General features: G+C 45.2%; 47 protein-coding genes and 1 tRNA gene (2 of these 48 only partly in view). 19 read left to right on the forward strand and 29 right to left on the reverse strand.

Annotated elements, in window-relative coordinates; all coding sequences use genetic code 11:
* Positions 1-89, reverse strand: partial view of an ABC transporter ATP-binding protein gene (locus NDI35_RS00910; RefSeq protein WP_445311088.1) — the 5' end (the start) only. It extends 697 nt beyond the left edge of the window; the window shows 89 of its 786 coding nt (coding positions 1-89); the start codon lies at positions 87-89; its stop codon lies off the left edge, out of view.
* A 198-nt stretch (positions 90-287) separates the two neighbouring features.
* On the reverse strand, positions 288-1,286 hold the full coding sequence (locus NDI35_RS00915) for a FecCD family ABC transporter permease (RefSeq protein WP_445311089.1): 999 nt from the start codon (positions 1,284-1,286) through the stop codon (positions 288-290).
* A 196-nt stretch (positions 1,287-1,482) separates the two neighbouring features.
* Here NDI35_RS00915 and NDI35_RS00920 point away from each other — a divergent pair, with 196 nt between their 5' ends.
* The 3 genes from NDI35_RS00920 to NDI35_RS00930 all read left to right on the forward strand — a co-directional run bounded on the left by NDI35_RS00920 (position 1,483) and on the right by NDI35_RS00930 (position 3,874).
* Positions 1,483-1,929 (forward strand): SufE family protein, encoded by a 447-nt coding sequence (locus NDI35_RS00920; protein ID WP_172189131.1) that lies wholly within the window; start codon positions 1,483-1,485, stop codon positions 1,927-1,929.
* A 14-nt stretch (positions 1,930-1,943) separates the two neighbouring features.
* Positions 1,944-2,849 (forward strand): alpha/beta fold hydrolase, encoded by a 906-nt coding sequence (locus tag NDI35_RS00925; RefSeq protein ID WP_445311090.1) that lies wholly within the window; start codon positions 1,944-1,946, stop codon positions 2,847-2,849.
* 68 nt (positions 2,850-2,917) lie between these two features.
* A complete protein-coding gene (locus NDI35_RS00930) occupies positions 2,918-3,874 on the forward strand; it encodes a DUF6282 family protein (protein ID WP_445311091.1) in 957 nt (318 codons plus the stop codon).
* Positions 3,875-3,928: 54 nt separating this feature from the next.
* Here NDI35_RS00930 and NDI35_RS00935 read toward each other — a convergent pair whose 3' ends face one another.
* The 4 genes from NDI35_RS00935 to NDI35_RS00950 form a co-directional block, all read right to left on the reverse strand.
* Complete coding sequence (locus tag NDI35_RS00935) at positions 3,929-4,867, reverse strand: coiled-coil domain-containing protein (RefSeq protein ID WP_445311092.1); 939 nt, start codon at positions 4,865-4,867, stop codon at positions 3,929-3,931.
* A 472-nt stretch (positions 4,868-5,339) separates the two neighbouring features.
* A complete protein-coding gene (locus NDI35_RS00940; RefSeq protein WP_445311093.1) occupies positions 5,340-6,515 on the reverse strand; it encodes a D-alanine--D-alanine ligase family protein in 1,176 nt (391 codons plus the stop codon).
* Between the two features lie 22 nt (positions 6,516-6,537).
* The gene (locus NDI35_RS00945) at positions 6,538-7,599 is read right to left on the reverse strand and encodes a DMT family transporter (protein ID WP_445311094.1); all 1,062 of its coding nucleotides are present in this window, start codon (positions 7,597-7,599) and stop codon (positions 6,538-6,540) included.
* Between the two features lie 142 nt (positions 7,600-7,741).
* Entirely contained in the window at positions 7,742-8,242 is a 501-nt protein-coding gene (locus NDI35_RS00950; RefSeq protein WP_445311095.1) for an acyl-CoA thioesterase, read from the reverse strand.
* A gap of 142 nt (positions 8,243-8,384) precedes the next feature.
* Between NDI35_RS00950 and NDI35_RS00955 the strand changes: the two genes are divergently transcribed.
* A complete protein-coding gene (locus NDI35_RS00955; RefSeq protein ID WP_445311096.1) occupies positions 8,385-9,236 on the forward strand; it encodes a universal stress protein in 852 nt (283 codons plus the stop codon).
* A 121-nt stretch (positions 9,237-9,357) separates the two neighbouring features.
* Here NDI35_RS00955 and psbM read toward each other — a convergent pair whose 3' ends face one another.
* The 7 genes from psbM to NDI35_RS00990 all read right to left on the reverse strand — a co-directional run bounded on the left by psbM (position 9,358) and on the right by NDI35_RS00990 (position 15,309).
* Entirely contained in the window at positions 9,358-9,471 is a 114-nt protein-coding gene (gene psbM, locus NDI35_RS00960; protein WP_006631488.1) for a photosystem II reaction center protein PsbM, read from the reverse strand.
* Positions 9,472-9,766: 295 nt separating this feature from the next.
* A complete protein-coding gene (locus NDI35_RS00965) occupies positions 9,767-10,063 on the reverse strand; it encodes a 2Fe-2S iron-sulfur cluster-binding protein (RefSeq protein WP_333065962.1) in 297 nt (98 codons plus the stop codon).
* Positions 10,064-10,181: 118 nt separating this feature from the next.
* A complete protein-coding gene (locus NDI35_RS00970) occupies positions 10,182-12,074 on the reverse strand; it encodes a TolC family protein (protein WP_445311097.1) in 1,893 nt (630 codons plus the stop codon).
* Between the two features lie 140 nt (positions 12,075-12,214).
* Positions 12,215-13,600 carry a TIGR03279 family radical SAM protein gene (locus NDI35_RS00975; RefSeq protein ID WP_445311098.1) on the reverse strand — a complete coding sequence of 462 codons (1,386 nt, stop codon included), beginning with the start codon at positions 13,598-13,600 and terminating at the stop codon, positions 12,215-12,217.
* 151 nt (positions 13,601-13,751) lie between these two features.
* Entirely contained in the window at positions 13,752-14,087 is a 336-nt protein-coding gene (locus tag NDI35_RS00980; RefSeq protein ID WP_445311099.1) for a hypothetical protein, read from the reverse strand.
* Positions 14,088-14,299: 212 nt separating this feature from the next.
* Positions 14,300-14,659, reverse strand: coding sequence for an SRPBCC family protein (locus NDI35_RS00985; RefSeq protein ID WP_445311100.1), 360 nt, complete (start codon positions 14,657-14,659; stop codon positions 14,300-14,302).
* Between the two features lie 38 nt (positions 14,660-14,697).
* The gene (locus NDI35_RS00990) at positions 14,698-15,309 is read right to left on the reverse strand and encodes a LysE family translocator (protein ID WP_445311101.1); all 612 of its coding nucleotides are present in this window, start codon (positions 15,307-15,309) and stop codon (positions 14,698-14,700) included.
* Positions 15,310-15,391: 82 nt separating this feature from the next.
* Here NDI35_RS00990 and NDI35_RS00995 point away from each other — a divergent pair, with 82 nt between their 5' ends.
* On the forward strand, positions 15,392-16,084 hold the full coding sequence (locus tag NDI35_RS00995; RefSeq protein WP_445311102.1) for a hypothetical protein: 693 nt from the start codon (positions 15,392-15,394) through the stop codon (positions 16,082-16,084).
* Between the two features lie 110 nt (positions 16,085-16,194).
* Here the strand turns inward: NDI35_RS00995 and NDI35_RS01000 are convergent, their stop codons facing one another.
* The 6 genes from NDI35_RS01000 to NDI35_RS01025 form a co-directional block, all read right to left on the reverse strand.
* Positions 16,195-18,753: a sigma 54-interacting transcriptional regulator gene (locus NDI35_RS01000; protein WP_445311103.1), complete on the reverse strand. Its 2,559-nt coding sequence runs from the start codon at positions 18,751-18,753 to the stop codon at positions 16,195-16,197.
* Between the two features lie 154 nt (positions 18,754-18,907).
* Positions 18,908-19,246 (reverse strand): hypothetical protein, encoded by a 339-nt coding sequence (locus tag NDI35_RS01005; protein ID WP_445311104.1) that lies wholly within the window; start codon positions 19,244-19,246, stop codon positions 18,908-18,910.
* A gap of 48 nt (positions 19,247-19,294) precedes the next feature.
* Entirely contained in the window at positions 19,295-19,432 is a 138-nt protein-coding gene (locus tag NDI35_RS01010) for a hypothetical protein (protein ID WP_445311105.1), read from the reverse strand.
* A gap of 308 nt (positions 19,433-19,740) precedes the next feature.
* The gene (locus tag NDI35_RS01015) at positions 19,741-19,881 is read right to left on the reverse strand and encodes a hypothetical protein (protein ID WP_445311106.1); all 141 of its coding nucleotides are present in this window, start codon (positions 19,879-19,881) and stop codon (positions 19,741-19,743) included.
* A 396-nt stretch (positions 19,882-20,277) separates the two neighbouring features.
* Positions 20,278-20,439: a hypothetical protein gene (locus NDI35_RS01020; protein ID WP_445311107.1), complete on the reverse strand. Its 162-nt coding sequence runs from the start codon at positions 20,437-20,439 to the stop codon at positions 20,278-20,280.
* Positions 20,440-20,624: 185 nt separating this feature from the next.
* A complete protein-coding gene (locus NDI35_RS01025) occupies positions 20,625-21,527 on the reverse strand; it encodes an undecaprenyl-diphosphate phosphatase (RefSeq protein WP_445311108.1) in 903 nt (300 codons plus the stop codon).
* Between the two features lie 322 nt (positions 21,528-21,849).
* Between NDI35_RS01025 and NDI35_RS01030 the strand changes: the two genes are divergently transcribed.
* Both NDI35_RS01030 and NDI35_RS01035 read left to right on the forward strand, forming a co-directional pair.
* Positions 21,850-22,461, forward strand: coding sequence for a thylakoid membrane photosystem I accumulation factor (locus tag NDI35_RS01030; protein ID WP_445311109.1), 612 nt, complete (start codon positions 21,850-21,852; stop codon positions 22,459-22,461).
* A 247-nt stretch (positions 22,462-22,708) separates the two neighbouring features.
* Positions 22,709-23,770 carry a mannose-1-phosphate guanylyltransferase gene (locus NDI35_RS01035; protein ID WP_445311110.1) on the forward strand — a complete coding sequence of 354 codons (1,062 nt, stop codon included), beginning with the start codon at positions 22,709-22,711 and terminating at the stop codon, positions 23,768-23,770.
* 94 nt (positions 23,771-23,864) lie between these two features.
* On the opposite strand, the gene NDI35_RS01040 is transcribed toward NDI35_RS01035, so the two are convergent.
* The 5 genes from NDI35_RS01040 to NDI35_RS01060 form a co-directional block, all read right to left on the reverse strand.
* Positions 23,865-24,578, reverse strand: a complete 714-nt coding sequence (locus NDI35_RS01040; protein WP_445311111.1) for a hypothetical protein — start codon at positions 24,576-24,578, stop codon at positions 23,865-23,867.
* A 161-nt stretch (positions 24,579-24,739) separates the two neighbouring features.
* Entirely contained in the window at positions 24,740-25,366 is a 627-nt protein-coding gene (locus NDI35_RS01045) for a hypothetical protein (protein ID WP_445311112.1), read from the reverse strand.
* A gap of 119 nt (positions 25,367-25,485) precedes the next feature.
* Positions 25,486-26,211 carry a cadmium resistance transporter gene (locus NDI35_RS01050; protein WP_445311113.1) on the reverse strand — a complete coding sequence of 242 codons (726 nt, stop codon included), beginning with the start codon at positions 26,209-26,211 and terminating at the stop codon, positions 25,486-25,488.
* Between the two features lie 143 nt (positions 26,212-26,354).
* Positions 26,355-27,059, reverse strand: coding sequence for a DUF1003 domain-containing protein (locus NDI35_RS01055; RefSeq protein ID WP_445311114.1), 705 nt, complete (start codon positions 27,057-27,059; stop codon positions 26,355-26,357).
* Positions 27,060-27,770: 711 nt separating this feature from the next.
* Positions 27,771-28,226 (reverse strand): hypothetical protein, encoded by a 456-nt coding sequence (locus NDI35_RS01060; RefSeq protein WP_445311115.1) that lies wholly within the window; start codon positions 28,224-28,226, stop codon positions 27,771-27,773.
* 293 nt (positions 28,227-28,519) lie between these two features.
* Between NDI35_RS01060 and NDI35_RS01065 the strand changes: the two genes are divergently transcribed.
* The 7 genes from NDI35_RS01065 (at position 28,520) to NDI35_RS01095 (ending at position 43,765) form a co-directional block, all read left to right on the forward strand.
* A complete protein-coding gene (locus tag NDI35_RS01065; protein ID WP_445311225.1) occupies positions 28,520-30,172 on the forward strand; it encodes an ABC1 kinase family protein in 1,653 nt (550 codons plus the stop codon).
* A gap of 105 nt (positions 30,173-30,277) precedes the next feature.
* Complete coding sequence (locus NDI35_RS01070) at positions 30,278-33,589, forward strand: helicase-related protein (protein WP_445311116.1); 3,312 nt, start codon at positions 30,278-30,280, stop codon at positions 33,587-33,589.
* Positions 33,586-40,947, forward strand: a complete 7,362-nt coding sequence (locus NDI35_RS01075; protein ID WP_445311228.1) for a sigma-70 family RNA polymerase sigma factor — start codon at positions 33,586-33,588, stop codon at positions 40,945-40,947. Before NDI35_RS01070 ends, NDI35_RS01075 begins: the two co-directional genes overlap by 4 nt.
* 118 nt (positions 40,948-41,065) lie before the next feature.
* Positions 41,066-41,272, forward strand: a complete 207-nt coding sequence (locus NDI35_RS01080) for a hypothetical protein (RefSeq protein ID WP_172190898.1) — start codon at positions 41,066-41,068, stop codon at positions 41,270-41,272.
* Positions 41,273-41,505: 233 nt separating this feature from the next.
* Entirely contained in the window at positions 41,506-42,450 is a 945-nt protein-coding gene (gene uvsE, locus NDI35_RS01085) for a UV DNA damage repair endonuclease UvsE (protein ID WP_445311117.1), read from the forward strand.
* Positions 42,451-42,556: 106 nt separating this feature from the next.
* Positions 42,557-43,228 carry an SOS response-associated peptidase gene (locus tag NDI35_RS01090; protein ID WP_445311118.1) on the forward strand — a complete coding sequence of 224 codons (672 nt, stop codon included), beginning with the start codon at positions 42,557-42,559 and terminating at the stop codon, positions 43,226-43,228.
* Positions 43,229-43,378: 150 nt separating this feature from the next.
* Positions 43,379-43,765: a VOC family protein gene (locus NDI35_RS01095; RefSeq protein ID WP_445311119.1), complete on the forward strand. Its 387-nt coding sequence runs from the start codon at positions 43,379-43,381 to the stop codon at positions 43,763-43,765.
* A gap of 219 nt (positions 43,766-43,984) precedes the next feature.
* On the opposite strand, the gene NDI35_RS01100 is transcribed toward NDI35_RS01095, so the two are convergent.
* A complete protein-coding gene (locus NDI35_RS01100) occupies positions 43,985-44,602 on the reverse strand; it encodes a CP12 domain-containing protein (RefSeq protein WP_445311120.1) in 618 nt (205 codons plus the stop codon).
* 494 nt (positions 44,603-45,096) lie between these two features.
* Between NDI35_RS01100 and glpX the strand changes: the two genes are divergently transcribed.
* From glpX to NDI35_RS01115, 3 genes are all read left to right on the forward strand, one after another.
* Positions 45,097-46,134 carry a class II fructose-bisphosphatase gene (gene glpX / locus NDI35_RS01105; protein WP_333065996.1) on the forward strand — a complete coding sequence of 346 codons (1,038 nt, stop codon included), beginning with the start codon at positions 45,097-45,099 and terminating at the stop codon, positions 46,132-46,134.
* 145 nt (positions 46,135-46,279) lie between these two features.
* Complete coding sequence (locus NDI35_RS01110; RefSeq protein WP_333074356.1) at positions 46,280-47,572, forward strand: glutamyl-tRNA reductase; 1,293 nt, start codon at positions 46,280-46,282, stop codon at positions 47,570-47,572.
* A 297-nt stretch (positions 47,573-47,869) separates the two neighbouring features.
* On the forward strand, positions 47,870-50,893 hold the full coding sequence (locus NDI35_RS01115; protein WP_445311121.1) for a UPF0182 family protein: 3,024 nt from the start codon (positions 47,870-47,872) through the stop codon (positions 50,891-50,893).
* Positions 50,894-51,031: 138 nt separating this feature from the next.
* Here NDI35_RS01115 and NDI35_RS01120 read toward each other — a convergent pair whose 3' ends face one another.
* The 4 genes from NDI35_RS01120 to NDI35_RS01135 all read right to left on the reverse strand — a co-directional run bounded on the left by NDI35_RS01120 (position 51,032) and on the right by NDI35_RS01135 (position 55,151).
* Positions 51,032-51,700, reverse strand: a complete 669-nt coding sequence (locus tag NDI35_RS01120; protein WP_445311122.1) for a hypothetical protein — start codon at positions 51,698-51,700, stop codon at positions 51,032-51,034.
* Between the two features lie 228 nt (positions 51,701-51,928).
* Entirely contained in the window at positions 51,929-52,879 is a 951-nt protein-coding gene (locus NDI35_RS01125; RefSeq protein WP_445311123.1) for a PIN domain-containing protein, read from the reverse strand.
* A gap of 240 nt (positions 52,880-53,119) precedes the next feature.
* Complete coding sequence (locus NDI35_RS01130) at positions 53,120-54,748, reverse strand: site-2 protease family protein (RefSeq protein WP_445311124.1); 1,629 nt, start codon at positions 54,746-54,748, stop codon at positions 53,120-53,122.
* A gap of 329 nt (positions 54,749-55,077) precedes the next feature.
* Positions 55,078-55,151, reverse strand: a tRNA-Arg gene (locus NDI35_RS01135).
* A 913-nt stretch (positions 55,152-56,064) separates the two neighbouring features.
* Here NDI35_RS01135 and NDI35_RS01140 point away from each other — a divergent pair.
* Positions 56,065-56,739: an Npun_F0813 family protein gene (locus NDI35_RS01140; protein WP_333055855.1), complete on the forward strand. Its 675-nt coding sequence runs from the start codon at positions 56,065-56,067 to the stop codon at positions 56,737-56,739.
* A 559-nt stretch (positions 56,740-57,298) separates the two neighbouring features.
* Positions 57,299-57,671, forward strand: partial view of a hypothetical protein gene (locus NDI35_RS01145; protein WP_445311125.1) — the 5' portion only. It continues 689 nt past the right edge of the window; 373 of the gene's 1,062 nt are visible here — the first part of the coding sequence; it begins with the start codon at positions 57,299-57,301; the stop codon falls past the right edge of the window.

The raw sequence follows: 57,671 nt of genomic DNA on the forward strand, positions 1-57,671 counted from the left end.
CACTCACCAGGTTGTAAAGATAAAGTGATGTTGTGGGCGATCGTAACTTCGCCGTAACCACCAGTTAAATTTTGAATTTCTAAAGACATTATATTTTGTTATTGGTTATTGGTTATTGGTTATTTGTAATCGGTAATCGGTAATTAATTTTGCGTCTTCCCTCTTCCTTCTTCCTTCTTCCTTCTTCCCTCTTCCCTCTTCCTGACATCCGTTACATCCGTTAGATAATCCGTTGCCGAACTTCCTTCTTCCCTCTTCCTTATTCCTTCTTCCTTCTTCCTTCTTTCCTACTGACTAGAACGCCGATAAAGCAGCCAGACAAACAGCGGAGAACCCAACAAAGCCGTAACCGTACCCACAGGCAATTCTACCGCACCCAAACGAGCCAAAAAATCAGCAAAAGTCAACACCCAAGCACCGCCGATCGCACTCAGCGGCAACACAAACCGATAATCATTACCAACCAACAAACGCACCCCGTGAGGCACAACCAATCCCACAAAACCAATCAATCCGCCGATGCTGACAGCACTCGCAGCTAGCAAAGTAGCAACACCCCCAATCAATAAGCGCGATCGCACCAGCGAAACCCCCAAACCAACAGCTAAATCGTCGCCCAAAGCCAGCAAATTTATCGATCGCCCCAAAAAACATCCTAACAGCAAAGCAGCCAAAATATAAGGTGCAGCCACCTGCAAATCTGACCAACCGCGACCGTTCAAACTGCCGATTAACCAATTCAAAGCAGCTTGCAAGCGGCTGTCTTCAGCTAACAGCAACAGTGTAGTTTGTATGGCCCCAAACAGAGAACTCACAGCCACACCAGCTAAAACCAAACGTTCCACAGAAATCCCCGTTTTAGTTTTTCCCAAAAAGTAGACCAGCATCGAAGTTAAAATAGCACCTATCCAAGCCGCCAAAGGCACCCAAGTTTGAAATATTCCCAAAGTCAGCATGGTAATCGCAACCAACCCTGCACCCGCCGAAATTCCTAATACAAAAGGATCTGCTAAACCGTTGCGGAGCAAACCTTGCAGCAAAGCCCCCGACATTCCTAAAGCCGCACCAACCGTCAGCGCTGCCGCCACTCTGGGCAAACGCAATTCCCAGAAAATAGTTTGATTGACAGCATCGCCTCGGTGCAGAAATGCTTGCCACAATTGAGCTGAACTCATGGGTACCGCACCAAAAGAAAGCGAAAGGGCGATGGTTAACAGCAAACCCAATCCTAAGAATACAACTGCCTGAAAAACTCGATATTCTAGCCAGATTTTTTGCAGCTTCACTACATTACACCACAATCTTGATTAACAGCACTAAATACCATATTTCCTCGGTTTAAAATGCTCGAACTCGTTAACTACAATAACAATAACCGATTCACCTCAAGACGGCTTGAGTGGGAGCAGATGAGCAGGCGATCGCACCCGCAGCCAAAATTAAATGTATAATATTAACGAAGTAAACCGCTACGAGTGAATCATGTCCGCAAACACCGCGCTACCCGCAGCCCTAGCTAAAATCGTTCAGCGCTTTCAGCGACATTCCGATCCGAAACAGCGCTACGAACAACTGCTGTGGTATGCCAAGCGACTCCCAGCATTTCCCGAAAGCGACAAACTGCCGGAAAACAAAGTTTCTGGCTGCGTGTCGCAAGTTTATATTACGGCAAATTTGGCTGACGGAAAAGTTTTGTATCAAGGCGATTCAGACGCTCAGTTAGTCAAAGGATTAGTTGGCTTGCTGGTGGAAGGTTTGAGCGGATTAACGCCCGCTGAAATAGTCACCATTACCCCAGATTTTATTCAAGACACGGGATTGAATGTGAGTCTTACACCTTCCCGCGCTAACGGATTTTACAATATCTTTCAAATGATGAAAAATAAGGCACTTGCTTGTGAATTGAGCAAGCAAGCCGAAGCAAATTAAAAGAATAAACAGCCATGACTCAAACTACAAATTTAACAAAATCAGGTTCTGACAACTATCCCACCGCAGTTCAAGAATATATCTGGAATTGGCAAGAAACGCAAATCAAAGTTATTTACGAAACCAGAGGACAGGGAAATCCTGTATTGCTGCTGCCTGCTTTCAGTACGGTTTCCACGCGAGAAGAAATGCGTCCTTTGGCAGAATTGTTGGCTTCTAACTTTCAAGTTGTGAGTTTAGATTGGCCGGGCTTTGGCGAATCGGATCGCCCGCGCACCGACTATCAACCGCAATTATACCATCAATTTCTCAAGGATTTTGTTGAGGCAATTTTTAATAGTCCTGTGGCTGTAGTTGCAGCAGGTCACGCTGCGGGTTATGTGATGCAATTAGCGCAATCAAAGCCCAATGTTTGGTCAAAGATTGTGTTAGCTGCGCCGACTTGGCGCGGGCCTTTGCCGACAATGAGCAAACAGCAAAGCGGGTGGCATGGAATCGTGAGAGAATTAGTACGATCGCCCTTACTGGGACAATTCCTATACAAACTCAACACTGCACCGTCATTCCTCAGTTTGATGTACCGCCGCCACGTCTACGCCGATGCAGCTAAAGTCACGCCAGATTTCATCCAAAGCAAATGGCAAGTGACGCAAAAACCAGGTGCTCGCTACGGTTCCGCTGCCTTTGTGACTGGTGGTTTAGATCCGGCAAAAGTGCGATCGGAATTTACAGATAAGTTTCAACAATTAGCAGTGCCGGTGATGGTTGTAATTGCTGAAAATGCGCCGCCCAAATCAAAGGCTGAAATGGAAGCATTAACGGAATTACCGGGTGTTGAATCGCGAGTTATTCCTGGTTCTTTGGGTATGCACGAAGAGAATGCAGAAGCTTTAGCAAATGCGATTCAATCTTTTATTTGAGAGGATTAAGAGGGGATGAACCGCAGAGGGCGCAGAGAACGCAGAGGGGAGAAGGGAAGAGGGGATGAATGCAAGCTGTTTTTTTTACGTTAGTTTGGATGGTTTGCTATTGGTTTTGTCTGCCAGTTTATGCTGTCGGAGATTCGCCGATGGTCAATTTGCCAAAGAGTACGATTGAAGGTGCGATAGACTTTCACATTCATTCTTCTCCTGATGTGATTCCCCGCAGGTTGGATGATTTTGAGGTAGCGAAACTAGCTGCTAGGGCGAAGATGAAAGCTGTTGTATTGAAAAATCATTATGCCAGCACAGCAGCGCGGGCAGTTTTGGTGAAGAAAATAGTACCAGAAATCGAAGTTTTCGGGGGAGTTGTTCTCAATCATTCGGTAGGCGGAATTAATCCCGACGCTGTTGACGCAATGCACCGCATCGGTGGCAAATACGGTAAAGTAGTGTGGCTGCCAACGGTTGATGCTGAGCATCACTTGCAGGTTTTTCACAAGCCGGGAATTGGGATTAAAGTTGCGGAAAATGGCAAGGTTTTACCGGAAACAGCAGCGGTTTTGAAGATTGTAGCCAAAGATAATTTGGTATTGGAAACCGGTCATATTTCCTCAGAAGAAGTTATGGCAGTTGTCAGTGAAGCCAACCTGCTCAACATTAAAAACATCCTGATTACCCACGCAATGGCGGATGTACCCGGCTTGTCTCTAGAAAATATGCAAACAGCCGCCGCAGCCGGAGCTTTCTTAGAACTCGCATTTGTGAACGATTTGATGGGAGAAAATGCCGCTGATGAGGGTCACAAAAATTGGCATCAAGTTTCTATTAGTAAGATGGCAGCCGCGATTAAACTAATCGGAGCCGAGCATTTTGTTCTCAGCACGGATTTAGGAAGGAAACCCGATCCTTTACCTGCGGAAGGTTACAAATTATTTGTTAAAAAATTGATTGCTGAAGGTATTTCTCAACCTGAAATTGATTTAATGATGCAGGAAAATTCAGCTCGGTTGTTAGGAATTTAGGAGTAAATATTATGTCCGATTGCTGAGGGCTTCTGTCCTATCTTTGATTTATACTCAAGTAGGCTCTACTTCCGGTTCTTGAGATTCTGGCTCGCCCGCTGGGGACTTGGTTTGCAATTCTGATAGCTGCGAATTTAGCTGCAAACGTTCTTGATATACCGTTTCTAAATGATTTTCTAATTCCCCTACTTGAGATTGCAGTTGATTTTGAGCCTGATTAGCTGTATGGATTTGACTTTGAAATTCCGAGATTTGAGAGTAAAGATACGATCGCTCTCTGTTAGCTGTTTCTAACTGGGATTGCAGTTGCGATCGCTCTGCTTCGACTAATTCCAGTTGAGCTTGCAAACCCGACAGTTGAGACTGAAGTTGCTCCCGCTCTTGAATCGAGCGATCGAACTTAATTTGAATTTCCGACAACTGGTACTGTACCTGCAATCTGCTCTGGCTAGCCGTTTCCAACTGACTCTCAAATTCCGACAGCAGAGTGTGAAATTGAGAACGTTCTGCATCAACCGCCTCTAATTCTGCTTGCATTTCCAGCAATTGAGCGTTAAGTTGCGATCGCTCCTGCTCCGCAACTTCTAACTGATCTTTAAGTTCTGCCACTTCTGCTAACTGCGACTCAGCTTGTTGAGCATTTTCTAGCTGAAACTGCAAATCAGTAATCAGAGCATCAATTTGCGATCGATCTTGGGCAATTCCTGCCAAAAAATCTTCCATTTCCGACACTTGATTTTTTAACAATTCTTGCTCGCCAGTCACAGTTTCCAACCGACTTTGCAACTGGGACAATTCAGAATTTAGCTGATCTTCATTCTGCACCTTTTGCCGCAATTCCGAAGTTCGGGCATCCAACTGAGCAGCCAAATTCGATATAGCCTCCTGCGAACCCTGCATCCGCACCAAATTGCGTGAATTTCGCTTATTTAAAATTAGCCAGCAGACTAATGCCCCGCCTCCAAACCCTATTAATAAAAGTAATGCTTCCATTTGTTTTATCTAATTAATATAAATTGAGGTTTTTTGATCCTGACAAAAAAATGGAGATCCACAAATCGCTATCTTATATCGTTTCCGGTTGCATCGGAACAATAAAATCGAGTCAACAGTTAACACTCAACCATTCTGTTTTGCGACTCCGAGTCAATCGATTTTAGATTTGAGATTTTAGATTAAAGAATTGAAGCATTGACTCCACGCATACATTCGGGGGGCAAGTTTCATCGGATACAGGTTTTTTATTTTTGGACGGATGAATCCGGGGGCTTGTATCCTGGATGCTTTCGGTCAACAGTCAACAGTCAACAGTCAACAGTCAACAGTCATGAGGAGTGCAACCGCAATTGATATTACTCAAAGCTATCACAACTTGCCAGCCTGTGTTCACTTGCCTCAACAATTTATATTTCTTTACAAATTCCTTTTGTTTACGGGTAAGGTGCAGCGCACCCTCCAAGTCCGATTAATGAAGCAAATCCACAATATGAGGAATAATTTGGATATGCTGAGTCAACAAATAATCCAACCTATCCGCCAGTAAACTAAAAATTAAATCGTTATAACTCATCCCGTATTCCGCCAAACCTAAAGCTACCAAACTCGTCACATTTTCTCCTGGATGTTTAAGATCCGGTTTGGGATTTGCTTCCAAAACATAAAGCGAGCCCTCAGCATCACTTCGGACATCAATCCGCACCAAACTGTTCAAACTAAACTCCCAATAAATTTTTCGAGCTAACTCAATTAACTCTTGTTTTAGTTCAGGTTCTTCACCGCCCATCAACCGTCCTCTGTCGGCAGTAATCGCCTTTTTATCCATAGAAGTAAATATGCGTTCGTCAGGCTCCAGCACCCGCTCCACAGTCGAAAAAGCAAAGGGTTTTGTATTTTTATCAAATCTGCCTTGAGCATAAGTAACATAGCCACAAACCGCTACACAAAATTCTCGTCCCGGCAAATACTTTTCAATTAAAGCAGTATTGTGAGTGTCTCGGTGAACTTCCAAAACCGCCTGAGACAAACCCTCAATCTTGTCTACAAAATGAACGTGCAGCGAAGCGCGACCGGATACTGGTTTAACAACAAACGGCCCTTGATATTCACCAAAAGCAATGGCAAAACGCTGATGCAAATGAGGCTGCAAAATCCCTTGAGAAGGATGCCAAGTCATAAACGGAGCGGTTTTAATTCCGACTGATTGCAGTTCCCGTTTAAAAGCGTGTTTGTTATCTAAAGTTGAACTGTTTAAAGGATTGTGGCCGACATAAGGCATTCCCAACATTTCCAACAATGCGGGAGTGTGACAAACAGGATTGTAGCCCTGGACTCCGCCAGTATTCAGCCACACTAAATGGATATTTTTTTGTTTGAGTTGTTCCGGCAAATTCATGTCATCAGGCATGACAAAGACTTGCTGAAAGCCAATTTCTGCTAAGGCTGTAGCAATCTCGCGGGCGACTACTTCGTAACTCTTCCAAGCGCGGGGGTTGTGAGTTTTGTAAATCACAGAACCAGGGCGATCGCAGTCGCCGCCAAACACCACAGCAATTCGCAATTTAGCAAACAGTACCTCCAAATATTGAGGCAGAAAACTAAATTCATAATGCGAGCGATTCCGGCTAATTGATCTGGGAATCATTTAAGTATTTTTCCTTTTTGTTTCATTTTTTAGCGACCGAACCGCTAGATTTACCCAAATATATTCCAGCCAAAACCACAGAGAAAGCAAACCAATTAAACAAGCTCAAACTTTCCGAAAACAGCACCCAAGCCAGAATAGCGGTAAGTACGGGTTCTAGCAGCAGGAAAAAAGCTACAAATTCCGACGACAAACGACCTAGACTGTGGATAAGTAGTCCCTGACCGAAAGCTTGGCAAATCACCGCCAAAGCAATTACAGTCAGCCATCCCTGCCAAGAATAAGGGAAAACTCGATCGCCCGCAAGCAGAACCAGTGGCAAAACCAATATACTGCCCATAAAACAGCGCCACATCAATATAGTTGTTGCCGGAAACTTGGTTCGTAAATGTTCTGAAATGAGCAGATTTCCTGCATAAAACATCGCCGATAAAAGAGCAGCAATGTCGCCGGCAAGATTGTCTCCGGCAGTTTGCAAATCGTCCATGCCGATCGCAATTGCGCCCGACAAAGCCACCGCCAGTCCCACCAAAAACCTGTTGTCAAAGCGCCGCCCCAACAGCAGCCATCCCCCCAAAGTAGTAAATAAAGGAGTTAAGTTTCGCAGTACAGTAGAATTAGCGACATTAGTCTGACTCAGTGACCATGCCCAGAAACCCACAGAAGCAGAAGAAACCACGCCTACGGCTGTTAACAGCATCACATCCTGCAGAGTGTAGTTCGATCGCTCTTCAACTTCCGCCCCAGACATTCGGCGACGCGCAGCATCAGCACCATTCCACACTCCAAATACTACAGTTGCTATCCACAAACGGTTAAAAACAGTAGCATTCGGGCTGATTTCCCGTTCGCTCAACCTAATAAAAATCGCAGCCAGCGACACCGCTAGCAGCGCCGCTGACAGCGATGCGATCGCCCAAACTTTGGCTTGACTGTCAGCTAATTCACCGTTTTTTAAACTCTCTGGCTTTCCCGAAACAAGAGTTTTGTCCTCAGTTATTAAGGCAGAGTTTAACTCGGTTTTTTCCAAAAAATTGCGCTGAAGTTCAATATTTGGCTCTGGCAATCCCAGTTTTTTTGACATTATTAAAAGTTCCAATGAAGGCAGAAGGCAGTTGTGTAGGGTGCGTGACCAAATAAAATTTGGGCGACGAATGGAGTGACTCAAAAGCCACGCACTCTACTTACTAGGGCTGCACCAACTATTTTTTATAGTTAACAGCAGCTTAGGTTGAAGGTTTAACAGAAAGTTTTGTCAAAGCCTCCTTTAGCGCCGGCGGCAATTGGCGGATAATCTTGTTCTTGTCTCGATCGACACCAACCAAAGTTACCTGTGCTGTCACATATAACTCCTGAGTATCAGCCGATCGAATTTCGTAATCCCAAAGCAGCCGCACACCCTCGCTAGCAGCCATCCGCGTTCTGACTGCCACAGATTGACCCATTTGTACAGCCCGGTGGTAGCGCAGCGAAAGTTCCACCACAGGCAATTCCAAACCCTGCGCCACCCAATCTGCATACTCGATGCCGAGAGAGCGCAAACTTTCCACCCTAGCTTCCTCCATCCAAGCCAGATAAGTTCCGTGCCAAACCACACCGCTGTAGTCAGTATGATGAGGGTACACTCGCACCAAATATTCAAACCAGCCCTCAGAGTCCATCCCGCGCCGGTTTTGAATAGCACCAGCCGGTGCGAGTTCTGGTTGAGTTCGATCGTTTTCTAACACGTTACAAATTGTTCCAAAACGCTACATTTCTACAAATCATAAAGCAAACTTCAGGCTTATGCTTGACATTAAGCCACTAGAGTACCAACGCCCTAGTTAGAGCGTCGCGCAAGAAAACTCAACTATTTTTACCGCCCAAACCATGATAGAAAAAATTTTAGTAGCCGTCGCCGGTCGCGGCTTGTGCGAAGAGATGTTTAATATGTTGATGGACATCCCTTCCTTGCAACAAACCTCTGTCACCGTCTTGCACGTCGTGCCGCCGCAAGTAACCTCCGATGGCATGGCCGAGAAATTGGAAGAAGGAGGCAAAATTTTAGCACAAGCAGTCCAGTCTTTGAAAATAGATCCCAGCAGAGTCAATCCTCGGCTCAAACAGGGAGACCCGAAAACCACAGTTTGCCAAGTCGCAGAAGAAGAACAATCCGACTTAGTAATTATGGGTTCCCGGGGACTCGGAAGGCTGCAATCGATTTTGGAAAACTCAGTCAGCCAGTACGTTTTTCAGCTAACATCCCGACCGATGTTGTTAGTAAAAGACGACATCTACGTCAAAAAAATCAAGCGCGTCATGGTGGCGGTAGACAAATCAGAATCTGCCAAACAGTCATTACAGCTTGCGCTATCTTTGGTCAAAGAAGTCAGTGGCGGAGAGATAATTTTAGTACACGTCACCAAAGATTTGACGGGAAAAGCCAGCACAGATTTAACAGTAAGTGCTGACAAAGACCCCGTATTAGCCCCAGCAGTAGCACTAGCGAAACAAATGGGAGTTAGCTACCGCTGCGTGAGTGCTACAGGCAAGCCAGGGGAAGAAATTTGTCGGATTGCAGACGACATGAATGCCGACTTGTTGGTGCTCGGTTCCCCGGATCGACGGCCCAACGTTGCCAAAAACTTTGTAGATATCGATCGACTCCTGGGAAATTCGCTATCAGACTACGTGCGAGTTTATGCCAACTGTCCCGTCTTGCTAGCCCGCACAGTAGGCTAGAATCTCATCGTTAAGAGTTAGCAGCTAACACTCAACATTTAACAAAAAAAGCGCCTCAGCAAAAAGCTGTTGGCGCTTTTTTTTGCAACCAGCTTGCACCAGACAGAAACAGCAGCAGTTGCTAATCTTTTCTGCTTTGACGGCTAGCTGTTTGAATGTACAGAATGATTAGAAAAACGCTGGGAACCAATACAAACAGAATGGTTGCCACAAACCCTAAATCGTTAACTTCCATGAAGACGCTCGCCTCTATCGGAAAATAGGAAAATACACACAACTAGGATATCACTCAAAGGCGAAAGGCAAACTCGAAGACAGAAGAAGAGCTGACGGACAAGCGTCGAAACCCGCTTTCTGCCTGGATGCCTCGCTGCCCAATCTCTTATTTGTCCTAGAAACCAAGTTTCTTTTCCTAGGCCGGTAAAAGGCGTGATTATACAGTGAAATAGGAAAAAAAACACAATTATTGCATTCTGCATTTTTCTTTCCTTGTGCATCTCTAGCATCTCTAGCCTTCTGCCTTCTGAAAGTCACGGTTTAGTCTTGACGCTGACCTCGCCATTGACCATAGCTTGACAAGCCAACCGATAGTTTTCGGGCTTTTTCTTGAGCTTGCGGTTCTCAAAGTCAGTGCGGGGCGACAGATTTTCACTGCCCTCGACAATTTCCACAATGCAGGTGCCGCATTGACCATAGCCCCCGCAGTTCATCATCTTTCCCGAAAATGTGTACAAATCGATGCGGTTTTCTAGAGCTTTGAGCCTCAAATTGGCTCCGTCTGCTGCGATGACTTCCTGATTTTCCTTCACAAACTTGATATTGGCCATTGCCGATTCCTTAACGCAGTTGACATGGAACTCTATTACAAAATATTAACTAATGTGTCGGACGTTTAATACAGGATGTGCAATTGATCTGGTAATTAAAGCTCGCCCCAACTCAATCTCAAGGAGCATCCGAGAGGTTATTAGTCGGAAGATTACTCACCGCCCGCTGAAGAGACGAAAGCCCCAGGTTGTAGGTGACAATTGCCGACAATCGGTTTCTCTCAGCCCTAGTCAAATCAGTTTCCGCCTGAATCACATCCGTCTGAGTACCCACACCAGCTTGAAAGCGCAGTCTGGCCAAACGCAAAGCTTCCCTTGACTGCAAAACCCCCGCCTCCGAAGTTTCGATATTCTCAAAACTCGACTCCAAGCCAAAATAAGCTTGTTCCACTTCCCGGCGAACCTGATTGCGGAGTTGGTCGAATCGACTTTCGGCGATCGCAATATCAGCATCCCGCTGTCTCACCCTCGCGTTCGCCGCGCCCCCATCAAAGATACTCCAAGTCAGACTCGCCCGGATCGAATAACCATCGGCCCAGCCGCGAGTAGCAAACGGGTTCGGGTCGTCAGGGTCTTGCCCCAGCACGTTGTAACTACCCCCAACACTCAGTTGAGGCAAACGCCCCGCCTGAATCGATCGCCTCTGCTGCTTGCTGATATCCCTCTGCACCAACTGCTGTTCCAACTCGGGGCGATTCCTAAAAGCCTGCACGATACTCTCTTCCAAAGACAGCCTCCAAGAGCCGGCTTGCTCTACCGGGTCAGCCGCTGTCAAGTTCGCCGACTGGCTGATATTCAAAATCTCAGCCAGACGCCGCTGGGCAACTCGCTGATCGCGGCGGGCAACTGACAGTTGTTGCACTTCGTTAGCCAAATTTGCCTGAGCCTGCAACACAGCAAACCGGGTTCCCACCCCTGCCCGTTCCAAAGCTTCGGCATCCCGCAAACTTTGCTGGGCATTTCTGACCGAAGCTTGGCGGATGGCAACTTGTCCGTCCGCGTTTTGCAAGGTGTAGTAAGCCTCAGCAGTGTCGAAGCGGAGTTCCTCGGCTTGGCGTTCCACATCCAGTTCCCGAAGGCGCAACTGTTCCTCTGCCGCGCGGATGTTAGCCCGCCGCCTGCCGAACAAATCCACGTCATAGCTCAACTGCAAAGTGCTGTTGAGACTGTTGCTGCCGAAATTTTGCCGGGCTTGCTCGGCGGGCTGCCCGGTTCCGTTAGCCCGAGAGTTGTTGAAGCGCTGCTGAGCCCGGACTCCGAGTTCTCCCCCGGCAGTCACAGACCGGCTGGCGTCCATTTGAAAATTCAGGTCTGGATAAAGAGCAGCTTGCTGTTCGCGCAAAGCTGCTCTGCTTTGTTCCACTTGCTGTCCGGCGATTTGCAAAACTTGGCTGTTGCGGCGGGCGAGGTCGATCGCCTGCTGCAAGGTAATTGACTCAGTTTGCTCGATCCTGACATCCTCCGGGTTTGTCGGAAACTGCAGCGGATTCGGGTTGGGTTCCAGGGAAGCCGGAGGCTTGGTGTCTAAAATGCCCCTTGGAGGCACAGGGGGGAAACTTTCGTTCGGAGTGCCCCGGAGAATGGGTACCGGGGAACTGGGCACAGGAACATTGTTGGGAGGGTTCGGGGAAGGCTGCTGAACCTCTGTCGGTTCCAAACCTCTTAGTGGTGTGGAACCGCCCTGAGACAGAGTTGATGGGGCAGCCGGAGCAGCCTGTTGAGGCTTTGATGCTTGCTCGGGCTGGGTTCGAGTTGATGCGATATTCGCTCCCCCTTGCTGCTGAGAGTCGGAGGTTTGAGGGTTAAGGGCGATCGACTGTTCGGCCTCTGATGCTGATTCTGCCGCTGTGTTCGAGGTCGATCGAACCTTCTGACCTAATTCGAGCTGATTGCTAAGGGCCACACTGTCCTGAGATTGAGCCGGAGGCTGTGCTGAAGCACTCTGTGCGGCGTTGCTGAAAGTAATTGCAGCGCCCACTCCGACTACGATGATTTGACGAAAAACACGCATAATTTTTTAATTACTCTGCAATCCTAGAGACAATTTTAGAGCAAGAGTTGGCTTCAAGTTTCTAGTTTGTAGCCTGAACTCGCCAGTTACAAGTCAGAATTACCCTACTCATCTTAACTGTTGAATGTTCGGTTCAAAATTTACAATTCAACTTCAGCAGTTGCTCGACCGATCGCCGCCGAGATTAGTTCCTCTACTCCGCTAACCGGCAAAATCCGGGTTTTCAGCAAGCTGGCAAGTTGTTCGACGGTCATGTCGTCTAGAAAACGCGGTTCCCCCTGTTTTAGCATCACCGACGGCAGCAGGATGCCATCTCCCAAGTCTCGCCCCTGCAAAGCTTCGAGCAAATCTTGCCCGGTGAGCAAACCCGTAACAGTGATAGTTTGTCCCCAGTAGTGGCTGCACAGTGCTGCCATGTTGACGGACAAGCCGGGAATTTGGTTTAGTTGTTGTACGATCGGCTCAAAAGCTTTTTCGACAGCATTCCCCACCACCCAAACTAACTTGCGCTCTGGCTCTACTTGCATCGGTTGCAGCTTCTCAAAAGCCGTTTCAAACTGCTGGATAAACTGGCGGATAGAACCCACACCGTTACCAATTTGCGGATAATCTTCGTAATCAGCAGCCGACGGCAAATCTAAACCAGCTATTAAAAACCACTCGTCAGCCAGCCAAATACAGCGCGATTTTGAATTCTGCTTTTTAGCTTTTCCGCCCCCTTTTCCTGTACTTAAAAGCACTTGAATTTTCTGCACTTGCTCTATTACTTCTCGCGCTTTTTCCGCAGTTACTGCGATCAGTTCATCTTCTGCTGGGCGAAAGCGAGTTAAACCCACCGGCACTACAGCCACCGATGCTACAGCGGGAAGATTTCCGGTATGAAACTTTGCCAAATCTAACAAAGTGCGTTCTAAATGTTCGCCGTCATTAATACCAGGACAAACAACTACTTGAGCGTGAATTTGCAAGCGGCGTTCTTGAAACCATTTGATTTGTTCTAGAATCTTCCCAGCGCGGAGATTTTTTAACAGCCTAATTCGCACTTCTGGTTCGGTAGCGTGCACGGAAACATAGAGAGGAGAAAGCCGCATTTGTTCGATTCTGTCCCACTCTTTTTGAGTCAGATTTGTGAGAGTGAGATAGCTGCCATAAAGAAAGCTGAGGCGGTAGTCATCATCTTTGAGATACAAAGTTTCGCGCTTTCCCGGAGGCTGCTGGTCGATAAAGCAAAAAGGGCAGCGATTGTTGCACTGAATTAGTCCATCGAAGAGAGCAGTTTCAAATTCCAATCCTAAATCTTCGTCGTACTCTTTTTCGATTTCTAACTTGTGAGTTTTGCCTTTACTGTCTAATACTTCTAGTTCGAGAACTTCATCGGCGCACAGGAATTGATAGTCAATTAAATCGCGGGGTTTTTGACCGTTGACTGCGACGATAGAGTCTCCGGGTTCAAATCCCATTTCGGCGCAGATGCTGTCGGGGATAACTTTGGTAATTATGGCTGGTTTGATTGAGGATTCGCTCATGGTTATTTGTTATTTGTTATTTGTTAGCGGAGAATGTTTACAGTTTAACTTGTCTAGGCTGACAGAAGCGATCGCCCGATGACTTCTGCCAGTCTAGGCGAGTGAATTGTCTTTAACAGAATTGACTTGTCGGGTTGCTAAATATACAGCATTATATTTTTTCCATAAACAGTCCTGCAATCCGCACCTCAAAAGTTATTCCGGGTAGCTGAGGCTGCCATCCAAGTTGCACTGCTTGCCGTATCCATTGTGTTGCATCACAGGGTGTTACTGGTTTCACTTCGTTAGCGGGACTTAAACCTTGAGGATGAGGTCGATCGGTGAGGATAACTAACACCGAACCCCGTTTTTCAGCGTGTTCGACACCAACATGAATGTTTCCGCAATCGTAGTATGCTTGCGTATAAGTAGCTTGTCTTCGGATTAGCCAGATGAAAGGCTCCCCATCAACAATTATTTTTCTGGTTCCTTTTTTCGGTATTGACATAGTTTGTTTCAACAGGAATATTTCAGCATTCTCAACAAGCATTGATAAACCGGGACTAGGAGCGAAGAATCTAGGTTTTGTTGCTCCAGTTTTTGCCAGAAACCCGGTTTCTGCCACAGGTACAATATCTAAGTTTCAAGAAATCCTAATCTACGAGCGCTCGATCAATATAACATTCAAAGATTACTTTTTTCAACATAACTTTTTAGGTTCTACAGCAATAAATCCCACATATTGAGCATTTCAAGATACATTTTTTCCGACTTCAATTTTTTGTGTTCCAGCTCCAGATTTGTGCTATTATCAGTTTCATGGAGTGTATAGCAAATAGTTAAATAGTTTTCTGGCACTCTAACCGTACCGTGATTGTCGCTCCAGTACCTGTACTGAACTTTTTCATTAGGCAATAAGATTTCAATTGTTCCATAATCCGTAAAATCTCGGTCTCCATTACTTCCCTTGAGAATAATCTTGCTACCAACTTCCCAAGTCGATCGAACTTCTTTCAGTGGATAATATTGGACGAGTTTGTCGGAGTTAGTCAGCGCGTCAAAGAGAACGCTTGGCGGCACATCGATATTTGTTTTTGGATTAAAAATGTTGTCATAATCTATGCTTTTATTATCAAAAATATTCCCACCGCGATCGTGACGCAGCCAGCAGCAATGTTGATGCCTTTCGTGATTTTAGAACTGATCAGCAATCTAGCTCGATCGGCCGCGAGTGCGTAACCCAGTTTTACACCACCTACGGATACTATAGCAATTGCAATGATGATGGCAGTATCAAAATAAGATATTTTGGAAAGATCGAGAAATGCTGGAAAAAAACCGAGATAGAAGAGAGTTGCTTTTTGGTCGCCTAATGTAATAAACAATCCCGTTAAAAAACTCGACAGCCAAGAGGATTTAACAACTTCCGCCGCTTCTACATCCTGCAATTTTGACCTGCACAAACCTATTCCCAACCAAATGAGATAAGCCCCGCCGAGATATTTGATGAGAAAAAATAGGTTTCCCATCTTTTCCGCAAGCAGCGATAAACCTAAAATGGCTATCAGGATGAAAATGATGTCACCAACTACTATTCCTAGGGTTGTAAAAACACCGTGAATAAATCCAAATGCGGCCGATCGAGTGGAAACAGCCAATACGCTGATGCTGGGAATAGCAGCCAAGACGGTCATCGCACAGAATAATGCTACAATACTACTAAAGTTCATATCGCTAACTACTTTCAAATCCGGAAACTAACTGTAGAACATTTGCTATAACAGGTGTAGATTTTTTAGCTGAGAAAAGTCTATGAAACGCAGGTCTCTTGGCTGGCATCACCTTCTCTTGGGTGCGATCGCCCTATCCATTGAATCGATCGTTTGCAGTTGCATTTCTGTTTCGGCACAAGAGCTACCTACTCTAGCAAAAAATATGTCCTATGCGCAAGCTAGGGCAGGTTTACAAGATGCGGGGTGGCAAGCTGCTTACAACAATTATTACTCCCCCGGTCGGATTGCAGCCTTAAATTCGATCGAGAAATATATTATCAGCAAATTTTGGTTTGCAGAACTGGTCGCTTGTCCGGAAACGGCACGGGGATTGTGTCATTTTCAGTTTGTCACAGCAGATGGGAAAACTTTAACCATTACAACCACCAATAATAGCGCAGAAAAACAACCCTCGATCGTCTCTTGGGAGGTAAAACCGGCAAAAATTAAACTTTCTCAACCCCTACCAATGTTGCGTCAGGATAATCCCTATGCTGAGGTGAGACAAGCTTTAATTAATGCTGGGTGGCAACCAGTTTCCGACTCTTATTTATCGCCCTCCGATCGCGATCGTGCCGATCGATCTGGGTATCCAGAATTGCAAGCCTGTAGCGGTACGGGTTTGGGATTTTGTAGCTTTATTTTTAGCGCAGCCGACGGTCAAAAACTCCGAGTTATAACGGCTGGAAGAAATTCGACACTTTATAGGTGGTCGATCGAAGAAGGAAGATAATGGAAGAAGATGGCGTGCCAGATGCTACCAATTGGATTTTAGGATCGGTACAAAGTTCATAGTTGATAGTTAATATTTAATCGCCTTCGGAGAACAGGTAAATGTCCCTTTTAGCTACCCACGATCGCATACCACAAACTCAGCATCAGGCACAAACTCGCTAAATGTTGTGGAATCAAAAATTTAATCGAGCGCTTGGCAATTTTTTGAGTCACAAATATTGTAACTAATAATGATACAATCAAAGTTAAACCTTGCAAGAAACTAATCACCGCTGGATCGCCAATAAAACTCGGTAAATCGTCTCTAATTTGTCCGAAAGTGGCAAAAGTTACGGGAATCACTCGACCGGCTTCCTGCAAACCCAATCGCCAATAGTGAGCCAAACTACCGCCCCAGACTAAGGGTAAATAACCGTAGGCGAGAGAGACAAATGAGAGGGGTTTGTAGGTTGTAAATGGCATGGTTTCTGCTTGTCCCAATCGATAAATTCCCTGTATGATTGCGTAGGCAATTAGGGGAATCATCGGCGGGATAATTAACACTGCGATCGACAGTCCTAAATGAGGTAAAAATTGCTCTAAATTGATGCCCAGCCCCAACAAACTATTTATCTCCGGCAAGCGATGCAGATAAATACCGCCTAATAATAGAAATAACAGGGCAACTTCATAACTGTGAGGAACGTGGGTAGTCCATAATTCGATGCCGGGAGGGCGCAGATTTAATTCTACCGATCTATGCGGACAAGCTTTCAAGCAAGTCATGCACAACACGCAATCTTTATTATCGGTTAATTGGGCGGGATGGGAATAAATCGGACAGCCATTAGTAGTTAATCCTTCCCCCAAGCCGGGGCCGCCTTTGTAACATTGGTAGGTGCTGCATTCCGCCCCGCAGGTTCCTTGTTGGGCGCGAAGTTCGATAATTGATAGTTTAGCAAATAATCCATTCATTCCCCCGATCGGGCATAAATAACGACACCAAAATCGCCTCTCGAAGATTAGGGAAAAAATTACCGCTCCGGCGGTGATGAGTAACAACAAACAACTGGATAAATAGGCGGTATTTTCTAAATTCCACAACTCTTCCCACAGAAATATCAGAGTAAATAGTCCAAATAAAAGCCAGCCACCCCATTTTTCGGCTTGTTGGCGCGGCCATTTATTAAGAGTTCGAGGGAAAATTTTCAGCGATAGTTTTTGGACGATTTCCCCATAAATCATAAAAGGGCAAAAAGCACACCACAATCGCCCGATGATGGGGAATAATAATAAAATTAACGGCCACCACCACGCCCAAAAGATATTTAGGGCAAAATTATGTTGTCGATCTTGGGGAGCAACAAACAGGATAATTACCACCAATGCAAACACCCAGGTGGTAAACCAATAATTCACGCGATCGGGATACCAATCGCTCCGTAAAAATTGCCGAAATTTTGGATAAATATTTAATAAATTCAGCCGAAACTTTTGTTTCTTCGCTGCCTGGGCCCAAAACACTTCTTCCGTTAATACCTGACTCCCTTGTGCTTGAACTAAGGCGCGATCGACCATTCCCTGCAATTCCTGCAAATTACCTGGAAAATCGTAGGCTTGTAAGCGGCGAATTGCTTCCGGTGTAACTTGGGGCTTGACTAATTTCTTTTTGCGGCCAATGATATTGAGATAATAGTTGACTTGTGCCTCTAAATCTGTTTTTCGCACCCGCAAGGATGGGACTTTAATCTTGTGTTGTGTCAGCTTATCTAGCTTGGGCTGCACAATTTCTGAGATTAAAATTATCCGGGCCTTACTAGAACGCGGTGGTCGCGGTATTTGTCCTTCCTTGACAACTGGCGTATAGGTTCCCTCGGTTAATAATTGCTGAATTTGGGGGCATAATTGAGCGGGTAATTCTTGCACGTCATTTAAAATTAACGTCCCTTCTCCCAACCATTCCAACAGCCCCGGTTTGCCGCCCAACCGCCCGAATAATTCCGCTCCATTGCTCTGAAGTAAAGCACTTTTAATCTGAATAATTGGCTCGTTGCGGCGATGGGAACCGAAATGAATTAAAGCAGCTAAATTATCCTTTTCTAAACCAGGTTCGCCAGAGATTAACACCGATCGGCTGTCACTCGATGCCGTGCGAATTTGTTGGCGCAATTTCACTGCATAACGACTATTGCCAATGACTCCCCGTCTCGCCCTAGGTACTAGATAGCTGCGGAGGGCATTTTGACGCTCTCGTTCGTAGGCGATTTCTGCTTCTAGCTGCTCTAATTTCGCCGCCAAACGTTGAGCGTAGGCTTCGGCGATCCGTGGATATCTTTCTAGCAAACCACGCCAACGATCGGCACTAATTACCCAAAATTGACACTCTGTCCGAGCAATAATTCGACTATCCGCAGGTTGCGATCGTTGAAGGGCCGATAAATTGACGATCGCCCCCGGCAACAAACTACTCGCCCACATTAAACCCGGTTGTTTGTGGCGGTATCGATCGGCCTGTCCTCGTTCTAGGATATAGAGATTAGTGACTGGTGTATCTTCGATTACCACTCGAAATCCAGGGGGAAAAGTTGACATCTCCATTTCACCGGCGATCGCCTGTAAAATCTCGCGGGATAATATGCCTAATTCGGTGCTCGATTCGAGCCAGTTAACTAATGTTTCGGTAGACATCGCTTAGCGTCGGCGAAAGCCGAATCGTGGTAGTTGGTGTAGAATCTATATTTTTGTGCTACATCAATATTAACTGCTGGGAACGACTAGCATTTTGAGTTTGAGTGTGGTGTTAATTTTCTGTCTTCAGCATAGCCGATCGATACTCCCCGCTCTAATATATTTTTTCTGCACGTCCTCCTGCAATCCTCACCTTAAAGGTATTCCCGATCGCGCGAGGCTGCCATCCAAGTTGCACTGCTTGCCTTATCCATTGTGCTGCATCAGAGGGTGTTACTGGTTTCACTTCGTTAGTTGGAGTGAAACCTTGAGGATGAGGTCGATCGGTGATGATAACTAACACCGAACCCGGTTCGTCAGCGTGTTGGACAGCAACATGAAGATTTCCGCAAGCGTAGCATGATTGTGTATAAGTAGCTTGTCTTCGGATTAGCCAGATGAAAGGCTCCCCATCAACAATTATTTTTCTGGTTCCTTTTTTCGGTATTGACATAGTTTGCTAAGCTCGTTAGCGTAAAGCTAAAAATCGCACTTGCCATTCTCATTCTCCTTCCAGACTGCACTCAGCTATTAGCAAAATTTCCTCGATCGCCAAACCTACGGAAAAACGGCGACTGACTTCAAATAAGCCAGGCATTGCAAGACCTGCTTGCATTCGTTCATAGGCGAAGTTGGTCATCGTTGCTACATCGCTTGAACGCGGACAATATCAACGTCGGGATTCCGCCGCAGAATACCTCGGACAATCTAATTGTTAAAGTTCTCGTCTGCCAAGAATCGCAGCATATAAAACTACCCTTTTTGGTTGCGTCTTGCTAATAGGCGATCGCGTATTCCAACTGGGTTAAAACGCCTTTCTGCTTCCTGCTGAACTTCTGCGGCAAGACGTTGACGTTCCATCAGATAAGCGTTAACTTCGGATTGGTGTCGCAAGTAGTAGCCGAGCGCAAAATAATAAATATCGGAAAGTTGAAGAGACGGGTACTGTTACCTAATTTCTTCTGCTGTGCATCCTTCAAGAAAAGCTGTAATGAGTGTATCTCGGGTGACGCGGGTTCTGCTAACGCGAATCACACCCTTTGCATCAGCCACCAGCGGAATTGGTTCAGCCGTAGGAACAAGTAGCATTTTGAGATTGATGGCAGTGTTAGTTTTCTCTCTTTAGCTTAGCAGTTTGCTAAAGTCGATCGCCTTTACAATCAGGATAAGTTCTGGGTTGTGAATTTAGCTTGGCTGTGAGAGGATGTATCAAAAATATGTATTTATGAAACTCAAAATTTTGACGGGCTCCTGACAGGCTTAGGATCGCGAATTAAATAATTTACACAAGTTTGTGGGGAGTAGGGGTTGGGCCAGAAAGCCCGTCCAGAAAGAGCGGGCGGGATGCCCATCCCACAAGAACCATCACGCATTGTAAGTTATTTAATTCTCATTCCTTAGTTGTTTCGGCCATCACAACACCGCTCTTTTGTCAACCCAGCCGTGCGGGAAATAATCGCTTTTTTTGCGATACTCTTCCATATATTAGCACTGGGATTCTGAACGGAGAAGCCGTTTGAAATCTGATACTATTGTTCCCACAATTCCGGGAGTGATAAAGAAGGACATCGCTACACCAATGCTAGCAGCAGGAACCAGCATAATTAGCGCTAATTGTGCATTTTGGCGCTCGCTATATTCGAGCATTCTACATCCTTCACGGCGACGCTCACTTTGAGTTAAAAGCTAACAGCTTGTCAGCTATTAATAAGCTTTTTATGAACGGGCAAGATGCCGGTTCCACAAGAAAATTTACTCTTTGGGGAACAGGCATCTTGCCTGTTATTGTTGTGTGGAACAGGCATCTTGCCTGTCCTTGTAATTATAACAACCTACACATTTTTCACTGCCCCACCTGCGAGCGCCGTTAAAATGGCTACGCCAAAAGCTAGCCGATACAACACAAATATCCACGTCTTTTGAGTTTGCAGGAACTTCATTAGCCACGCGATCGACAAATAAGAAAACACAAATGACGAAATCGTTCCCACTATCAAAGCTGCAACTCCAGCATCGCCGATTCCTTGTGCCAAATCACCCTTTAATTCCACTAATCCAGCCAGAGTAATTGCCGGAATTCCCAATAAAAAAGAAAACCGCGCGGCGGCAGGTCTTTCCAATCCCATGAACAATCCTGCTGTTAGAGTGGAACCCGATCGCGAACACCCCGGAATCAATGCAATTGCTTGAGCTAATCCCATCAAAATTCCGTCTAAGACAGTTAACTTTTCATAAGTGCGATTGCGCTTGCCAATTTTTTCTGCTGTTGCTAATAGTAGCGACATGACTATCGAAGCAATGGCGATGCTGGCCAAACTCCTGAGCGGCGACTTGTCAAAATCTGGAACCAATGCCTTGATTAGCAGCCCAAAAAAGACTATAGGTATTGTTCCCAAAACCAGTGCCACCGCCATTTGAAACTCATGCGATTTGTAGTTGCGCTGCACCACGGCTTCTACGGCACCAACAGTTATATTTGTCAAGTCTTTCCAGAAATACCAAAGCACTGCAATAATGCTGCCCAACTGAATCACAGCAGTATAAGCAACTCCGGGATCGCCCCATCCTAGGGCGATCGGCACTACCTTTAAATGAGCGCTGCTGCTGATGGGCAAAAACTCTGTTAATCCTTGCACAATCCCTAAAACAAGGGCCTGCACCAGATTGATTTGAGCAGACCCGGAAACATCAGCAGCGGGCGTTTGGGCGAGGAGTGCGTCAAGCAAAGCTATCATTAGTTGTAAATTCCCAGTTGTCAGTTTCTAGTAATCAGTTGAATTTAATATCTTGCACCCTTCTGGGAAGCTAGAAGCCCACCCCACCACAAATAAATTTTATTGTGGCGCGGACACTTCCATCCCGCCCGTGAAAAGCCGATCGCAAATAGTGCTCTTCAGTCATTATAATCGCCTTGTAGATGGGCACTATCAGCAATTTATGCTAGTCGAGCCGAAACTACTTTAACCTACTCACCAACATTTGCCTACATTTTGCTGATAAACTTAGGAAAGTTTTTGCATCTGATTTCGCTTTCCTTACAGCAACTGCCAACACCCTATGATATTTCCTGAGAACAAAAATTCAATTGTTACTCCTGCTTCTGGCCTGGGCTTGCTGAAGCGAATTTTGTCAGCCAGTCTTTTAACAGTGGCGATCGCACTTAGCTTGATACTGCTAACCGGCACGCCACCAGCCTTAGCAACTCTCACCGACGATCGCTTTGACGGTACAATCTTTGCCCTCTACGCCGGCAACGGTTCCCTAGTTCCTCCTAAAGTCAAGCTTGCAGATTCTTTCAAACGCCATAAACCCGTCCTGTTAGTTTTTTATACTGATGACAGCAGCGACTCGAAGCAATATGCGATCGTCGTCTCTCAACTCCAGGAATTTTACGGCCGCGAAGCCGATTTTATGCCCATAAGCATTGACTCTTTGCCTCCGCAACCGTCACCGGAACTCACCGAACCGAGCCATTATTACGAAGGTTTCGTACCTCAAACTCTCATCCTCGACCAATCGGGAAAAGTAGTTTTTAACGAGAAAGGACAAATACCATTTGAACAGGTAGATGATGCTTTTCGGAAAGTATTTGATTTGCTGCCGCGAGCAAAATCACTTCCGCTCAAACGCCGCGTTGTGAACGAACTTAATGTCGAATTATCCAAGTAATAGGTAAGGGCTAATTGCTAGTCGTTATAGCAATTTTTAAGGAGGCATTAACAGAGTTTTTTTGTCTTATATTGGGTAAGGTGCGCCCGGTCGCACCCTACATTTAGGGTGATACAGTCAACAGTCAACAGTCCAGAGTCAACAGTCAACACTCAAGCATCAACCGTGATTCTGCCTCAGTAATTCTTTACAAACACCATCTCGGATATCAGGGCAAAATGGACGTGAACTATTTAAACTATAAACCATGAGTAGAACCTTAATTCCTGTGATTCTGGCCGGCGGTAAAGGTGAACGTTTCTGGCCACTGAGTCGCAAGCAGCGGCCCAAGCAGTTTTTGAGTCTCGACGGTAGTGGCAAGAGTTTGCTGCAAGCTACAGCGGAAAGACTATTAACATTAGGTAACGGCTGGGACGATTTGTGGGTGGTAACGTCGGAAATGTTGGCTGCGGGAGTCCGGGAACAGTTGCCGCTGTTACCTCCTGAGAATTTGCTGGCGGAACCGGAGGGCCGGGATACTGCGCCGGCGGTGGCCTGGACTGCTATAGAAACTGCCAAGCGTTACGGTGAGGATGCGGTGGTGGGTTTTTTCCCGGCGGATCACTGGATTGGGGAACCAGAGGAGTTTGTCAAGACTTTGGAGGCGGCGGCCGAGTTGGCGAAAAATCAGGATGCGATCGCCACTTTGGGAGTAAAACCGAGTTATGCTTCCACCGGCTACGGCTACATCGAACAAGGCGAGGAAATTGGCAGTTTTGCCGGTTTTCCGGCCTATCGGGTGGCCAGGTTTACCGAAAAGCCCGATCGCCCAACTGCTGAAGAATTTGTAGCCAGCGGCAAGTTTAGTTGGAACGGCGGAATTTTTGTCTTTCGAGTTGGAACTGTCTTGACAGAATTGCGAAATCATGTACCGGAAATGATGGCAGCTTTGGAAGCAAAAGGCGCGCAGGCTTACTCGGAATTACCCAAAATTAGCATCGATTACGCCCTGATGGAGAAGACGCAAAAAGCTTGTGTTCTGCCCGTAGGCTTTAGCTGGGACGATTTGGGAGATTGGAATGCGATCGGTCGTTTGCTGCAAGGAGACAAACCGAATGTCGAGTTAGCAAAACACGTCGGAATTGACACCAAAGGTGGCATTTTTTATGCAGCGGATGAGAATGAAGTCATCGTCACCATTGGTTTAGAAGATGTGGTAGTTGTCAGAGATGGCAATGTGACTTTGATTGTGAAAAAGGACAGGACGCAGGAGATTAAACAGGTAATCAAGGTATTGGGAGAAGATGACAAATTGAAAGATTTGTTATGATGTAAGTACGGCACAGATTGGGCAGGCGAATACAAAGGATTAATCACTCTTTATCCAGACTTTCGTTTATTAATCTGTGTCGTACTTTACTATTCTACTTTTGTTGTTCGCACTTCCACTCAAGCCATTTTTGTAGCAGAGTCATAATTAAAGCATCTGCTTCGTATAGTGACATAGGTTCTTTTGGTGGAGCGTGCTTATCGACACCATGCCGTGCATCATCACCAATTGCGCTTTGACTATTAGCAGTATGCGTGAATTGGCTAATCTTATCTTTAGTTATCCACTGTTCAATCTTTTTTTTACCAGCATCTTTATGGACAATTTCATAAACTTTGTACAGATTAATCCAGTTATGTTCAAAGTCCGTAATTTGTCTGAAGACATTTTTAACTATCTCGTCTTCTTCTGCCAGCTTCATCCAGGAGTCAAACTCTAAAATAGGGATTATATCTTGACCGCCTTCTAGTTGGATAGAAACAGAACAACTTGAACCCACGTTAATTGTGGCTGAAAGCGCACGCCGCCCATGACGCTTACCTTCTTCGTCAACTTCGTAGATCATATCAGGCTTAAGAAGTGGAAAATCTGTAAATTTAATCCTTGCAACAGCACTTATGTCTCGAAGAGGTTTAGTAGCTTCCCAATATACATCAGACACATTCGTTAGTGATTCCCAGCGCGAAGAAGTTAGGTAATATTTACTATTCTCTGTGATTACGCTAAATTCATCTGATGAACGCAGCAAGTTCGACAAATTGTCAAAATCCGACTTTTCAACATCTTCTAGTAAAACTAGCCATTTCATTGAAAAAACCTCCTAATCGTAATCTTTAAGGAAATACAACTGGCTTTTTTGCGATATAAAGAGGAGAGACAATCGCCAATGGTGGCATTGCCTCTCCTCTATTCTGCCTGGGACTTTATTTTTTCCCAAGTCCCCAACAATTAACCGTTCCTCAAGAAGGATTAATCAATCAGTTCCGGCGTAGGAACTTGTGCATTAATCTGAGCCTGAGAAAACGAGGGCAGAGCCCAAGTTGTCTCACCGGCTTTAAAAACTTTAGCAGGGGCAACATTCAATTGAATACCGCCCGTTCCTGCACTCGTTGTAGCAACTAGCTGCGTACCATCTACAACCTTAATAGCAACCGGTTCAGCCAAAGAAACTGCCTGAGTCGCCGGGCCTAAAATAGCTTGAGTCCCTGCTGGCAAGTAAATACCATCGCAATCCCAATCATCATCTGTAATCTCACCCGCTGCCAGGAAATAAAGTTGCGTCGGCGATTTTTTCGGCTTATTCGCATAAACTGCCAGCGTTTGCCCGGTTTGATTGCGGCACTGAGCCCGCTTTTTAGCAGTTTCGATCACGTATTTCTGCATTTGCAATTCGGACAACCGCTGTTGGTACTGTTCAGGCGTATAACCCGCAGTCGAAGGATCGCTCTGAGCTGACAAAAGCTGATTCAATTCCTGTGTCACTTCCGCATAGTCAGCCCCCTTTGTGAAATCCTTGCCGGCCCAAGAAGGCTGAGCTACAGCTAAGTTTACGAAAAGCACTAAAGCCACCAGAATTAGTTTGAAAAACTTGCTCATTTTTGTTGTCCTTTGTGTAAAAAATCAGAGTTTGTTCTTAGAAAACCCCTCCACTTTGCTGAAGTTATAAATTATTTTTCAACTTCAGCAAAGTGGAGGAAACTTGAACTCTAGCTTGCCTAAATTTTTTCGACTTTAGGTGCAGTCTCTAACGATTGATAACTGTCTTTAAGCAATATCAGCAGCCACAGGCAACTGATAGCTACAGTAACTACCGTTAAACCGCGATTCTCTAGAGTATGGCTATCGAGCAGGATCAGCGTACCCAGACCCATTAGAACGAAGGGAACAAGGGAATTACCGTAGCGGACAAGTAGGGTCGCGATCGCGCTCATGCGAGTTAGTTGATACGCCACATAACACCAGACACCCACTAGCAAGAAAAAGACGCTCAGAATCACTAGCAGGCTATCCCAAGTGCAGTTGGCAAACAACGGGACATAAATTCCCACATTATCACCTCCATTAGCAAATGTCACCGCAGCTACGCTATAAGTTTGTGGGGATAAAAGACTAGCAAAGATAGTGGATTGAGGCGAATCTGTAGCAGTATTTTCATCATCAACCTCTGTATCTCTATTTAGCAGGCGGCTGACTCCAATGGCAATTGGTACTAACCCCAACATCCCCACCCAAGGGCGCGGCACCATCATACAGCCAAAGAAGCTAGGAAGACTAAGCAGCACCAGTGCTGCGAACCCAAGATATTGTCCTGTAACAATATGTTGCCGTCTAAAAACAGCATTGACTTGGGAGAAAAACAGCAGCAAGATGACAATATCATCTAAATTTGTGGCGACGAAAGCTGTAATGCCTGTGGAAGTAGCGGTAATGAAGGGGTTCATATCTAACTGCCTAGATTGTGATGCGAGTATGCCTGCAATAGTGCCGGAGATTAATTGATTTATAAGTTTTTTTTAGGTTAAAACTGTTACTTAACAGATTGGCGAGACTGACGCTCTCATTCACTGGTTAGTAACGTCGCTTGTCACAGATTGAAATAGCTTAACGCGGATACCGAATGTGTTGATGGCTTTTGAGGTGGAAGTGAAATTGGCATCACTTCTGCATATTTTGATGAGTAAAAGTTCGATTTAAATACTTGGGGAAGTAGTATGGGAACCTCAGCCTTCTGCTTCTGATCGGAAACAGACGGCTTAGCTGCTTCATTAACTTCGGTAATTGCCTTAACGGGGGCTGGCATCACCATCTCTTTGATGGGACTGACAGATTGCTGTTGCTGATTGAGCTTTTCCATTAAGTCAGGAATGTGGTGGCTTAATCGATCGAGCTTTTCGTGCAGTAGTACCACATCGTGAGCAGCTTTGAGATTAACTTGATGATTGTAGAGATTTTGTTCGCGTTCTGCATCCGACTGGCGGTTTTGACTCATTAACACAATCGGTGCAGTGTAAGCAGAGGCAAAGGAGAATACTAAGTTGAGCAGGATGAAGGGCTGCTGATCCCAGTGAGGAAGGCCCGGTGTCAGGTTCGCGCCCACCCACCCGGCGAGGATTACTGTCTGTCCAATCAAAAAGGGCCACGAACCCACTTTCGCTGCTAGGGTATCTGCTAACTGCTGTCCGCGAGTTAAGGTTTTTTCCTCTGGTTTTTGAGGCGTAAGCTGTAAAGGCCTTTGATGGCTGGCGGTTTTCATTTTTGCGTTAACGCTGTTGGATAGAGTGGATTTCATGGCAAACCTCACGGGTGAATGTCTAGTGGAAGCTGACTGGTTAATGTTCGCTGGCGTGTTTCTTTGATGCCTTTACTTTAGTCAAGCTCCACTCATAAGAGCAAATGTTCTTTTTTATCAAATCAATCACTTCTATTTATAGACTTGTTGGGAAATAGTAAAGCCAAAGTCAAGATGGGTATTGTATCCAGAGGCGGCCAAGCTAGAAGTTTAGAACCAATCCCAGCAGATGACCGTGATACTCAGTGGCAGACAGTTCTCGTTTGCCTTACTCGGTCAACTCGGCTGCAAATATGACGTGGAAGAAACTCAAACTAATTGTACATTTGCTAGAAACGACCTATGAAAAGGGGATTAAGGATCCATTTCAGGAACTAGAACAGTACCTCCGGTTCTGGCATCGCTCCGAAATCCTGTCTAAATGGGATATCACAATTGTTCCCACTTGATTGGGCTTTTATTTAATCGCCAGTCGCTTTCTGGTAAAAATACTTTAGGCTGTTTCTAAATCAACTTATTCCATTCTGCGGAATCGACATGGGGCAACATCTTTTCAATATATTTTACGACTAGGGGATGCAAAATATTTTTTACCTTCTATAGACAACCCTGTGCCATTCAATTTATTCTAACTATAAGTAGCAAATGATTTTAGCTACCTAAGCTAACAACAAAGAAGAAAGATATTCATCTGCCACCTGTATCTGATTATCAAATGCTGTAAGAGTGTAATCTTTGTAAATCTCTATGAGCATTGTTGAATCCCGAAACAGCCTGGATTGCAAATGCTCTGCGGTTATCATAATTTTTCATTGTAAAGGCATTGTGTGCTGATTGGAGAGCGGCACGGAAATCAGCATAAAAAATCACGTCTATTTTATGATCAATTCGCTTTAAGCCTTGTTCAATTTCTTCTAACCGCTGTAGTACGACACTAAATCCTATACATGAGACAGCTAAAGTGAGGATACTCGTAACAGAACCACACTGAGATACTAGGGTTAATACTTGAGAAAGATTAGGGTTTACTTCACGCCACATAGCAACTATTTCAGGCGGCTGCTTCTGTGCATCCCGAATCACACTGCCAACTCGTACATACTTCCCACTTTCTAAACCTTGATTAATCCAGTCAGGAATTGTAAATATTCCATCAACTGCACTCATGTTTTTGACCAGTTTCTAAATCGGAATATTTACTTTACGTATATAATTATTTTTTTGCATCAATAAATTTAATTATAAAAATATCATGTCTGCTTTAAATGTATATTACCATGAGGATTAATGCCACGGCCAAAGACCGATCGCCCCCAGACCCCAAAATTCGTGAAGCGAAGCTATCCTGTAGGGAATCGCACCCTTTCGCCCAAGTTATTCCCCAAGACACTGGTCAGCTTGGTCAACAGCGCTATCCTAGTAGTTATATAGCCCTTAAACCCGATCGACCCGGAGGCCCCTTGTTCAGCCTAGTTCAAAACAATTCTCGCAAAGGAGAAATTCTAGAGGTCGTCTTCCGCAACGGTTGGGACTACATGAAAAGCCTCCTAACCGGCCGCAAAACCGACGCACCCAGTCTCCCAACTCCAGCAGTTCTCCGCAACATCCTCGTCCAATTAGGCCCAGTTTTTGTCAAATTAGGACAATTGCTGAGCACCCGTCCCGACCTTTTACCGGCCAGCTACATCGAAATCCTCTCCACGCTACAAGCGGAAGTGCCGCCCGTACCGTGGTCGCAAGTAGAAGTTATCGTCCGCAAGGAACTCACACAATCTCTCGAAGATACCTTCGCCAAATTTAACACCGAAGCCATCGCCGCAGGTTCGATCGCCCAAACCCACAAAGCTACTTTAAAAGACGGTCGCGAAGTCGCCCTCAAAGTTCAGCGCCCCGGTATTGATATTGTCATCGAACAAGATATCGCCGTCCTCCGAGGTTTGGCAGAACTTGTCATGCTTACAGACTTCGGTCAACAATACGATATTGTCGCCTTAGCAGAAGAATTTGCGATCGCCCTGCGTGCAGAACTAGACTTCATTCAAGAAGCCAGCTACACAGACGAACTGCGCCGCAATTTATCTAAAAGTAAATGGTTTGACCCCACACAAGTTGTCCTACCAGAAATTAACTGGGAGTTGACTACAAAAAAACTCTTAGTAATGGAGTGGCTGAACGGAGTCCCAATTTTGTTAGGCGATTTGCAAGGAATTCGCAACAAAGGAGATGTAAATGCCGAACGCGAAGAAATTACAACCCTGCTTTGCCGCGTTTTCTTCCAGCAGTTGTATATCGACGGATTCTTTCACGCAGACCCGCATCCCGGCAATTTATTTTATCTCAAAGATGGCCGCATAGCCCTGCTAGACTGCGGCATGGTCGGCAGATTAGACCCGCGAACTCAGCAGAATTTGACCGAAATGTTGCTGGCAATTGTCGATTTAGACGCTCAGCGCTGCGCTCAATTAACTTTGGAAATGGCTGAATTTGCTCAGCCGACAAGTTTAGTGAATCTAGAGAACGATTTGGCTCGAATGCTCCGCAAGTATTACAATATCAGCTTGTCGCAAATGAACTTGTCGGAAATTTTTTATGAGGTGCTGGAAATCACCCGCAAAAATAAAATTCGACTCCCCAGCAATCTCGGTTTGTATGCAAAAACTCTAGCTAATTTGGAAGGACTGGCGCGCTCTTTTAATCCCAGATTTAATATTGTAGAGCAGGTCAAACCGCTGATGACCGATATGTTCCGGCGTCAGTTATTAGGAGACGATCCGATCCAAGCTCTGCTGAGAACTGCCCTGGATCTCAAAAGCTTATCTTTGCAATCTCCGCGACAGGTGGAAGTGCTTTTAGACCGAGTTACTTCGGAAACTTTGAAGTGGAACTTGACCCTAAAAGAACTCGACCCGCTACGCCGCACTCTGGGGGATTCTGCGAACCGACTTTCTTTTAGTATTGTCGTGGGTTCGCTGATTGTGGGGGCGGCAATTATTTCTTCTAACGCACAAACTCCTCAGCTATCTTTTCTGAGCACTGGTTTGTTTGGGGCCGCGAGTTTTTTGGGTTTGTGGTTAGTTATTAGCATTCTCAGGTCAGGGCGTTTGCGGAGTTGATTGTACAATATCGGTATGTTTTGTGGAACAGGCATCTTGCCTGTTCTTGAGAATGGTGGAAGATGTAGAATATACCCTAGTGCAACAACCGCATAAAGGTAGGCTATGTCACAGCATGATGCTTCTCTCCCAAAGTCGGCAATTAGAGACAACCGCCACCGTGGCACTGTTGGCGATTTTTTGAAAGCCAAGGTTGAGGAAAACTCAACCTTGTCAATTGTTTCTGCTTACTTTACAATTTATGCTTTTGATGCTTTGAAGGAACAACTTTTAAGTATTAAAAGCTTGAAATTTCTCTTTGGCGAACCGCGCTTCATCAAGTCCCTTGACCCCAGTAAAACTGATAAAAAGGCTTTCCAAATTGAGGATGAGGGCTTGCAGCTACAGAATCGGTTGCAGCAAAAGCGGGTTGCGAAAGAATGTGCAGAATGGATTGAAAAAAAAGTACAGATACGGTCGGTAAAGCAATCTAATTTACTGCACGGCAAAATGTATCACATTGCTCATAACGGAAGCGAAAATGCTATTATGGGCAGTTCTAATTTTACCGTGCGGGGACTGGGATTAGGTACGAAATATAACAATATTGAACTCAATTTAGAAGTAGATAGTAAACGCGATACCCGCGACCTTAAAGCCTGGTTTGATGAACTCTGGAATGATGCCGAACTCATCGAAGATGTCAAACAAGATGTGCTGCTGTACCTAGAGCAACTTTACCAGAATAATACTCCTGAGTTTATCTACTACAAAACTCTGTTTCATATCTTCGAGACTTTTCTAGATGACCTAGAAAAAAGCGATATTCTCAGCGAACAGCTACACTTATTTGATACAGAAATCTGGAAATCTCTATTTGAATTTCAAAAAGACGGAGTTAAGGCAGCCATCAATAAAATCCGACGATATAACGGGTGTATTATTGCTGACAGCGTTGGTTTAGGGAAAACATTTGAAGCTCTAGCGGTTATTCAATATTTTGAACGGCGGAATGAAAAAGTTTTAGTTCTGTGTCCCAAAAAACTCCGCGATAATTGGACTGTATATCAAGCACAGAACAATAGCGATATCAATCCTTTTATTAAAGACCGCTTTAGCTATACAGTCCTATCTCACACTGACCTGAGTCGCGATTCCGGTTGGTCTGGGGACATTAATTTAGAAACGATTAATTGGGGCAACTATGACTTGGTAGTTATTGACGAATCCCACAATTTCCGCAACAACATCAAGAGCAAACGGGACGAATTTGGCAATCTAATTAGAAAGAGCCGTTACGAAAGGCTGATGGATGACATTATCAAGAGCGGTGTCAAAACTAAGGTGCTACTCTTATCAGCAACTCCGGTTAACAATGATTTAAAGGATTTGCGGAATCAACTTTATTTTATCACAGAAGGTGGCGACGCTGCGTTTGGGGAATCGCTGGGAATTGCCAGTCTGCGCGATACACTAGCTGATGCTCAGGGGAAATTTACCAAGTGGGCAAAGAAAAGTCGGGAACGCAAAACTAGCGAACTGCTGGAAGAACTTAGTTCTGCTTTTTTCAAACTGCTTGACGAATTGACGATCGCCCGATCGCGCAAGCACATTCAAAAATACTACAAAGATGCGATCGCCCAATTAGGCGGCTTTCCCGAACGGCTCAAACCCATCTCCGTATTTCCTGAGATGGATCTAAAGGGTGAGTTCATGTCCTACGAACAGCTTAACAGCGAAATTTCTAAATATCAACTCTCGCTATTCAACCCTTCAAAATATGTCCTGTCGCCATACCGTTCGGTGTATGAAAATAAAGGAGTGCGAAATTTCAAACAGAGCGATCGCGAACGCTGTTTGATCGGTATGATGAAAGTCAATTTCCTTAAACGCTTAGAAAGCTCCATCCATTCCTTTGCGCTGACAATGGAGCGCACGATTAACAAAACTGAAGCTCTAGAGACAAAAATTAAAATTTTTCAGCAATTGCAGCAATCTCGCGACGCTAACCCGACAGTAACTTTCAGCGATTGGATGATTGAAGACTTGGACGATGAAGAGTTGCAAGATGCCATGCAAGTAGGTCAGAAGCTGATATTTCAAATGGCGCACCTCGATGTCGAAACCTGGTTAAAAGACCTGAAACGCGACAAGGAACAGCTTAAAAAAATTTACAATTCTGCCCAAAGCATTTCTGTTGAACGCGATGCCAAGCTGGCTGATTTAAAAGCACTGATCGCCGAGAAAGTCAAGCATCCTACGACTAACAAGCATGGCAAACCAAATCGCAAGGTTTTAGTCTTTACTGCCTTTGCAGATACGGCAGTCTATCTCTACGAAGGATTGCGGGAATGGGCAAAAGTAGAATTGAAAATTAACTTAGCTTTGGTGACTGGGGGATCGGTGGCAAATAAGACTACCTTTGGCAAAAACGAGTTCAATCACATCTTGACAAATTTTTCGCCTTTCGCCAAGAAACGCGCCCAAATTCCATCTATGCAGCAAGACGGCGAGATTGATTTATTAATTGCCACAGATTGTATTTCTGAAGGGCAAAATTTACAAGATTGTGATTATCTGATTAACTACGACATACACTGGAACCCAGTCCGAATTATCCAGCGGTTCGGTAGGTGCGATCGCATTGGCAGCCCCAACCATACCGTACAATTAATTAATTTTTGGCCGACAGAGGACTTGGATCAATACATCAATCTGAAAAATCGAGTAGAAGCACGGATGGCTTTAGCAGACATGGCTGGTACATTTGAAGATAACCTGCTGGAGGCAAAGGAGATTCAAGAACTGATTGAGAGTGATTTGAAATACCGCGACAAGCAGTTGCTGCGATTGAAAGATGAGGTGCTGGATCTCGAAGATTTCACGGAGACTGTAGCCCTAACGGAATTCACTCTCGATGATTTCCGAATGGAACTAGCCAAATACATTGAGAGCAACCGCAAACTACTCCAAGATGCCCCTTTAGGACTCTATGCAGTAGTTCCAACTAACTCGGAGTACCCGATAATTGCTCCATGCGTAATTTTTTGTCTCAAACAGAAAGGCGATTGTCTTGATAATAAAACCGTCAACCCGCTGCAACCATACTTTTTAGTTTACGTTCGAGAAAATAAGGAAGTGCGATTAACTTTTGCTCAACCCAAACAAATACTTGAAATATATCAGTTGCTGTGCGCGGGGTGTACTGTTCCCTATGAAGAGTTGTGCAACTTGTTCGATAGACAAACTAATAACGGATCTGATATGAGTTTGTATAACGATTTGCTGAAGCGCGCGGTTGATTCAATTGCAGGTATTTACAACAAGCGGCTCATCGGCAACCTGCTGTCTAGTCGCAGTGCTGTGTTGGTTGAACAAGCGCATCAGGTTAAAGCAACAACGGATTTTGAACTGATTACCTGGCTGGTGATTAAATGAGCGTCAGCGAACAACAAGCCAAAGCCTCTATTAATCAAGCTTTAAGTAGTTTTGCCAAGGGAAAACTAGCGGATAACGCCCGTAATTTGTTCTTTACTCTTGGCTACCGAAGTGAGAAAACTATTCCGTTTTATCCTAATAGTTCGGATAATTTTATTGCAGAATTTGACATAGATCACAAGCTCAACTCCCAAAAAGCTTTCTTAGAGGAATGGCTGTCGGTTGATTTCCTCTTCCAATTTACCGGGACAGAAATTGCAGATAATGACCAGTTTGTCGAATTTGATACTAGCAGCGGTGAGAGTGCCTTTTTTACTTCCTACTTGTTTTTCGCGATCGCACTGCGGAGGAGTGCGTACACTATCGAACAACTTGACGGGATTGTCCGCGAGATTAATAAAATTTTACGGATGCCGGCGATCGTTCTTTTTCAGCATGGAGAAACTCTGACTTTATCCATTATCAACCGCCGCCAACACAAACGCAATGAATGTGAAGATGTATTAGGAAAAGTCAAACATATTAAAGATATCCCATTCGCCAGTCCGACCAACTCTCATTTAAGAATGCTCTTCGAGATTTTCTTGGCACAGTTGCATAAAAATCACGGCTTTAGTAACTTTGACGAATTTCACGAAGCTTGGCATAAAACCATTCCTGACAGCATCAAATTTAAAGAAGACCGTATACCGTCAGATTCACTTCGCGCTTACCTGCAAGAAATCGGTCGAATTCCCATGATCGAGGCTGAGGAAGAGATTGAACTAGCTCGTAAAATTGCTGAGTTAGAATTAGAGGGCAGCCGAAAAGCGAAAGACAAAATGATAGAGTCTAACTTGCGGCTGGTAGTCTCTATCGCTAAAAAATATCAAAATCGAGGGGTGGATTTCTTAGACTTGATTCAGGAGGGAAATCTGGGTTTAATCAGGGCTGTAGAAAAGTTTGATTGCACGAAGGGCTACAGGTTTTCCACCTACGCATATTGGTGGATTCGTCAGGAAATTACGCGGGCGATTGCCGATCTATCGCGGACTATCCGCCTGCCAGTTCACGTTTATGAAACTATCTCGAAGATTAAGAAAACTACCAAACAGCTTTCTCAAGAAATCGGCCACAAGCCTACGGAAGAAGAAATCGCTACTAAAATGAAGATGACAATTGCAAAATTGCGCTTTGTTATTAAATCGGCTAAATCTATCATTTCCTTAGATACTAAAATGGGTGATGATGAAGACTATACATTGGGAGAGTTGATTAAATTCGATGGAGAAACACCAGAAGAAAAAGTATATAAAAAATTGTTTTGCGAAGATTTAGAAAGCGTTCTAGATACTCTGGGCCCTCGACAACGTGACGTTATTCGGATGCGATTCGGATTGGATGATGGCCGGGAAAAAACTCTACAGGAAATCGGTAATATATTTGATGTTACCCGCGAACGGATTCGGCAAATTGAGGCTAAGGCTTTACTAAGATTGCGCCATCCCAACCGCAACAGTATTTTAAAAGATTATATTCGCCCTACACCAATTTATCAAATTGAGACAAAAAAACCGATCGCCCAACCGATGCAGCCCAGACAGTTCAACATCTCAGAAAACTTGTCTCGCAGCCATTGCGACACTTTCTTACAGGAGCCTGTTCGTGATAAAATAGTTGATACAGCTAATATGACCGAACCATTAATTTCTTTTCACAATTTCATAGAAGAATCAAATAGAGAACAAACAAAGTTGGCTCAGACTTACCTGTCGAGTGCCGATGAAAATGAAAACAATCTCACTTATGCAAATTTGAACGAGCATAATTTCCACATTGCCGAACGGGACGAAAATGACTTGAATGAAGCGATTAAACCGATGAAACAAAATTCAGCCGACTTACTCAAACAACTTACCGCACTAGAAGATGTTTTTTCCCAATTAGAGAAACGGCTGTCAGAGGCGAGTCGAAGATTGCTAAACCCTGGTATACCTATATCTCAAAAGCTGATTCAAGAACTTGATGAGTCCCATAAAAAGTTTATTCAGCTTCGCGACAAGGTGCTAGAAATGGCTGAATATTTGGCAGTATCGCCAATGCTTACAACTGAGGAAATTGGTTCTTTGGCAGATATCAAGTCTGTACTTGAGCGTGTTGATTTTGCCGAGAAGCAAAAAAGTGCGATCGCTCTTGTCCGCGACTCTGCTTTGAGGGTTCTGGAACGAATTTTAGCGATCGCCCATCGAGTAGAGAGCAATTTTCAGTCATTATTGGAATGTCAGGAAAAAGCCCGCGAACTTCAACGCGCCATCTCCGAATCGCAGGAGTCTGACTTGCATCCCGACACCCAACTCTTGGCTGAGGGCAATCATCCATTCTGCAAACTGCTAACACTAATTGCAGAATTGGACGCAGCAGATTACGAGCGTTTATTTTCCTTACAGAATGCCGTAGCTGCATCATTTGGAATTCCTTTGGCGATGGCAGCAGTCAGACGAGAATTGACGATCCAGACCGAAGGAATACCAGATTTGCCTGCTGTTTCTACTAACAATAAGTTAGAGAAAACTTTCTTAGTTGATGAGCCGGAACCTGAAACGGTTCCTATTCTAGAACAACCACCATTAGCAGAGTTGAACGCGGTCTTGATAGAGGAGGCGATCGCGCAGCCAACCACTGAAAATATCCCCGATATTCCACCAACAGAAGCGCCTACCGCAACTCAGATAAATCATCAAAATTCGGAAAATAAGCAAGGAAAAGAAGTTGACAAGCCGGGGAATAAAAAAAGAGAAGAAAAACAGTCTCTCTACAGCTTCTCGCCCAATGATACCGCTCAACAAATCGCTCAATCCATCTTGGACGACCCCGACCCACAACGCCCAGCAGTTTTGCGCGACTTAGTTTGGCGACTGATTTTTGAACAAAAACTCAGCCTTGCATTTCATTTAGCTCGCTGCTTTGAAAAACAATACTCCAACTTTGAACCGCACCTGCCACCGCAGTTAATTCGAGCAGTATTGCTAGGACAAAACCTGCGCTATGACGTAGGATATGGAAAACTTGCAAATCTGCTTAAAGATGACTTCACCAGTTACACCGCCAGCTATTCATTACCCGACAAAAGTGAATGGAATCAAGCTGCAAGCTTGCTCTTGGCTGCAGCAGCAATGCGACCGTCTTTACTAGCGCCGAATACTGGTGCGAAGCACCTTCTCCAGCAACTTCACTTCGGTAAAGCTGGACTTGCAAAACTGTACGATTATTGCCAAATTATCGCCAAACACGGCGATCGGCAGCGGGCGCTGGATATCACAGCCATCAAGAAAGCTCAAGACCAGGCTGACATACAAAAATCTTTAGACGATCTGCATCAAAAAATCGAAACTTGGTGGTCTCAAGCACAGAAAAAAGATATGATTTACCCGCCGGCGAAGAAGGTGTGGCAGGATTGGTTGAAGCCTGACGAACTGATTCACTCTTTAGTATTTCCTGTACTTGAAAGCGATTTGAGTAAACTTTCAGCACTCAAGCAGAAAGTCAATCGATTGTCTGACGAATCCCAGATAGACTCTGAAGTTGAGAAGACCGATCGTAAAATTCGCCGCAGTCGCAGTGACGCCATGATGGGGAAAGCCGTGATTCAGTTTCGCGATCGCGTTCGTGAACCTGTTGATTTGGTACGAAAGTGGATTGAGATTCAGGAATCGCGCTTAGATCGCAGAGACAATTATCTTCAGAAAGAAGCCAAACAGTTAAAAGAAGATATTGAGAAGCTTCAAAATACTGTTCTCAAAGAATTGGATACCTTTGAAGAAACAAAACCTCCAGTGTTTATTTTAGCTGGTATTGCCTGTTGCCGAAAAGCTGTGGAAGACATCGGCAATATCTTCGATCCAGATACCGAATTTCCAACCGCAGAACCTTACCTAAAACATATCCTGCACGGGGATCTGTTAAGAATGCCGTCTATCCCTATTAACGATTTCTGGGAACTGGATATCGCTAATTCAGAAGCGGGTATAGATGGAATTTTGGAGTTAGTCAAAAATGATATTTGGGATTGGCAACAAGCATTCGATCTGCACAGTTATCTCTGTAGTTCAAAAGCTGTGGGAAATCACGAGGCTACGGCACAAATCATCGAATACCTCGAACTCTACCCCGAACCAAAAATAGACATCGCTCAGCTAAAGGACTTACGAAATAATCGGATTGAAGAGTGTCAAGGAATTTTGCAGGAGCAGGTCGAGACTACTAGCAAACAGCTCGAAAGTGCCGTAGCTTTTGGTTTACTAAGAGAAACAGATAGAAGTGCTTATGCAGCACAGATTGAAAGCATTAAAAATGCTCTGGTAACAACCAGGCGGTTTTCCGAAAAAATTGAGCTGCTTCGGGCGATCGGTCAAGGAATTAGCGCCAAGCGCCAGGAACAGATCGATCGAGTATCCGAGGAATTAGAGAGTCTTCAGCAAACAGGTCTAGCAGATGCCGATCGTACCAGAATTTGCAGTGTATTGGAACAAGGCGATATCCTGACGGCTAAGGAATATATATCTATGCTGCAAGAGCGGCGATCGCTTCCTGAACCAGAGGAAAAGAGAGATGCTTTTAAAGACTTCTTCGAGCATAAGTATGCTGCGATCGAAAAAGTGCTTGAGGAGTGCGATCGCGATCGACAAAAAAAGCAAGACCTAATTCCCAATATTTCCAAAGGGAAAAGTATCGCAAAAATCCAGATACCGCAAGGAACTCAAGCCAAAAAAGCCGCTGATATGCTAGACGCTTGGTTTGCAGCCAAGGGAAGGAAGCAAGAAATCACAGAGAAAGATGCTCGCCAAATTCTCAGCAACCTCGGTTTTAACATAACATCTCTTACATTTAAAAAATCAGGACAAAATACCTGGATTGACGTTAATGCTGAGCCGATATTTGACCAAAATCGCTGTCCTGTGTCTGCCTATGGTTCAGCCGCGAAGGGCCATTACCGCATTCTTTGTGTATGGGATAGACCGAACGAACAGGATCTCCTCAATGCCGTTGGAGAAACTGCTCTTGGAGGGCCGATATTCGTCTTTCATTTTGGGCGAATGACTGAAAAGAAACGCCGAGATTTAGCTGATTTGTGTCAGCAGCGTCGGAGCACTTTTATTGTGATAGATGATGTGCTGATGCTCTACCTTTGCGGAGAACAAAAAACACGCTTACCTGTATTGTTTGATTGTACCTTACCCTTTACTTTCTTAGAACCTTATAAAACCGCAGCAGGAGAGGTTCCGCCTGAGATGTTTTACGGGCGAGTACGAGAACGGGAATCCATAATCGATCCTCTTGGTTCTTGTTTGATTTATGGAGGTCGGCAGTTAGGTAAAACCGTTTTGCTTAAGTATGTACACCGGACTTTTCATGGAACCGACGCGGGAAGGAACGCCCTATTTTTGGATATTAAAGAAATTGGACGCAACCAAGCTTTAGATAAGATTTGGGATTTACTAAACGGAGAATTGGATAAATTGAAAATTCCTGATACCAATCGGCGCAACTCCGTTCGCGAAAGCAGCTTGCTGCGGATTAAAAATTGGCTGGAATTGGACAAGCAGCGGCGCTTTTTGCTGTTGTTGGATGAGGCAGATAATTTCCTTGAAGCCGATGGTAAGGAGGATTTCCTCCGCTGCGATGAACTCAGAAAATTAATGATGGAAACTGACCGACGTTTTAAGGTAGTCTTTGCCGGATTGCACAACGTTCTGAGAACCACTAGACAAGCAAATCATCCGCTGGCTCACTTTGGCAGGCCGATCTGCATTGGGCCTCTGCTGAATAATGGTGAAATGCGTGCGGCAACAGCTTTGGTAGAACGTCCGCTGGCTAGTCTTGGCTATCGTTTTGAATCACTTGATTTAATCCCGCGCATTCTTTGGCAGACTAACTATTATCCGAGCTTGATTCAACTTTATTGCGAGCAGTTACTCAAGCACATTACTAACCCAGATGTCCCTACTTTCGATCCTAAAATTAGTCCGCCTTACGTGATTACTTCTCGCCATGTAGAAGAAGCTTATCAAAGTCAAGACCTTCGCAAAAATATTCGCGATCGCTTTAAGTTGACACTAGGACTCGATAAGCGCTACGAAGTAATTGCCTACTCAATTGCTGATGGTTCTCAGCAGAATGAAACAGGTATGGAGGATGGGTTTTCTGTATCTTGGATTCGCGAGCAAGTCTTGTATTGGTGGTCGGAGGGATTCGCAGGAAGGTCATCGGAAGATGAAATTCTTGCTTTACTAGAAGAAATGGTCGGATTAGGAGTTTTACGAGAAACCGATGCTGGTTACTTCACTCTGAGAAGTTCTAATTTAGCCTTGCTTATGGGGACGCAGCCAGAAATTGAAGCAGAACTTCTGAGACCGCGTGAAGCTCCACCTGAATACGAACCTGCTACTTTTCGGTCTCCTCTTGCCAAAAATAAAGCTGATTCCCGGCGCAGTCCTTTAACTGTTCAACAGGAATCAGAGCTGCTGCGCCGGGAGTACGGTGTCTCTATTATATTTGGCTGCCAAGCCGCAGGAATTGACGATTTGAGAGTTTTTATGGAAGCAGCATTTAGTAAGAAGGATTGCAAAATTCACTATTTAGAAAATCTCTCAGAGCGATCGGATTTCAGCCAGCGTTTGACAGAAATTAGTAACCGTCGCAAGAAAGATACCACGACGCTCGTTGTTGTATCACCCACCACCCCTTGGAGTAAGGATTGGGTTGATGAGGCAATTAAGAAAATCAAAAGATTGAAGAAGGAAGACTCGTTTATCCAGCTTGCTTTCGTCGCCGACCCTCAGAAAGTTTGGCAGTTAGTTAATTATAGTTCCAGAGGCTTTGATTACTTTAAAGAAGTGAGATTTTTCAGTCTCAAACCTTGGCACGATGCGGCGCTGCGACATTGGTTGGAAGATGCTAAGTTGCCCAGCGGACTAGAAGTTAGAAAGAAGATTACGGAAGTTACAGGGAATTGGTCAAACCTGTTGCAAAAATTCTATCAATTTTCTCAATCTAATCCGCATCGCTGGCAAGATTCCTTGGCGGAACTGAAGAATCAATTTAATAACTCTGACCAATTAATTAATTCAATGGGGTTTGACGGTTGCGAACATCAAAGAAAACTGGTGATGAGAACTTTAGGCCAATGGGGAGAAGCAGCAGCGGTTGAGGAATTAGTTGAGGTTCTTGATGATGTATCGCCTGAAATTGTCAAGCAGACTCTCAGATGGGCGGAGCTCCTCAGTCTTGTCTCGCATTTAGGAAATCAGAAGCAAGACGGTAAGGATTACTGGCAAATTGACCCTGTAGTTGGTCGTCTGCTCGAATCTATGGCAGAGTAATACAAACTTTCTGCTGTGCAATGTACTTAAGCAGATATCTGACTTAAGATAGGCGATCGCCCGCAGCAGCTAAGTCTAAGCTAGAAATTGTTCCATAAACCTAATTGAGGAAAAAAAGATGAGTAGCGGTCACGCCAGCCATAAAGGCTCTTCCACAAAACCCAATACCAACACTAACGGTCAAATTACATCCCCTGACGACCAACCCGCTGACCCGCTAAATCAAGAAACATCGGGTTATCCGTTCCATAACGAAGCAATGGAAAATCCTGTTGCTACCGCGCGGCCCGACGAAGAGGCTGAGTCTGGCGAAGAACAGCAATAGTTATATCGATTAAATTGTCATCGATATGCTATCTGCGACGCGGTTGATTAGATGTTTGATAAAAATCCGGTTTGTACTAATTACATCTTGCACTTCCATAGTCCGCCAGGGATTTGAATCTCCGGCGGACTATTTGGGCATGTTCAGTAGTACCTCACAGCTTCAGAACAAAGGAATAAAGTCCTTACTACAAAACTATTTAACATAAAATTCAAGTTAGGAATTATTGAGAAATGAGCGAGATTAACCAACTATTTCAAAAAGACAAATTGCCGGAATTAGGATTAGTCTGCATTACAACATCCAATGAAGTTCGCTTTCGCACTGTCACGCGGAAACGGCTGTTACAGCTTTCGGAAACTGAACAAGAAACTGTATTGCGCGAGCTTTATACAGATAACTTAAAGCGGCTTGACAAAGCGATCGACTTCTGTTCCGTTAATCAGATTAAGCTCTACCGCATGACTTCTGCACTGTTCCCTTTTGCAGATACAGATTTGGGGGAAGCAGTGCTACACTCCATGACTGAGGAATTGCGGAATACCGGCGATCGCGCTTTGTCTTTGGGCATCCGCTTGGTACTCCACCCGGATCAATTTGTCGTCCTCAGTTCCGACAAGCTTTCTGTGGTTGAAAACAGCATTAAAATTCTCGCGACTCATGCTTTAATTTTAGATATGTTGGGACAGCCCCGATCGCCCCAGGCACTGATGAACATTCACGGCGGCAAGAGCGATCGCACTTCGCAGCTCAAATCAGTCATCCGCGACTTGCCAGAATCCATTCGATCGCGCTTAACCTTTGAAAATGACGAATACGCTTACAGTTCCTCGGAAATTTTAGAAGTTTGTCTCGATACCGGCGTACCAATGGTTTTTGACGCCCACCACCACGTCATTCACGAACATTTAGAAACTTACGACGATCCCAGCGTTGCCGAAATGCTCGCAGCAGCCCGCACAACTTGGTCTGTTCCTGAATGGCAATTAGTGCACATATCCAATGGCAGAGAATTTTTTGCCGATCCGCGCCACAGCGATTTAATTACACAAATGCCTAATTGCTATTATCAAGCTCCTTGGATTGAAGTAGAAGCTAAATTTAAAGAATTAGCTATTGAAAAGTTGCGCGCCGAATGGTTGTCTGCGAATGTTCCACAATTTAGCAATGTGTCGTAGGGGCGGGTTTTACAAACCATATTTGCCTAACACCAATAATCTCGAAAACCCGCCCCGCCCAACGGTAAATCGCAATCTACCTTTTTGTTAATACCAACTATAAATTATGTGTGGACGATACACTTTAACTACTTCAGGTGAAATCATCGCCGAATTCTTCAAACTGTCGGGAGTTCCCGACATCAAACCGCGATACAATATCGCCCCAACTCAATCAGTTGCCACAGTCACAGTTGAACAAAAAAAAATGCAGCGAGAGTTTCAATTTATGCGCTGGGGTCTGATTCCCAGTTGGGCAAAAGACATCAAAATAGGCAGCAAGATGATCAATGCGCGATCGGAAACTGTAGCCGAAAAACCTGCTTTTCGCAGCGCCATCAAGCACAGGCGATGTTTGATAGTCGCTGACGGTTTCTACGAATGGCAACAGCAGGGAAAGAACAAACAGCCTTACTATTTTCAAAAGGCAGACGGCGAACCCTTTGCTTTTGCCGGTTTGTGGGAAAATTGGGAATCTCCTGAAAAAGAAAACATTGTATCTTGCAGTATAATTACTACCGCTGCTAACGAAACAGTGGAGCCGATGCACGATCGAATGCCGGTGATACTCCCCGACAGCGATTGGGAACAGTGGCTCGATCCTTCTGTTAAAAATGCTCAGGAAGTTTTGCCCCTGTTAAAGCCCTATGCTTCGGAAGCCATGAAAGCAAAGGCCGTAAGTGTGATCGTCAACAGTCCCAGTAGAGACAGTCCCGAATGTATTAGTGAGCCGCAATAAATCATTGCAGCCGACAAAACCGGGATAGTTTGAGTTATGATGTAAAATGATGTTTGAGTTGTAGCTTTGGTTTTCTAAGGATCAGTTTAACTCAGTTGTTATTTGCTCAAACATTTTTTAAATCTTAACATCAGTTAGAAGACAAAAAATATGATTGGATACGTTACACTGGGTACCAAGGATATTGAAAATGCCGCAAAGTTTTATGATGCTTTGCTTGCTGAAATTGGCGCTAAACGATTCATGGAATTCGACGAATTTATCGCATGGAGTGTTTCTCCCAATGGACCAGCACTTGCTATTACAAAGCCCTTTGATGGTAACAGAGCAACTGTTGGCAATGGAGTAATGATAGCTCTTCAAGTTGACAGTCCAGAAAAAGTCAACTTAGTTTATAACAAAGCGATCGAACTTGGGGCTAAGGATGAAGGAGCCGCAGGACCAAGAGGCGCGTTGCCGGGGTTTTATGCGGGATATTTTCGGGATCTTGATGGCAATAAGCTGAACGTGTTTTGTATGACAGGGCCAAACACTTAAGATTTTTATTTTTCGTGAGGGGAGCCGAAAAAAAGCTATTTCCGATTGTTAGCTATTAGTTATCACTCCCTAAATAAGAGTTGATAACTAATAACTAAGGGCTAATGACTAATAACTAAATTATCTCAAATCCGTTAGCATCGGAATAGTAAATTCGAGGTCACTGTCAACAGTCAACAGTCAACAGTCAACATCATTCCGGTGTAACCGGAAATGATATTAACTCTCGTACATCCGCGCTTCAGCAGCCTCGGGATTTTCCTCGCAATACTCGTCAAAAGCCGTTTTTTCAAGCTTCATCGATCGCTGGTGAGAAGCCTCAGCCTGCATTTCCTCTACAATATCCCACGCTACCGCGCACTCTCTAGAGGTAGCGCCTTTCTCGGCACAGATAGTTCTGGCATCCGCGATCGCCTGTTCGATTTCTTCGTCAAATAAAATACTCTTCGGCTTCTCAAGAAAATCGCTTTTTGTCAAGATATCCGTGACCGAAATAATGCCCACTAGCTCGTCCTTAATCACCGGCGCCCGACGGATGCGGGTATTGGCGAACAACCTCGCCACGTATTCCACGCCCAAGTCAGGATTCACCGTGATGCACGGTTTGGTCATAATCTCGAAGACGCGGACTTTTTTCGGGTCTACTCCGTAGGCTGCTACTTTATAGACAATATCCGTTTCTGTCACAATGCCGTAGGCATCTTGTTCGTGGCGGCGTTCCACAATCAACGCGCGCAAACACATATCGTTCATCATCGCCACCGCTTCAGCTACCGTTGCTGAACCGCGAATGGTAACAACATCTGTGGTCATAATATCTTGGGCTTTCATCATCATTTTTTATTGTTTCCCGCTGATAAAGTCTACTGCGTCCCGATTTGGGGCTGTCCATTTGATTTGCGATCATCATTAGGACTTACCCTCAGAAACCCGGTTTATACCAAAATATTGGGTTTAGTAACGATAAATCCGGTCTAGCAACCAGGTTTCTGAGAAATCGTGCGATCGCAAACTAATCATAAAACCTTTAACGGCACTCGGGATGACAAGTTGCCTGAAACAGCCCCTCGCTGCCCCGGAACCTCTGGAGTCCGCGATTTAGCGCTCAGACAGGGCTAGCGTGCGATCCTCCAAGCAAGAGTGAAGTATGGGGGCGATCGATCTTTGAGCTGGTTGGACTGAGATTTTCCGGCCCCAGTATCAAAGAAGCAAAAGTTAACACAAACTAAGCAACTGCTTGCGCTCGCACAGATCCCCGCCTCTGATAAACTTGATTGCTGGGAGTGCAAAAGAGCACAAGGCACGCATCAGCAGTTGGGAGGATCTAGTTCGTGGACAATGTAATCGGTTTAGAGATCATCGAAGTAGTTGAGCAGGCAGCCATCGCCTCCGCTCGCTTGATGGGCAAAGGCGAGAAAGATGAAGCCGACAGAGTGGCTGTAGAAGCCATGCGGGAGCGCATGAACAAAATTCATATGCGCGGCCGCATCGTGATCGGCGAAGGCGAACGCGATGACGCACCCATGCTTTACATTGGTGAACAAGTAGGTATTTGTACCCGCGAAGATGCCAAAGATGTCTGCAACATAGATGAATTGATCGAAATTGACATCGCTGTTGACCCCTGCGAAGGTACTAACCTGGTCGCTTACGGTCAAAACGGTTCGATGGCAGTTTTGGCAATCTCTGAAAAAGGTGGTTTGTTTGCTGCACCGGATTTCTACATGAACAAATTGGCTGCTCCTGCGGCTGCTAAGAATCATGTAGATATTCGCAAAACGCCGACTCAAAACCTCAAAATTATCTCTGATTGTCTCGGCCGCAGTATTGAAGATTTGGTGGTGGTGGTCATGGATCGCCCCCGACACAAAGATTTAATTAATGAAATTCGGCAAGCGGGTGCAAGAGTTCGGCTGATCAGCGACGGCGACGTTTCGGCAGCGATTTCTTGCGCGTTTTCTGGTTCCAACATCCACGCACTTATGGGTATTGGCGCTGCACCCGAAGGCGTGATTTCCGCAGCAGCAATGCGCTGCTTGGGCGGTCACTTCCAAGGGCAGTTAATTTACGACCCAGCAGTTGTAAAAACTGGTTTGATCGGTGAAAGCAAAGAGAGCAATATCGCCCGCCTGAAAGAGATGGGCATCACAGACCCAGACAAGATTTACAATGCTGAAGAGTTGGCCTCTGGAGAAACAGTTCTGTTTGCAGCTTGCGGGATTACTCCCGGAACGCTGATGGATGGAGTTCGCTTCTTTGGCGGCGGCGCTCGCACTGAAAGTTTGGTAATTTCTTCTCAGTCGAAAACAGCTCGGTTTGTGGATACAATCCATATGTTTGACCAGCCGAAATCTTTGCAATTGAATTAGTGATTAGTTAGTGGTTAACAGTTAAATGTTAACAATTAACAGTTAACGGTTAACAGTCACCGGTGATTAGCAATTAGCGATAAACTAAGAACTAATAACAGGTGACTGTTAACAACTAAGAAAGAAATAGTGACAAATCACAGATATGAATATTGCAGTCGTAGGTCTCAGCCACAAAACAGCGCCGGTAGAAGTTCGCGAAAAATTGAGCATTCCAGAACAGAAAGTTGAAGCGGCGATCGCCCAATTGCGCGGCTACCCGCACATTCAAGAGGTTGCCATCCTCAGCACTTGCAACCGCTTAGAGATTTATATTGTTACCAGCGAGTCAGAGCCTGGTGTGCGAGAGGTTATTCAGTTCCTTTCCGAATGCAGTAAAGTTCCTTTGCAGTCTTTGCGCCCTCACCTGTTTATTTTGCTGCACGAAGATGCCGTGATGCACTTGATGCGAGTCGCTTCTGGCCTCGACAGTTTGGTGCTCGGAGAAGGACAAATTTTGGCTCAGGTGAAACAAACTCACAAACTCGCCCAGCAGTACAAAGGTGTAGGCAGAATTTTAGAGCGCTTGTTCAAGCAAGCTCTCACAGCAGGGAAGCGAGTTCGCACGGAAACTAGCATCGGTACCGGTGCAGTTTCTATCAGTTCGGCGGCTGCAGAATTGGCTCAAATGAAGGGTCAGCATTTAGCAAGCAGCAAAATTGCGATTATCGGTGCTGGCAAAATGTCGCGGCTGTTGGTGCAGCATTTGCTCTCAAAAGGAGCTAGCCATATTTCGATCGTTAACCGCTCTGTGCGTGGCGCCCTGGAGTTGGCAGGTCAGTTTAAAGATGCTGAATTGCACCTGTATCAGCTCTCGGAAATGATGCAGATAATTGCCAGTTCTGACTTGGTTTTTACCAGTACGGCAGCTACGGAGCCACTGTTAAATAAAGCTAAATTGGAATCGGTTTTAGACCCGAATCGCCCTTTGATGTTGGTGGATATTTCTGTGCCACGCAACATTGACTCGGATGCGAACGAACTCGCTAATGTGCGATCGTTTAATGTGGACGACTTGAAAGCAGTGGTAGCTCAAAATCACGAAAGCCGCCGCAAAATGGCAATGGAAGCTCAGGGCTTGCTGGAACAGGAAGTAGAGGCTTTCGATCTCTGGTGGCGCAGTCTGGAAACAGTTCCTACTATTAGCTGTTTGCGGGATAAGATAGAATTGATTCGGGAACAAGAGTTAGAAAAAGCTTTATCGCGTCTTGGTTCGGAATTTTCGGAGAAACATCAAGATGTGATTGAATCTTTAACAAGGGGGATTGTGAATAAGATTTTGCACGATCCGATGGTACAGTTACGCGCTCAGCAGGATATTGAGGCGCGGCGGCAAGCGATGCAAACTTTGCAAACACTGTTTAATTTGGATGTGGATGTCAATCAGCAGTACAGCTAGCTGGAGTTTTTTTCGATTCAAATTTTGATTCACATTCCGTTAATTGCACGTTATATTTGTAGGGACTTAGGCATTTGTCCATTGCTGTCAACTTAGGATTAAACTCTCATTCAGATAGGGTTTTAAGCGCTGACTGAAAGCTCAAGTCCTCTTGCATAGGATTGAAGAACTGATTAGTTAATTACTCTTCATACCGAGGACTTTAGTTATTAGCCTAGGACTTACGTCTAAGAGTGATATTTCGGGTTGAGTTGACAGAGATGGGCAATGCAGAGTCCCTACTTCTAGCTCATTGTTATGACTTTAAGAAGGCGAACTTATCAATTAATTTTATGTATTGTAGGGCTGTGGCTGGTTTTTGAATTTGCCTCCCGCATGGCGGCAGAAATTCTCTGGTTTCAGGAAGTTGGATATCTTCAGGTTTTTCTCTTAAAGCTGAAAACTCAAGGGTTGCTGGGGACGATCGCAATTGCTGTTTCTTCTGTCTTTTTGCTCGGAAATCTGGCTTTAGCCCGCCGCCTGCAACATCCCGCAGAGGAAAGAAAATCGCCGGTTGTGGGGGCGCTATTCGCTTCACTGGGGGCGAACAAAACGGGGAAGAATACCGGGAGCAATTACGAAATACCTGTTGCTAAATCCCAAATTACCTTTTCCTGGCTGCTGTTAGCAGTATTCGGATTGAGTTCGATCGCAACTTTTATAGTAATTCACTGCGGGCTGTTAGCTGCAAACAGCCTCACCTATTTCGGTATAGCTGACAATTTACCTCCACCGCCCGTGCAGTTGGGAATAGAGTCCATCCAGCAAATAGGGGTGCAGTTATTTTCTCACTGGTGGCAGTTGGGCTTGCTGCTGGCGACAATGTTAGCTGTGGTAATTAAGCCTAATTTTTGGCTGCGGGCGATCGCCCTTTTTCTCAGTTTGGCGATCGGGCTTATTGCCGCCACTCGCTGGGCAAATGTTTTGCAATATTTTCACCCTATTAATTTTAACACAACAGACCCTCTTTTCAATCAAAATATTAGCTTTTATGTATTTATTTTGCCAATCTTAGATTTGCTAGGATTTGGGCTGACAGTTGTATTTGTGTACAGTTTAGTATCTTGTGCTTTAACATATTTGCTATCAGGAAATAGCCTGAGTCAAGGGAGCTTTTTGGGGTTTTCTCGATCGCAGCAGCGGCACTTGTACGGCTTGGGTGCAGCTTCCATGCTAGCCGTTGCATTCCGCTACTGGTTGGGGCGCTACTCATTGCTTTATTCGCGGGGAGACGTTACTTACGGCGCAAATTATGCTGACGTGACGGTGCGGCTGCCCTCCTATGGATTTTTGAGTATTTTGGCGGGGGCGATCGCACTTTTGATGCTGTGGCAGGTTTACCAATTCAAAATTAAAAATGAACTCATAAAAAAAATTCTTTTAGCATGGGTGACTTTAACTTTTGTGGGAGGTTGGCTGCTGCCACAAATTGTGCAGCAACTCATAGTTCAACCCAACGAACTAGCACGAGAACAGCCGTACATTCAGCGCAGTATTGCCTTTACTAAAGAAGCCTTTGACCTCAACACAATCGAAATAAAAACATTCGATCCCGCCGGAAAACTTACTTATGCCGACTTAGAAAAAAATCAACTTACTATTAGCAACATCCGCCTGTGGGACAAGCGACCGCTGCTGCAAACCACCCGACAGTTACAGCAAATCAGACCATATTATACATTTCCTGATGCCGATATCGATCGCTACACAATCAAAAATGAAAAAGCACAAAAGGGAGATTCGGAAAGCCAACAAGTGTTTCTGGCAGCGCGGGAATTAGATTACACAGCAGTTGCCCCCGAGGCTCAAACTTGGGTGAACGAACATTTAGTTTACACTCACGGTTACGGCTTTACTCTTTCTCCCGTAAACAGAGTCGGTGTCGGCGGTTTACCCGATTATTTTGTCAAAGATATTGGAGTGGCAGCCCAGAAAGGAGAGACTGCTTTGGAAGTCACTAGCGATCGAATTCGGGTCAGTATTCCGATCGGCTACCCGCGAATTTACTACGGGGAAATCACCGATACAGACGTGATGACGCCCACAAAAGTCAAAGAATTTGACTATCCCAGCGGCGAAGAAAATGTTTACAATACTTACAGCGGTAGGGGCGGAATTGCGATCGGTTCTATGTGGCGGCGCTGGCTGTTTGCTAATTATCTCAAAAATTGGCAAATGGCGCTTACCCGCAATTTTACCCCAGAAACTAAATTGCTGTACCGCCGTAATATTAATAAAAGAGTCCGGGCGATCGCTCCTTTTTTACGCTACGATTCCGACCCGTATTTAGTAGCAGCAAACGCCAATCTTACCAATAACGATATAGAAAAAGAAAAAGATGAAAATGGCAACGAGATTAAACCTTCACCCTCGGCTACTGATAAATCTCCCAACTATCTTTACTGGATTATCGATGCCTACACAGCGAGCCCTGGCTATCCGTATTCTGACCCGGGAAATCATGAGTTTAACTACATCCGCAACTCCGTCAAAGTAGTGATTGATGCCTACAACGGGTCTGTTGACTTCTACGTTGCCTATCCCTCCGATCCCATTATTAACAGTTGGATTGCTATCTTTCCCGGACTCTTCAAACCCCTTGACAAAATGCCTCCGGCTCTCCGCACACATATCAGATATCCAGTAGATTTGTTGAGCATTCAATCCGAACGCTTGCTAGCTTATCATATGGAAGACCCGCAAGTATTTTACAATCGGGAGGATTTGTGGCGAGTTCCCCGTGAAATTTATGGCAGCGAACAGCAGCCCGTAGACCCGTATTATTTGATTACGAAACTGCCAACGGAAACAGCAGAAGAATTTATTTTGCTGCTCCCATTTACACCAGTAAGCCGAAACAATTTAATTGCTTGGATTGCAGGGCGATCGGATGGTGGCAATTACGGAAAATTGCTGTTGTATCTGTTTCCCAAACAGCGATTAGTTTACGGCCCGGAACAAATAGAAGCTTTAATTAACCAAGATCCGGTTATTTCCGAACAAATATCTCTCTGGAATCGCCAGGGTTCAAAAGCTATTCAAGGAAACTTATTAGTAATTCCCATTGAACAATCTTTACTGTATGTCGAACCTCTTTACTTAGAAGCCGAACGCAATAGTTTGCCAACTTTAATCCGAGTTATTGCTGTCTACGAAAACCGCATCGTCATGGCAGAAACTCTAGACTTGGCACTCAAGGCACTTTTTCAGGCAACATCTACCAATAAACCCGCAATTATTCGACCTGTAGAAGGAACAGCACCAGCTTTAAATAGTGAATGATATCAATTCCGGTTGCACTCCTCCGGAATTGTTGACTGTTGACTGTTGACTGTTGACGGGCGGGTCGAAAAACTGAATGGTTGAGTGTTAAGTGTTGACTCGATTTTATTATTCCGAGGCAACCGGAAACGATATAAATTACTGCGATTTCTGTTTGCTAGCAGCCTTAATATCCTGCCACCAAACATCGACATAGGGCCACATCAATCTCTTGTCTGCTCCCGAATCTAGTTTCACTGTCACCTCATAACGGTTAATATGCGTGAGTTCGCCTGTTTTGCCATTCAAATACAATTGTTTGGGATTGTCGGTGATAATTTCTACCCTTTGATTCAACAGTGGCAGCATCTCGGTAGAAGAACCCTGAAACGGATTTTTGCCTTTGATCGCATAGCCACCAATCAAAAACAAGTACATTGAAGCTAGGAAAAATACTGTACATAAACCCACAATTACCAGTGTTTTTTGTTGTGAAAAACTGGTATAAACGCTCGCATATCCTACGCTCATAGTTCCAAAAAACAACAAATTTGGCAGGTACAGCCCATCTTCCAGAAACACGCTACCAAAAAACATGAGGGCTACCTGAAAACCAAATAATGCAGCCACCCAACTCCAGCCAGTTAGCAACGATGCAGATAGTAGCCAATTCATGGCTAGAGTAAGGGCGATCGCCATTGCTATTGCCCCAAGCGGTGCTGCATAATCGTACTGTCTGAAGGGAAGAAGAACAAAAAATACTAAAGCATAAGCAAAACCCCCAAAAGCCAGTGCTAATCCACTAATTATTTGGTTCCCGTTCAGCATGGCGAGGAATTTTTAGAACACTAAAGTGGAGCGTTCATCTTCTGTTGTGATAGTAGCCGTTGAAAATTCCCAGCGGACTAAGACCATAAATTCTAAACGTAGCGTGCGCCACAAGCAGCTTACCGCTATATTTAGGGGAGCGAACCGATTTGTTAACCAAGCGTGCTGTCCCAGTTTCCGAAAGCACAAGTCAGCCGGATCTGAAGGTGAAATTTTCAGAAAACCAGATTATTTACGGTCGATCGACTTAACAAATTGTTGCACAGGCTGTGGTAGAGCCGGCACAAAAGTCTTTCTAAAACCCCTAACATCGAACACTCGCCACAAAATACCTACCGCTACCGTCAAGAAAAATAACGCTCCCAAAAAATTGAACACAGTAGACAGAAAACCGCTGTTCCTTTTTTTCGGAGGTGTAATATGTTTCATGCGATATACAGCCGGCTCGTAATCTCTCGACTCCTCGCGACTGCGCCGCGGCGTTTTGGGGCGCGAACTCGCACTGCGCTTCTGAGTCAAACCCGTTTTATTAGTTTTAGTAAAACTGCTGGCCGACTTCAATTCAGAAGCGCCGCGGGTTCCCGTTAACTTGCTAGCAGAAGCCCCCGTGTGGCCAACAGCAGCATCCTGAATTCTGCTGTTAGGGCGCTGAGTCGATTTGCGTTCGGCGAGGGTACGCATCAAACTTTGCAATTGCTGAGTCGCCGCAGGCGGGCGTTCCCCTTTCCTCGCCCAATTTAACAGCATCGCCCCGGTAATCCCGCAGAGATTCGTAGCGCCTACAGAAGCCAGCCGCTTCAGCAGAGGCTGGCTGTTGGACACAAAAATCACCAATGCCTCCGGGTGTTCTTGAGCCAAACCGTAAACGCACTGAGCCGTCGCCACTACCAGCATTGCTGGCTTGCTTTGATTTTTGATCGAAGGTTCGAGAGCTCGGTGTGTTTCCTGAGCGTCAGTTGCAATCCAGCCACTGTCGGCAAAAAATCGCATAAACTCTCTAGCTACTTGCTCTTGCTCTTTTTCCACCGCTTGCCCTGTCAGACGATCTATTTCGTCGTACACTACTTCCGGGATATAGCAAGTTCCCACCTTGGCATATTCTTGCCACACTTGGGTTCTGCCAGTCATTAAAACATCTGCATCAAAAGTTACCAATACAGGAGGAAGTTGATTAGCCATGACTTTATCCTATAGGCTCAGATAAGTTATTTAAACTTAATCGATCAAGTTTAAACAAATTTTGGGATATAAAAAAATCAACTTTTGGTAGTAGATAAATTGCCCTGGGCGGAGGTTTTAATTGGAAATTAGTAGTTAGGAACCCGATCGCCCTTCAGTTGCCAGTTTGATCGGTCAATTCCTAGATTCCACTAATTTACCGCAACCCAAGAGCCTATTACCAAAGATGCCAGACTACTGTTAGTTCCCGATGCCCAGACGGCCAGCCAAAGCCGGAGTCAACGGCAATAGGGCAGCAATCATCAAGAACAAAGCTAGCAAACCCAAAGCCGCGCGAGCGTCGTCAGGCTCAGTCAGCTCGTTGAGGCTCGGCCGCTCCAGATTCCGCTGTAAAATCAGAATCACGATCGCCCAATACAGAGCCAAAGGATTAACTAAAGAAACGATTGCCAGCACCACAAAAGTCGCCAAAGTAGTGCGACTGGCTATTTTCCGACCGTAGATGGCTTGCACGATTCTACCCCCGTCCAACTGTCCCGCCGGCATCAAATTAATCGCCGTTATTACCAAGCCCAACCAACCGATAACTACCAGCGGGTGAACGTCAACAATCTGCTGCTGCAACGCCGAACCCAAAACCACTTTTGCCAAAGTTCCCACCAAAACCGAGCCCTTGAAAAATTCTGCGGGAATTTGAAACAAACTGCCGGGGTGAGACAGCAACAAACCCGTTACCAGCATTAGCAGAGAAACTATTCCCCCAGCCCCTGACCCGGCAAAAGCGATGTCAAACAAAACTTTACGGTTGGGCAGCAACGACTCAAAACGCTCGATCGCTCCAAAACAACCTATCTGCAAAGTTGGTATAAAAAACGGCCAACTCAAGCGAACCTTGTACCGATTTGCCAGCACTCGGCGAGCAATTTCCCCAGAGCCTAAAACCGCCCAAATTCCGGCTGCAATTGGCAGAACTTCTAGATATCTAGCCGGCGAGTTAAAGAAATCGAAACCTAGCAGTAAACCGCCTGTCTCTAAGCTAGTAGCAATTGTTGCCAGCAGCAGCACGACTGCTAGGATTTTTTGAGACACGGTTGTTGGCTGCGGGTCGTTGGTGCTGGGCAAGATAATCACTACGGGCTTGTCGTCCTGATTTTCTACTAAAAATAGGCGGTAGCGATCGTTTAATTTTTCTTCCAAACTTGCCGTCAAACGTGAGTGTACTTGTTCTGGGTCTCCCCGGAGATTGCCTTTCAAGATTACCCCATCTTGATAGGGAATTGTTTCTGTGGCAAAGAAAGTATCAATTCCAAATATGCCTTTAATTGCCTTGAGGTCTTCCACTGGAACGGGAATTATTTCTGATTCATTATTCGCAGGCGAGGAAGTGACGATTTTAATGGTTTCTGGGCCTGGTGGCCGCTGCGACTCAGGAGCGGAAAAAGCATCGCTTTGAGACTTTACCTCAGCAGCATCCGGCCGCGGCAGCACTGTATCGGATGCAGCCTTACGCAATTGCCGGCCCAGATAAATGTACAATCCCGTGGAGACCACGAGCAGCAACAATACCGCAACTAGATTGAGGTAAATTCCGGCGGCGAACAAACCAAAGAACAGCAGCCAGGGACTCATTAGCGCAACAGATTGCAACCAAGCCAAAATTCCCAGTTTGCCAAAAGGTCTGGCGCGATAAAATCCCCAACCCAGAATTCCCAGAGCAACCAATACGAGCGCAATTGTTGCCGTATTTTCCGATGCAACTATAGGCATTCCGGTTGCTTGCGCCAATAGGGGCTTTAATCGGTCGATCGCGCTGCGGTCGAGTAATAGCATTAAATTTTGGGGAATATGAAATAGAGTTGTTGGGAACATATCCAAACCTATCGGAAACTAGCCTGATTACTAAGGATAACCCCTGAGGGCTACTCGGCCCAAAACCTGCTGCTGGTGGTGTTTGAACATCACAGGATCTAGGCTATTGACACAGTAGACTTTTTATGATATCACATCGGCTGTGGCCAGCATATACTCAGAAGGGTAGCAGTGTCGATCGCCCAGAAGCAGGAAGATTGGCCTGGGTTTGGCAGGCGGTGTTGTGCATTTGTTGTGCGAAACAAATGCGAAACAAATAAGGTTGGAGCCGCTCTCTACTTTTCGGTAAAGAACGGCTCAAAGCGTTGATGCTATTAGGTTTTGTGTAACGGGTACGGCAGGACTTGAACCTGCGGCTCGCTGCTTAGAAGGCAGCTACTCTATCCAACTGAGTTACGCACCCAACTCAAAAATCGCTAACAAGATTATTGTATCGGTGCAGTGTGCGATCGAGCAAGTAAATTATATGATGACTTACGCAGAAACCGCTTTGATCTACAAAAATATGGCGTGCAGCGCGATGGTTGGGGAAAAAAAACCAAGATGATGAGAGTGCCTGTGCCTCCAAGACTGTATCTGACCAAAGCTGGAGGGACTCACCTGCAAACAGCACGCTTGTAAGGTAGGACCTAAACTCGCGTAAAGTATTTAGAGGTCGAGGTGAAACCCAAATATTTGGTCGATCGGATATCTCCCCACATTAAGACGCAGCTCAGACACCACAAGAGTCACAGGTGCTTTTTTCCAGATGTCTGTAACATCCCCTAGTGGCAAAGCCTAAAACGCTGACCGCATTACCGAAAAACCAGAGAGCATGCCCTGATTTGAGGTATGAGTTGAGCCAGAATGACTAATTTGCTGATATTGAGTTATGTGGGCTAACATTCTGCTCGACTTGATATTTAATAAAAATGTGGTAGAACTAGATTGAAAGACTCAGGTGAAAATCCCTGATGGTACGGAGCCTCTATATAAGCTTCCTCTACGGCATCAAAGCAAAACAGTCAATCGCCCGCTCGGCACGAGCGCGAAAATCAAGCGTTGCCAGTACAGCAGTCGTAAATTGTGCGCGGGGGACTTTCCTTCGTGCATTGATTTATACGCCAAGGCCGAGAGACAATCTCAGCTTAGATAATTGTTAACATTTGTTAGCAAAAAAGTATCGGAACGCTTGAGGAGAGAACCATCTCTGGGTGATCGGGAGCAATCCTGCTAATTTAAGTGGACTCGCTGAATCAAGAATCCCCTCGCCTTTAGGCATCGGGAGTGTCAAAAGCACAGCACCTCGGCCATGACAGGAGTCAAATCGCAGTGTCATGTTTATTCTGAAACGGCAGGATGTTGAAATAACCAATTTTCAACACCCAAAACGGGATCAACAAATTCCCATTCTCAATTATCAGGGGCAGACTTTTCGCCTGATCAGCGCCTTTAACGGCAAGCAAGCAGAAGACGCCAGAGCCTTGTGGCGGGACTTAACCGACAACCGAGGCAAAGCCTGTGTTCTGCTAGAAGAGCCGGATAGATATAGCGTCTGGGGAAAAGTCCGTTTAGATCAGCTTGCCGGTGAAGAACCGGCAGGGAATGAAGCAGCCAAAGCACCACTGTTCGCGCAGGCTTGTCTGCTGCTCCTCCAAGCTGTTTACTTCGATGTAGAAGACCTCTTAGGCGCAAGGCAAGCCACATCGTTTCAGAAAGATATCGCCAAGGTATTTCAGCAGGGAAACTTCCCCCAGGCAGACTCCCCTGATGCGATAAAAAACTGGCTAACCGTTAGCCCCTTGCAAAATCACAAGGTGCCTCCTTGGCAAGAGCAGCATCTCAAGACCTTATTGCAAGAACTCCACCGCTTGGGCAAATCATATTTTGGCAATACGGACTTCGCGGAGGGAGTGAGCGATGTGCTGCAAGATATGCCAGCACCGGATCGGACTCAGTTTCTAGATTGGCTGAAACAATCAGCCCTCAACAAGTTGTGGATCGCAGGATAGAAAATCTGTGACAATTGCTCAGACAATTGGGCCCAGATAATTGAGCTTAGATAATTGCACTGTAGGGGGTACGCGATATACAGGTTGGATTGCCAACTTGTATTGACCAACCAAATTGTTGATTCGGTTTGGATGCCACCTATGGTCTGGCAATTTAACTAAGTTTCGCTCTCACTCCCCACCCAGAATCATTGAGACGAGTGGGGAAGAGTGAAAGCAAAAAAACAGCTCCCTCAACCTGTGAGGGTATAATTTCAGAGATAGATTTGGTACTGTAAAAACCTTAAGGGTGGAGACATATACCGTATTTCTATCATTATATTTCCGGGTACAAGATCGACTAACGACTAATTGATTGAATTAGTAAATAGATATTATTCTTGCTTAGTCTTTCTAGAGTGTACGAGGGCAAAAGTCCCGACGACACACTGAGGACGCCAGTTATTCCGGAAGCGTCAGATCGAGGTTTTTTAAGGTTTTTTGGCGAAAGAATCCTCATCTTTAATCAAAGATTGAGATGGGGTACGTTCAACCGCTAGTTAGGTCTCGTGGAATCCCTATGAGTAGCACTTCAGAAAAGTCATCTACATCTTCATCTTTACTGTCAGCTCAGACCCTAGTGATTGCGGGCATTGTCTGGGCTGTCACGGCGCTGCTGTTCTTTTTGCTGTTCAGCGTCCCCCTCTCAGCAGAAGAGGGTTTACCTCTTTGGTACTCGATCGGCACTTATGTTTTTGAATGCGGAGCATTCTTGGGAGCGGCTTTAGTCTGTTTTAGAAACTGGCAAAGCCCGCACATGGTCAGCGGGCGCAACGTCTGGCTGGGCATTGGTCTGGGGATGCTGTTCTATTTCCTAGCCAACCTGCTGTTCGGGATTTGGGAACTCTATTTCGAGTTAGACCCGGACGTGTCTCCTGCCGATGCGTTTTATC

Source organism: Microcoleus vaginatus FACHB-2002, from assembly GCF_040004035.1.
In the GTDB taxonomy this organism is placed as follows: domain Bacteria; phylum Cyanobacteriota; class Cyanobacteriia; order Cyanobacteriales; family Microcoleaceae; genus Microcoleus; species Microcoleus vaginatus_C.

Excerpts from the sequence above, each read along its gene's own strand:
- NDI35_RS00920 (WP_172189131.1), top strand. The coding sequence starts at position 1,483 with ATGTCCGCAAACACCGCGCTACCCGCAGCCCTAGCTAAAATCGTTCAG.
- NDI35_RS00925 (WP_445311090.1), top strand. The coding sequence starts at position 1,944 with ATGACTCAAACTACAAATTTAACAAAATCAGGTTCTGACAACTATCCC.
- NDI35_RS00930 (WP_445311091.1), top strand. The coding sequence starts at position 2,918 with ATGCAAGCTGTTTTTTTTACGTTAGTTTGGATGGTTTGCTATTGGTTT.
- NDI35_RS00935 (WP_445311092.1), bottom strand. The coding sequence starts at position 4,867 with ATGGAAGCATTACTTTTATTAATAGGGTTTGGAGGCGGGGCATTAGTC.
- NDI35_RS00940 (WP_445311093.1), bottom strand. The coding sequence starts at position 6,515 with ATGATTCCCAGATCAATTAGCCGGAATCGCTCGCATTATGAATTTAGT.
- NDI35_RS00945 (WP_445311094.1), bottom strand. The coding sequence starts at position 7,599 with ATGTCAAAAAAACTGGGATTGCCAGAGCCAAATATTGAACTTCAGCGC.
- NDI35_RS00955 (WP_445311096.1), top strand. The coding sequence starts at position 8,385 with ATGATAGAAAAAATTTTAGTAGCCGTCGCCGGTCGCGGCTTGTGCGAA.
- psbM (WP_006631488.1), bottom strand. The coding sequence starts at position 9,471 with ATGGAAGTTAACGATTTAGGGTTTGTGGCAACCATTCTGTTTGTATTG.
- NDI35_RS00965 (WP_333065962.1), bottom strand. The coding sequence starts at position 10,063 with ATGGCCAATATCAAGTTTGTGAAGGAAAATCAGGAAGTCATCGCAGCA.
- NDI35_RS00970 (WP_445311097.1), bottom strand. The coding sequence starts at position 12,074 with ATGCGTGTTTTTCGTCAAATCATCGTAGTCGGAGTGGGCGCTGCAATT.
- NDI35_RS00975 (WP_445311098.1), bottom strand. The coding sequence starts at position 13,600 with ATGAGCGAATCCTCAATCAAACCAGCCATAATTACCAAAGTTATCCCC.
- NDI35_RS00980 (WP_445311099.1), bottom strand. The coding sequence starts at position 14,087 with ATGTCAATACCGAAAAAAGGAACCAGAAAAATAATTGTTGATGGGGAG.
- NDI35_RS00990 (WP_445311101.1), bottom strand. The coding sequence starts at position 15,309 with ATGAACTTTAGTAGTATTGTAGCATTATTCTGTGCGATGACCGTCTTG.
- NDI35_RS00995 (WP_445311102.1), top strand. The coding sequence starts at position 15,392 with ATGAAACGCAGGTCTCTTGGCTGGCATCACCTTCTCTTGGGTGCGATC.
- NDI35_RS01000 (WP_445311103.1), bottom strand. The coding sequence starts at position 18,753 with ATGTCTACCGAAACATTAGTTAACTGGCTCGAATCGAGCACCGAATTA.
- NDI35_RS01005 (WP_445311104.1), bottom strand. The coding sequence starts at position 19,246 with ATGTCAATACCGAAAAAAGGAACCAGAAAAATAATTGTTGATGGGGAG.
- NDI35_RS01010 (WP_445311105.1), bottom strand. The coding sequence starts at position 19,432 with ATGACCAACTTCGCCTATGAACGAATGCAAGCAGGTCTTGCAATGCCT.
- NDI35_RS01015 (WP_445311106.1), bottom strand. The coding sequence starts at position 19,881 with ATGCTACTTGTTCCTACGGCTGAACCAATTCCGCTGGTGGCTGATGCA.
- NDI35_RS01020 (WP_445311107.1), bottom strand. The coding sequence starts at position 20,439 with ATGCTCGAATATAGCGAGCGCCAAAATGCACAATTAGCGCTAATTATG.
- NDI35_RS01025 (WP_445311108.1), bottom strand. The coding sequence starts at position 21,527 with ATGATAGCTTTGCTTGACGCACTCCTCGCCCAAACGCCCGCTGCTGAT.
- NDI35_RS01030 (WP_445311109.1), top strand. The coding sequence starts at position 21,850 with ATGATATTTCCTGAGAACAAAAATTCAATTGTTACTCCTGCTTCTGGC.
- NDI35_RS01035 (WP_445311110.1), top strand. The coding sequence starts at position 22,709 with ATGAGTAGAACCTTAATTCCTGTGATTCTGGCCGGCGGTAAAGGTGAA.
- NDI35_RS01040 (WP_445311111.1), bottom strand. The coding sequence starts at position 24,578 with ATGAAATGGCTAGTTTTACTAGAAGATGTTGAAAAGTCGGATTTTGAC.
- NDI35_RS01045 (WP_445311112.1), bottom strand. The coding sequence starts at position 25,366 with ATGAGCAAGTTTTTCAAACTAATTCTGGTGGCTTTAGTGCTTTTCGTA.
- NDI35_RS01050 (WP_445311113.1), bottom strand. The coding sequence starts at position 26,211 with ATGAACCCCTTCATTACCGCTACTTCCACAGGCATTACAGCTTTCGTC.
- NDI35_RS01055 (WP_445311114.1), bottom strand. The coding sequence starts at position 27,059 with ATGAAATCCACTCTATCCAACAGCGTTAACGCAAAAATGAAAACCGCC.
- NDI35_RS01060 (WP_445311115.1), bottom strand. The coding sequence starts at position 28,226 with ATGAGTGCAGTTGATGGAATATTTACAATTCCTGACTGGATTAATCAA.
- NDI35_RS01070 (WP_445311116.1), top strand. The coding sequence starts at position 30,278 with ATGTCACAGCATGATGCTTCTCTCCCAAAGTCGGCAATTAGAGACAAC.
- NDI35_RS01075 (WP_445311228.1), top strand. The coding sequence starts at position 33,586 with ATGAGCGTCAGCGAACAACAAGCCAAAGCCTCTATTAATCAAGCTTTA.
- NDI35_RS01080 (WP_172190898.1), top strand. The coding sequence starts at position 41,066 with ATGAGTAGCGGTCACGCCAGCCATAAAGGCTCTTCCACAAAACCCAAT.
- uvsE (WP_445311117.1), top strand. The coding sequence starts at position 41,506 with ATGAGCGAGATTAACCAACTATTTCAAAAAGACAAATTGCCGGAATTA.
- NDI35_RS01090 (WP_445311118.1), top strand. The coding sequence starts at position 42,557 with ATGTGTGGACGATACACTTTAACTACTTCAGGTGAAATCATCGCCGAA.
- NDI35_RS01095 (WP_445311119.1), top strand. The coding sequence starts at position 43,379 with ATGATTGGATACGTTACACTGGGTACCAAGGATATTGAAAATGCCGCA.
- NDI35_RS01100 (WP_445311120.1), bottom strand. The coding sequence starts at position 44,602 with ATGATGATGAAAGCCCAAGATATTATGACCACAGATGTTGTTACCATT.
- NDI35_RS01110 (WP_333074356.1), top strand. The coding sequence starts at position 46,280 with ATGAATATTGCAGTCGTAGGTCTCAGCCACAAAACAGCGCCGGTAGAA.
- NDI35_RS01115 (WP_445311121.1), top strand. The coding sequence starts at position 47,870 with ATGACTTTAAGAAGGCGAACTTATCAATTAATTTTATGTATTGTAGGG.
- NDI35_RS01120 (WP_445311122.1), bottom strand. The coding sequence starts at position 51,700 with ATGCTGAACGGGAACCAAATAATTAGTGGATTAGCACTGGCTTTTGGG.
- NDI35_RS01125 (WP_445311123.1), bottom strand. The coding sequence starts at position 52,879 with ATGGCTAATCAACTTCCTCCTGTATTGGTAACTTTTGATGCAGATGTT.
- NDI35_RS01130 (WP_445311124.1), bottom strand. The coding sequence starts at position 54,748 with ATGTTCCCAACAACTCTATTTCATATTCCCCAAAATTTAATGCTATTA.
- NDI35_RS01140 (WP_333055855.1), top strand. The coding sequence starts at position 56,065 with ATGTTTATTCTGAAACGGCAGGATGTTGAAATAACCAATTTTCAACAC.